The following is a 57,671-nucleotide window of genomic DNA, read 5'->3' as shown; positions in this document are numbered from 1 at the left end:
CATTGCTTGCGTTCGTGACATAAGCACGTGAACCGTCAGGGATAATTGCAATTCCTACCGGACCGCTGCCGGAAGGTAAAGTAATCGCAGTTAGAATAGTATTCGTTGCTGTATCAATTACCGTAACGGTATCATTAAGATAACCCGTGACATAAGCCCGCGAACCGTTGGGAGTAATAGCAATTAATACGGGCCTGCTTCCGGAAGGGAAATTAATCGTAGTTGTTATTGTATTCGTTATAGTGTCGATTACCGCAACAGTGTCATTATCTTCATTTACTACATAAGCTTGTAAACTATCAGGGGTAATCGCAATTCCTACAGGACTGCTTCCGGAAGGTAAAATAATGGTAGTCAATATGGTATTGGTTGCCGTATTAATTACAGAGACTGTAGAAGCCAAGCGATTGGCTACATAAGCCCTTGTACCGTCAGGCGTTATAGTAATTAATATAGGGTTGCTTCCGGGGGACAAGGTTATAGTAGTTTTAAATGTATTCGTTGCTGTGTCGACGACTGTAACAGTACTATTACCATAATTTACGATATAAGCTAACGAACCGTCAGGGGTAAACGCTGTACCTGCCGGATTGCTTCCGGGTGGAAAAAACAGCGTAGTCAATATAGTATTCGTTGCTGTGTTAATGATCATAACGGTATCAGAATACGGATTTGAAACATAGGCATACAAAAGCTCTTGAATTTGAGAAAGTTCCCCTTCCAGCACATGTTCCTTTAAAATCTGCCCATTCGAACCTTTTTCCAAAATGGTTATGGCAATGTTATTGGCACCAAGCCCGCTGGTAAGAACCCTGACTCCAAAGACATCCTGATTGGGAATAATGTTATCTACGGTAAAACTAGAACCCGGAGTACCAAATGGATTAAGGGAAACCAGATTGACCGCAAAGAGGGTTTCGCTGGCGAATCCATCTCCAGCCGGATTGATACTATATGCTTCAACCCCAACAAGTGCAGGTAATTTACCGGTATTGAACAAGCGAACGGTTAGCTGGGTTGTACGAGGTACAGCCCTGTTTTCAATGGGTCCTGTATCAAAAACGGCCATCAGAATACCCTCCCAATCATCCTATATTTTGCCTGAGCCTTTGATGGTTTTACATTGAATCATGAGTTATTGAAGGATCTTACAGAGAATGGATTTGACTTAAATTCGGAATCGATTCCGAATTTGAAATATCCGCAAAATCAGTGCCATTTGAATGGGTCTGGATAAAACTTCCCTTATTCCGGATTTTGATAAACCAGGCCGTGACCTGTCTTTTTATCTTATGCCCCTCGTTCGGCAGGGGTTACCCTTGTCCGGGATACTTGTGACAAAATAAGGGCAAAACCGTGAAGTGCCTATGCTCTGGTGTTCTTTCCGGTCTTGACTTTGTTATTGTCACAAGTGAGGGCTTGAACACATAGGCTATGAGTAAGATTGTTCAAATCCGTCCTCCCAAAGCAAGCTCACCGCTGCCCAGGACGGCTCAAATTCGGAATCAATTCCGAATTTGAGCTGCACCCAGGCGATTAGGGGGACCTTCATGGCAGAGAATGATGTAGCCGGCATGCCAACCCGGGAGCTTAAGCAGGCAGTTAAGGAAAGTTCGGAATACAAAATGAGCCTCGGCCCGGGGCACAGCAGAAGCTATCTGCAAAACCTTATGGGACGCAGATTCCCGAATAAAAAGTTCACCCGGAATCATATTCCAGGCGGACTTTTTGTTTAGGGAGCGTCCTTATGTTAATATAAAAAGATATACTCACAGTCCTCCAAAACCGTGGAGAAAGGTGTCTGAAGAAAATGAAAACCATCGGCAGAGAATTTTATAATAGAGATTCCTTAATAGTGGCCCGGGAACTTTTGGGAAAGGTACTGGTCCATGAAACAGAGGGCGGGAGGATTTCCGCAAAAATCGTGGAAACGGAAGCCTATATGGGGATTGAAGATAAAGCGGCTCATTCCTACGGCGGAAAAAGAACGACCCGGGTGGAGGTTATGTATGGCGGGCCGGGATGTTCCTATGTTTTCATGATTTACGGCATGTACTATTGCTTCAATGTAGTCACCAGGGAAGAAGGAATTCCTCAGGCTGTCTTGATCAGGGCCGTCGAGCCGGCAGAAGGGTTTGAGCAAATGTCCGCCAACAGATTCCAAAAGGCTTATCATCAGTTAAGCAAAAGCCAGATTAAGGGGCTGACCAATGGACCGGGAAAATTATGCAGGGCACTTTTAATCGATAAAAGTTTAAACGGAGAAGATTTGCGCGGAAGGAAGCTGTACATAGAAGAGGGTGAGGGGGAAAACTTTTCTGTCGTGTCAGCCAAACGGATCGGAATTGATTATGCCGGGGAAGCAAAGGATTACCAGTGGCGGTTTTATATAGAAGCCAACCCCTATGTATCCGTAAAGTAATCCTGAACAAATTGGCGTTTACTTATTAAAGCAGCTTAATAACCCTGTCATCAGACAGAGGATTAATTTGATGACAATAGTGGTTTGAAAGGAAAACAAGACGGTTTGAGCGGTATATTGGTTTCAGAATAAAAAAAGAGCGGAGGGCTGAAAGTGAATTTTTCGGCCCTCTTTTTCGGCCTTTTATAGATGATATGGGGAATTTTTTGATAACATAAGGGTGATAGAGATTATGAAAAATGAAATGCAGATAAACTATAATCGGGAATGGCTGAATATTAGGGCGGATTTTGACTTGTCGGTATCACCGGAATGAAAAATGAAGTTAATGCTTAGAAAACGTTGAATAACAATAAATTAAAAGGTTTTTGTGCAGAGAGAAATAGGGCTTTAGAAGCCATCGACTGTCCTAGAAAGGTGTGAGCACATGAATACTATTCTCCTTATTGAAGATAATGAGCAGCTGCAGAAATATATCTCCGAGTATTTGGAAGTCTACGGCTTCACGACGCGGATTCTTGACGACTATGATGCTGTGCCCGAAACAATAGCGGCTTGTAGACCCAAACTCATTCTGCTTGATATCAATCTGCCGAAATTTGACGGCTTCTATTATCTGAAGCTGATACGGAAACATTATAAAATTCCCATCATCATCATTTCAGCGCGCAGCGAAGAAGGGGAGCAGATACGGGGCATAGAAAACGGCGCGGACGATTATATCACGAAACCTTTTTCCATTGGTGTATTGCTGGCGAAAATAAATGCCATGCTGCGCAGGGAGGCAGAGCTGCACAAGAGGGTTATATCCCTTGATGGGCTATGCTTGAATGAAGACACTCTGAGTGTAGCGTATAAGGGCGCAGGAACAGAGCTTTCCAAAAATGAGTACCGGGTACTCCGGCTCTTAATGAAAAACGCCGGGCAAATCGTCAGCCGGGAACAGCTTTTGGAAGAGCTTTGGGACGATGTGAGCTTTGTTGACGACAATACCTTAACCGTCAATATTACCCGCGTGAAAAAGAAGCTCATGGAGCTCGGACTGCAAAACTGTCTTGAAACGAAAAGAGGGGTAGGATATGCATTTAATACGGCTGCTCTGCCAAACCATTGACAGCGAGCGGAAAGGGATTATTTTTTATCTGGCAAACACGGCGGTTCTGCTCTTGATTTTCAATCTTACTTTCACGGGAGGTATCATTGTCTATCCAACTCTGATCAGCCTGATAATATTGGCGGCTTACTTAATCCTTAAAGCTGTGATGATGCACAGCTTTTTGCATAATTTAGCCGGTGCCAGGCACAGCAGGGGGTACGAATCATATCCTGAAACCTGTAAGGAAGTCTTTGTTTTTGAAGCCATTGAGGAGATACATGCCCATTATAATGAAAGGATCATGGCCCTGAATGAAAAGCTGGAGGGCCGCAATTCCATGTTCTCCAGTTTTATTCATAACATGAAAACCTCGTTGGCTGTCATTGAGCTGGCCTGTGCCCAGCCATCCACCGACACTCTCGGCGATATTGCTCTGGAAAATGAAAAGCTGAAAAGAAATTTAGAGCAGGCTCTGAACATTCTGAGACTTGATGAGTTCTCCAACGATTACGTGCCGGAGCGAGTTGATCTGCAGGCCTTGGTCAGCAAGGTTATTAATGAAAAGAAGCGTGACTTTATCTATGCCGGCGTGTTTCCGAAGCTTTGCGGTGAGAGTGCCTATGTCTATACCGATAAAAAGTGGTGTGCCTATATCCTGGAGCAAATCATCGCCAATGCCATCAAATACAGTCCTTCAGGTAAAAATGTCTATGCGGACATAATTCCGGGCGAAAAACGCACGGTACTGACAATACGGGATGAAGGGATAGGTATAGAAGCTGAAGATATCCCCAGGGTTTTCGAATTGTTTTTTACGGGCAAAAACGGCAGGTGCAGGCGGTGTTTTGGAGACTTTTTCCGCTTTGGAATTTGCCAGCTGCCAAAACTACAGGAACAGCGCAGACGGGTTTAGCAATTACTATTTGGAACACTACCGGGACAGTATGGTCATCAGTGAAAGCGAGTTTAACAGGCATATGGGACTGCAGCTGGATGTTATGCCGGACGAATTAGTGCAGGTTTATAATTCCAGTGCCAGAGCGCAGGAACCCCTTAACTATGATACGGTTATCACGGTCCAGCCCTGGCGGCAAGGTGTAACCCAAGCCCAAAGCTTTGGGACCGGCCCTACAGATAGGGATACCTTTGTCGCCTCCTTGGAGGAGACAAAACATCTGGTCTATGCCCGGGAAAAAACAAGCAAGATGTATGCGCCTTTCCTTGATTCCTATGGCAATATTGAGTATGCAGGAGTTTTGGCCAATGTCATTGACGACAGGGTTTATCAAAGCCTTAGGGCCGATACGGAAACAGCCTATTTGTTTAATCTGAAATCAGGCGACGGCAGACAGGTCTTTAAATCTATCCTTAAAGGCCTGCGTAACCTAAACGGCGCTGATGAAAACTTATGGGCCAGCTCCAGTTTAGTATTCGGCATAAAAGACGACATCACCCATCTCCGCCCGATTTATAAGCAGGAGCGTTTTGATGTCGCCTTCGGGATTGGCGGGTTTACCTTCTTTGCCTTTAGCTTCATAGGATTTTTGTTCTTACTGTCCTCAGGTATTGTCTTGTATTACAAAATTGTCACGGATATTGATGAGGAAAAAGAACAGATTGCCATGCTGAAACGAATTGGGCTGAACAATCAAGAGTGCAGAAGCTACCTGACAAAACATTTAGCCATCCTTTTCTTTACCCCTCTTGTCCTGGGCATTAGTTTAGGCACGGTATACATGCACGCAGAGCTTAAGTTCAGCCCTTATGTGGGTTATATGATGAGCTTTATCTGGATAATAACAGGGGTAGTTGCGGTTTTGGATGTACTCCTTTACCTGTCCCTTAGGAAACAGTTTTTTAAGGGGGTTGAAGTCTGAGCTTTTCCATTAAGCTCTAAAATATTTAAACCCTCAGATGCTACTGGTGCTTCAAAAAAACTAGTGACATGAATAAACACCGCTTCAGTGTCAAATGCAGCTCTTTGGGGTTGTTCGCTGCGTCTTTGTGCAATTTGACGTAAGCATTGCTCGTTATTTATATTAAGGAAAATTACTTGATGGCTTGCATTGACCTCTGACGCCATATCCAAAAACCACTTTCGCAATTTTTGAGTATTAGCTGGAAAATCCATCACTACATCTGTACCGACACTTAATATGTTTTGGACATGCTTTTTCACCAATGGCTTAATCTGTGCTGAGAATTTTAGATAGTCCTCAAATGATGTGACCTGATTGGGATAAAGTGATGAAATCCATTCATCCTCAGACAGCAGTACCGCATGTTTATCTATCGCCAATTGTTTTGATTTAGTTGATTTTCCCGCACCCATTTTTCCACAGAAAAAGTATAGCGTCCCCAATTGTTTCATATTTTTTAACCCCACTTTTCTCCCCTCCTAATGGATTGTCAATTAAATTCTACTACTTTTTTGCCAAATAGGGCGTTTATGCTGCCCGTCCCTACATCTAATTTTCCAACCATATTGAATATATTACTATAATTCGACGTGAAATTGCGTGTGATTTTAGTGTGAATTATGGGGGTAAATAGCACGTGGTTGGGCCTTTATCCCTTGGTAATAGAGCAACAGGGCTAATGCGGATTACTCACAATTAGCCCCTATTATAGCCGTGAATTTTAGTGTGAAGTTAGGATTTGCACCTCAATATGGAACCCGTTAAGATTAGGATGTGGGGTGCTATTGTCGCTCATGGACCTTGGGGCGGAGAAGAATTTATCATTATTTTGCCGGAAATTGAATTAAAGCATGCTGTCAACATTGCTGAAAAGATTAGAATAATTGTTCAAACCCATGATTTTGGAATTGATCAGAAGATATCGATCAGTTTAGGGGTCGGAGAACATAAAACCAATGAAAGTTTTGATCAATTAATGCTTAGAATAGATAATGCCTTGCTAAAAGCAAAATCCGATGGAAGAAACAGGGTTGTATCCTGTTAAGAACTAAACGTCATTAGCAGAGAAAGGACACGGCAGCATGAAAAAATATATTGCTCTCCTGCGGGGAATCAACGTAGGCGGTAATAACAAAATATCCATGCAACAGTTGAAGGAGACCTTCCGGCAAGCCGGCTACACAGACGCGCAGACATATATTAACAGCGGAAATATCATTTTTTCCAGCAATGACAGCGAAGAGGCGCTTCAAAGGGTATGTGAGACCCTGATCTCGGAACAATTCGGATTAGCCATAGCCGTTGCGATTATCTCCGCTGAAGAACTCACCGATGCGCTTGAACACGCGCCGGAATGGTGGAATATACCCAACGGTGCAAAGCACAATGCCATCTTTGTGATCCAGCCCGCCACCGCGGAGGATGTTTGCGCCGAGGTCGGCGAAATCAAACCGGAATATGAAAGGGTTGCCTATTATGGCCGGGTCATCTTTTGGTCGGCCCCTATGGAAACCTTTTCCCGAACAAGATGGTCAAAGGTTTCCGGCACCAAGACCTACCAAAAGATAACTGTCAGGAATGCAAATACGGCGAGCAAACTTGCGGAGCTTGCCGCAGCCGCACAATAAGGCTTCTTTCCTATGCTGTTCTAGTATTACGGCCTAATAATACATAGCTGATTAAGGCGGCCATAACCGGAACCAATGATAGCATGTAGATCAAGCTATAGCCTGTTACCTCTGCGACAACACCCCACATTATAGAGCTTAGCCCAATTCCCAAATCAAATCCGGTAAAAAATGTGGCATTTGCTGATCCGCGCCTTTCAGGAGATGAAAGGATGATGGCAAGTGCTTGTAAACTCGGCTGAACTGTGCCAAAACCAGCACCATACACAAATGCGGCCACTAAAAACCATTGGATGCTAGCCGCAAAATATAGCAGAATCATGGCAAATCCAATGAGTATAATACCGGGAATTACTACAAAATCAAAACCCCGTTTGTCGGATAAACGCCCGGCAAAAGGCCGGAATATGGCAAGAGAAACAGCGTACACGGTAAAAAAAGAACCAATATTGCCGATGCCTCTCTGAGAGGCATACAATGCGATAAATGAAACGATCGCACCGTAAGTCATGGTAATAAAAAATATCACTAAAGTGGGACGGAATGCCGCTTTTTCAATCAAACTCAAGGTTTGTCTGGTTGGAGTCACATTCCTATACTTGATAAGACAAGCTAAAATAATGGCTATCATGACCATAAACGCTGCGAGTGAAAACATAATATTAAAGCTGAAACGATCTATCATAAAAAGTCCTAATGCAGGGGCAAGCGCCATTGATATAGTTCCGGCTAAACCATAATAGCCCATACCCTCTCCCATTCTGGACTTAGGAATAATGTCGGCTGCTACCGTACCGGCTGCCGTGCTGGTAAGTCCCCAGCCAAAGCCATGGATAAAACGAATTGCAAGCAACACTAACAAAGAAGGCGCCCAGATATAGGACAATACACATGCGGTAAATAGTATCATACCTGCCAGGAATATACTTTTTCGACCATGTACATCCAGAGCTTGTCCGGTAAAGGGGCGAATAAGGATAGCGGAAAACGTAAAAATACCAATTACGAGACCGGCTGAAGTATTACCGCCACCTAAACTTTTTGCATATACGGGCAAAGTAGGCAGTAACATCTGGAAGCCCAGGGAAGTAAACAAACTCACTAAGGTAATAAGAATGAAATCCTGTCTCCATAGAGGTTCTTTTTGAATAAGGTTTGTGTTATTTTCCATGTTTTTCACCCTTTTGTTAAAATTTTATTGTCAGGACAACTAAATGGGAAAATAAAATCCATCAATATCCATCAATCCAGATTATCAAATATTTTGTTGAGAACGCTCTTAACTTCTTCAATTTGTTTTTTATCAATACCTTTTATGGCCTTGTCAAGAGCTTTAAATGCTAAAGGATATAATTTGTCTTCTAATTCTTTCCCCTTACTTGTAAGGTAAATGAAATAGGCTCTATTATCGTCTGGATTAACTTGTCTGGTGATAAACCCCTTTTTTTCGAGTTTTGATAGCATTCTTACGGTTGTAGGCTGATCCTTAGATGTAAGTTCGGCCAATTCTTTGGGGGAAATACCGTCCTGATCCCATAAGCAATTTAAAACAGCCCATTGCTCGGGAGTTACATCATAGTCTTTTAAATAGTGCAGTAAATTATTTTTCATCTTTGTGTTGGTTCGGTTTAAAATAAAGCCAAGGCTATTCCTAAGTCTGAATGTCACGTTGCCGCTCCCTTTATAAATATTGTTGTCAAGACAATTATATGCTGGCTGCAGAGTTTGGTCAAGAAGGGCTATTGTCTTAGACAGGAATTTTCAGCCTTGCAGCGTATTTTCTGTCTGCAGAGGCTGCCAGCTGCAGCCCCTGAATGTCAGCTGCAGGCTGGCAAGGTTATAGCAAATTTTAAGAACTTTTGAAAATAAATGTTGACTTAAAACTAAGGAAATGTATAATTAAAACCGTAAACTCCAATTAAAAATGCTTTTATAAAAAAATAATCTCTTATTCTTGTATAAGCTCATTAATATGGTGTGAGCGTTTCGACCAGGCAACCATAAATTGCCCAGGCTACATGAATAACTTATTTAGATTGCCGTTTATTAAACCTAAACGCGTGTGTCTGACTTGTTATTCGTGTGCCTGGGTTTTTTGTTTTTAAGATCATCCACAGGAATTTAATCAGGCAGATGAGGATAAACACATGCAATTAGAAGAAATTAACATCCTGTGAAAAATGAGTTTCCCTTTAATTTAATATGGAGCGGAAAAAGAAACCAAGTAAAGGCAGAAGTAACGATTTGAGAAATGATTCACAACGAAATGATGTTAAGTTATGATTTTCTTCGCTCGTGCGGAATTAGGAGGTAGATGTAATGAATATTGGTAAAAGTATTCCTCGTGTCGATGCTTTCGACAAGGCAACAGGACGAACCAAGTATACCGATGACCTGTGTGACAGCCAGGCACTTGTAGTTAAGCTTGTTCATTCCACCATCGCTAATGGTCTTGTCAAATCAATTGACATCTCTGAAGCGGAAAAAGTCGAAGGTGTTGTTAAAATCGTCACCTGCTTTGATGTTCCTAAATATTACTTCCCTACGGCGGGACACCCCTGGTCAACCGATCCTCATCATCAGGACGTAGCTGACCGTCTTCTTCTGACAGACAGAGTCAGATTCTATGGCGAAGAGGTTGCAGCAGTAATAGCTGAGAATGATATTGCTGCTGCGCAGGCAGTCAGAAAGGTTAAAGTTGATTATGAGGAATACCCTATTGTGCTCGATGTTCAGGAGGCCATGAAGGAGGGTGCTCCCCAGCTTCATGAAAACTATCCTAACAACATTCTTGGCCACACCAATCTAAGAATCGGCAACTATCAGGAGGCCATTAAAGAACCCGGACTGATAAAGTTTGATGACTGGTACGATACTCCTACCGTTCAGCACTGTCATATCGAGAATCATATCTGCTATGCTTATGAAGAAAATGGCAGGATTAATATTGTTTCCTCAACCCAGATTCCCCACATCGTCCGCCGGGTTGTTGGCCAGGCCCTTGGTATTTCCTGGGGAAAGGTCAGGGTAGTCAAGCCCTATATCGGCGGTGGCTTCGGCAACAAGCAGGATGCTCTATATGAACCCTTGTGCGCCTACCTTTCAACTCAGGTTGGAGGAAGACTTGTCAAGATTGATGTGGCAAGAGAAGAAACCTTTACTAACAACCGTGTCCGTCATGCCATCAGAAGTCACGTAGTTACCTGGGTACGTCCTGACGGAACCATTGTGGCCAGAAAGCTGGAAGCTTTCTCCAATCAGGGTGCCTATGCTTCTCATGGACATGGTATTGCAGCCAAAGGCATGGGGGCCTTCCCCCAGTTATACCCCTGCCCCAATGTTGAAGCCGATGCTTATACCGTATTCACAAACCGCACTGTTGCAGGTGCCATGAGAGGATATGGCATCCCTCAGGCAATGTTCCCTGTGGAGAGCCAGATTGATGATATAGCACGCAAAATCGGCGCCCATCCCCTGGAGTACAGGCTGAAGCATCTCATGCCCGTGGGCTATGTTGATGGATTCTCCAAAAATGAGAACTATTTTGACAGCTTTAGACAATGTATAGAAAAAGGAAAAGCGGCTATTGACTATGATAGAAAATACGAGGAATACAAGCATCAGACAGGAGATACCCGCCGTGGTATAGGCTGTGCAGTTTTTTGGTATAACACAGCAGTATGGCCAATCAGTCTTGAATCCTCTTCCTGTCGTATGGTTCTTAATCAGGATGGTTCAGTCCAGATACAGTTAGGCGAAACTGAAATAGGTCAGGGTGCCGATACTGTTTTCGCCCAGATGGCAGCAGACATTTTAGGCTACTCCATGGATAAAATTAATGTTGTATCCTGTCAGGACACGGATGTTACACCCTTTGGTACAGGTTCATATGCCTCCAGGCAAACCTACGTCGGGGGTTTTGCAATCAGACAGACCGCTGAAATACTAAAGGCCAAAATACTCGAGTATGCTCACGAATTGACAAGAATGCCTGTCTTCAACCTGGAAATAGCAGACAACCATATTGTCCGCACCACGGATGGCAGAATTCTCATGTCAATTGCAGACCTGGCCTGTGAAGCTCTTTATAGTCTGACCCATTCACAGCATATGACAGCAGAGAGCACTTACCAGATTAAGTCCAATGCCTACTCTTTTGGCTGCTGCTTTGTGGATGTGGAGGTTGATATAAAATTATGCAAAGTGAAGATACTTGATATTATCAATGTTCATGATTGCGGACAGCTCATTAACCCTGATCTTGCTGAAGCACAAGTTCATGGCGGGATGAGTATGGGCATCGGCTACGCTTTGTCGGAACAGCTTCTGTACGATCCCAAGTCAGGCCGGACACTCAATGACAATCTTCTCGACTATAAGCTGCCGACAACCATGGATCACCCTGATCTTGCAGCACAGTTCGTTGAGAATTATGAACCTACCAGCGCCTTTGGCACAAAGGCTCTGGGCGAGCCTCCGGTATGTCCGGTGGCCCCCGCCATTAGAAATGCTATTTTAAATGCAACAGGTGTCGGCATGTTTAAAGCACCCATGACACCTCATGTTCTCTTTGAACGTTTTAGCGAAGAAGGACTGATTTAACAGCGAATTGACAGGACAATGGTGCACAGAAATGCCCGGAAACCCCGGGCCTGAAAGGAGTTATTATGTACGACATTAAAGCATTATATGAAGCCGGCAGCATCCGGGAAGCTGTTGAATTAAGACTTGCGCACCCCGAAGCGGATATTATTGCAGGGGGCAGTGACGTTTTGGTCCAGATGCGTGAAGGGAAACGTGCCGGCAAAGAATTAATCAGTATCTATATGATTGACGAAATGAGAGGAATCAGGCTTGACGAGAATGAAGCCATCAGAATCGGCTCCTTAACCAGCTTTTCCCACATTACCAAACATGAAATCATTCAAAAACACATCAATGTTCTTGGTGAAGCTGTCGATATGATCGGAGGTCCTCAGGTGCGGAACATCGGCACCATAGGCGGCAATACCTGCAATGGTGTTACCTCGGCAGACTCCGCTTCCACCCTGCATGCCTGGGAGGCAATTATCGAGCTCACAGGCCCTGAAGGAGTCAGAAGACTTCCAATCAAGGAATTCTACATTAAAGCAGGTGTTGTAGATATCAGGGCGGGAGAAATCCAGACGGCTATTATCATTCCGAAGGAAAGCTACGTAGGCTATAAAGGGCACTATATCAAGTATGCCATGAGAAATGCCATGGATATTGCAACGACAGGCTGTTCAGTCAATGTTAAGCTTTCAGAGGACAAAAAAACCATCATCAAGGCCCGGATAGCTTATGGCGTTGCCGGTCCTGTTCCCATGCGCTGTCCTGCGGCGGAAGTTAAAGCCAATGGTCAGCCTGTCTGCAGTGAGACAGTGAAGGCCTTTGCTGCCGGCGTGCTTGAGGATATCAATCCCCGTGACAGCTGGCGTGCTTCCAAAGCATTCCGTCAGCACATTGCCGTGGAACTGGCAGAGCGCTGTTTAATCGAAGCCATCAGATTGTCCGGAGGTGAGATTTAATGTCTGCACAATATAAACTGGTAAAATGCAACATCAACGGCAAGGACGTTGAAACCATGGTCGATGTCCGCGCTTCCCTGACGGATATGCTGAGAAACGATTACCGCCTCACCTCAGTAAAAAAAGGCTGTGAGGTTGGGGAGTGCGGAGCCTGTAACGTGCTTATCGATGGGGAATGCTTTAATTCTTGTATTTACCTGGCTGTCTGGGCGGAAGGAAAGAAGATTCGTACCCTGGAAAGTCTGCTGGGACCTAATGGGGAGCTTTCCGACATTCAGCAGTCATTTATCGATGAAACAGCTATCCAGTGCGGCTTCTGTACTCCGGGATTTATTATGACGTCCGTTGAAATACTGGAAACGGGTAAGGAATATAACAGAGATCAATTAAGAAAGCTTCTTTCGGGTCATCTTTGCCGATGCACCGGATATGAAAATGTTGTTACTGCGGTAGAAAAAACCATGCTCAGACGTCTTGGTAAATTAGACTAGTATAATCATTCTTGAAATTGAAAAGCCTACAATTATTAGAAGGAATGATGCCTTCGCCCCTTCAATAGCCAGTATAGCACCCCAAGTAATGGTTGATGCTATACTGGCTAAAAGGAATCCAGGTACATATATAAATAACACCAATAGTTAATGTTCATGCTCAAGAGACATTTGCAGGCTAATTGATAGTCAGAAAGCGGGAGTAAAATGTTTATAGTAAATGTAAATGGAAAAGATTATCAATCGGAAACCGATATGAGCTTGATGAATTTTTTGCGTGAAAAACTCAAAATAACCTCAGTAAAGAATGGCTGCCAAGAAGGTGTTTGCGGAACTTGTACTGTTATTGTTGATGGCAAGACAGCTCGTGCTTGTATTCAAAAGCTTTCTAAATTGGGTGGGAAAAAGGTCCAAACAATAGAGGGATTTACAGAGAGAGAAAGACAAGTATTTGGCTATGCTTTCGCGGTCAGCGGAGCTGTACAATGCGGCTTCTGTATTCCGGGCATGGTTATCAGCGGGAAATCTTTGATAGACCAAAATCCTGATCCAACCAGAGAGGATGTAAAACGATCAATCCGCACCAATATCTGCAGGTGTACAGGTTACGCTAAAATTGAAGATGGGATTCTTTTAGCTGCAAAAATACTAAGGGAAAACCTGGAGGTACCTGAAATAGCCCAAACCGGGAAGATAGGAGAGAAAACCTGCCGTGTTGATGCTATTCCCAAAACCCTGGGAACGGCCATGTACGCTAATGATTTTAGCTTTCCCGGAATGCTTTATGGCAAGAATGTCTTCAGTAAATTTGCTCGTGCCAAAATACTGGCCATTGATATAAGCAAGGCCCTCATCATGCCGGGGGTTGTTGCCATCTATACGGCCAAAGATATTCCGGGCCAGAGATATATCGGTCATTTGGCACAGGACTGGCCGGGTATGATTGATGTGGGAGAACAAACAAAGTGTTGTGGGGATACACTGGCCATGGTGGTTGCCGAAACGAGAGAACAGGCGATCGCGGCTGTAAAAGCTGTAGAAGTCCAATACGAACCACTGAAACCGATTTGTACGCCTCAAGAAGCTGAAATTCCGGGTGCCCATCAAATTCATGGTGAAGGATTTATGCAATTTGGGAAGTTTCGCATTCCTGAAAATAACCTTTTTGACCATGAAGAAGTAAAACGGGGTGATGCGGAAACTGCACTTAAAAATGCTAAATTTGTCGTCGAAGGTACTTTTCATATGCCGCCAACAGAACACGCCTTTATGGAACCGGAAACTGCGGTTGCTCTTCCTGATGGAGATGGTGTTAAGGTGATTACAGGGGGGCAAGGAATTTATGATGAATTCCATGAAATCAGTGCTTATCTCGGACTGCCCTTGGAAAAAGTCAGAATCCAAAGTGCCGTTGTTGGAGGAGGATTTGGCGGCAAGGAAGATATGAGCGTTCAGCATCAGGCTGCCCTTTGTGCCTATCTGACAAAACGACCGGTAAACGTTTCTTTTAGCCGCCAGGAGAGTATAAACTATCATCCCAAACGCCATGCTATGGAAATTTATTGTAAGATTGGCTGCGATGAAAATGGTATATTGCAAGGGATGAAAGCAAGAATTATTTCCGATACGGGCGCTTATGCTTCTCTGGGCGGCCCGGTACTGCAAAGAGCTTGTACCCATGCCGGTGGTCCTTATAATTATCAAAATGTCGATATTGAAGGAAATGCCTATTATACAAATAACCCTCCAGCCGGTGCCTTTCGCGGCTTTGGAGTAACCCAATCCTGTGCAGTCGTCGAATGCCTCATCAATCAGCTTGCGGAAAAAGCCGGTATTTCCGGCTGGGAGATCCGTTATCGCAATGCCATCAGACCCGGTCAGTCCCTGCCCAATGGACAGATTGCGGATGAAGGTTCGGCAATGGTAGATACCTTGGAAGCGGTCAAAGAAGAGTTTGAAAAGTATGAAGCTGATCCGGATTACTTCGTCGGCATCGCATCTGCTATGAAAAATGCAGGGGTTGGAGTAGGTGTTCGTGATATTGGACGTTGCAATTTAAAAATAATTGATGGCAAAGTACATGTCAGATCCTCAGCAGGTGCCATCGGGCAAGGAGTACAGACCGTTTTGACTCAGGTGGTTTGCGATACAACAGGCTTGCTGACGAATCAGGTTGTCGTAGAACATCCGGACACCAAATATACTCCTGACTCGGGTACAACAACGGCATCCCGTCAAACTGTCTTTGCGGGAGAAGCGGCACGTCAATCATCCTTGAAATTAAAAGCTGACTTGGAGAAAGGGAGTTCCTTGGGGGATTTGGAAGGAAATGAATATATAGGAGAGTTCGAGTTTAAAACCGATCCTATCGGTTCGCCAAAACCTAATCCCGTAAGCCATGTAGCCTATGGCTATGCAACCCAGCTTTTTATCATAGATAAAGAAGGGAAAGTTGTAAAAGTTATTGCGGCTCATGACGTGGGCAGAGTAATCAATCCGCTTTCCGTCTGCGGTCAGGTCGAAGGTGGTGTAGCTATGGGGCTGGGCTATGCTTTAACGGAAGACTTTCCCTTAAAAGATGGGATTCCTCAAGTAAAACTTGGTACATTAGGGCTTTTTAAAGCACAGCAAATGCCGCCTGTCGAGGTCCATTTGATTGGGAAAAACGGCCCTGATATAGCATTCGGAGCTAAGGGGGTTGGAGAAATCGTGTGTGTTATGGGTGCTCCGGCCTGTCAAAATGCCTACTATAAAAAAGATGGGGTATTCAGATATAAATATCCTTTGGAGAATACCTATTATCGCAAGCCGAAGGCTTAAAAGGTAATAGAAGGCATACTGCTGCCGGCTGTAGTCAATCTTTGTATCCCTAAGGTGAGCTATCTACCAAAGAAGATAGCGTGGGACAAGAAATTGAGCTGGCCGGAAGCCCCTGTCCTACGGCGAAAACAGTGTTTTCGTTCTTAGCGGCAGCGCAGGCAGGGAGGTTGACTTAATTAGCTGATTGCCCAGAACCAAGCAAATTTGTCACAAGATTCAGAGCCAGATCAATGAGATGATCTGGCCCTTTTTATATTATGGGAGTAAAGTGCTATTTTTATTGGAATGGAGAAGGGTTTACCAGAAAGTGTGTTGAATTCTAGGGCAATCAATTGGCCCTTAATCACCACGTAATTGGAGGATTATGCATAGTAAAAGGAAATGCGGTATACTTTTTGTATCCTCAAGGCATGAACTTAATATTAGGAAGGTGAATCCATGGGACATATTACAAGTAAAGATGCCTATAAGAATTTAGAAGAAAGAATCAATTGGTTTACACAAGGGGCTCCGCCATCGGACAGCCTGTATAATATTTTGCAAGTTTTGTATACGGATACTGAAGCCAAATGGGTCGCGCTATTGCCGGTTCGTCCATTTACTGCCAAGAAAGCAGCAAAAATCTGGAATACCAGTGAAGGGAAAGCGGAAGCTTTTTTAGAGCATCTTTGCCAGAAGGCCTTACTTGTGGATTCATTTTATAATGGAGTACGTCAATTTGTAATGCCGCCACCAATGGCAGGATTTATTGAATTTGCCTTGATGCGTACAAGGGGCGACATTGATCAGAAATATTTAAGTGAATTGTATTATCAATACATGAATGTAGAAGAAGATTTTGTTAAGGACTTATTTTTCGCAACAGAGACCCGTCTTGGGCGGGTTTATGTGCAGGAGCCAATTTTGACGAATGATAAGACAATTCATATTCTGGATTATGAAAGAGCAAGCCATATTATTGAGGAAGCAGCTCATATAGGCCTGGGAACTTGTTATTGCAGGCATAAGATGTTACATACAGGCCACCCCTGTGCAATAAATGCTCCATTGGATGTTTGCCTCACCTTTGGAAATGTTGCCCGTTCTCTTGCAGAACATGGGCAGCATGCGAGATTAATTGATAAGAAAGAGGCAATGGATGTCTTAGAACGTTCTTATGCAGCTAATCTGGTGCAAATAGGCGAAAATGTTCGTGAAGACCCGGCATTTATTTGCAATTGTTGCGGTTGTTGTTGTGAAGCCCTGCAAGCAGCAAGAAAATTCAGCCCAATGCAGCCGGTGGCCACGACAAATTACATACCTAAGATTTCGGAAGAATGCGTAGGATGCGGTAAATGTGAAACGGTATGCCCGGTATCAGCAATTTCCAGGCCAGACAACAAAGAGGGTAAGGCGGCGGCACAAGTAGATAATGAGGTATGCCTTGGCTGTGGTGTATGTGTGCGAAGTTGTCCCAAAAATGCCATTGAATTAGTAGGCCGAGAGGTTCAAGTCATTACACCGGTGAATAGTACCCATAGATTTGTACTGCAAGCAATCGAAAAAGGAACCCTCCAAAATCTCATATTTGATAACCAGGCATTTGCCAATCATCGTGCCATGGCAGCAGTGCTTGGAGTTATTCTTAAATTGCCGCCTTTAAAGCAGATACTGGCTAGTAAACAGTTTAAATCCATATATTTGGATAAATTATTGTCAAATAAAAGTGCTTTATAAAATGATTACGGTGCAAACCGGCTGACAATTTGTTTGACCACCGGTATATAATCCTGGGGATGAAGTTCGTGGCCTGCCCCTTCCATGGTGTAAAGGACTGAATCCGGGATAGTTCCCGCCAGCATTTCACCGTGGATATAGGGAATGACCACATCCTCCGTACCGTGAATAACCAGGGCGGGAGTTTGAATTTCAGCAATCCTGCCAAGTTCGTCACCTGTTACCTGAGCATAAGAATGATTGACGCGGCTGGCATAGTTGGCCGCTCTTTCAATATCCAGCTTAAGCATAGCTCTGATGTGTTCCACATCTTTGGGACGGCTGCTTTTATTAGTAACCCGCCATTGACGGATTGCATATTCTAAAAGTTCATGATCATTCTCCGGCTCATTTTGCCCGAATGAGGCAAAAAATTCGTTAACTTCCTCGGAGGAGTAGGGCAAATTTTCAGCACCGGCTGCAAAATACATGGACGATAACAGGACAATACCGCGTACACGTTCAGGATGGCGCAGGGCTATCATTTGGGTCAGCATGCCGCCCATAGACATCCCCATAATAACAGCCTTTTCTACGGTGTAACTATCCAGTACCCGGATTGCATCATCCGCCAAATCCTCGAACGTATATTCCGGCTTGCCGGGAGGATAAGAAGTGGATTTACCCGTATCCCGGTTGTCGTAGCGGATGACAAAGAATCCTTGATCAGCTAGTAGTTGGCAGAAAGGGGTTTCCCACCAGATCATAGAACTTGCCGCCCCCATAATTAAAAGAATTGCAGGGTTATCCGGATTACCAAAACATTCAGTGTTCAGTGAAACTTGCTCAAAGGTTACTTGCTTGTTCATTAAAATCCTCCTTTAGTAAAAAGAACTATAAAAATTAAGAAGAAATAAAAAAGCACAGACATCTCCCTGCCTGTGCTGAACTCTATCAAAACAAAAAACAACCGCTCCCTGCGGGGGGAAGTTCTTTCATTCTGAGAAAAAATGAGCAGGTATTACGTATAGGCAGACCAATCCCGATTATTCTGCAGCAGGCAGAGTTAAAAGATGCAATTATTTGCAGGCTTTCTTTATCGGGAAAAAATCAACACACGTAATCCCTCCATTTAAACGGAATGGTTAAAGTATAATATAAGGTATTCTGAGTTTCAAGCCTGCTGTGGAATTTACGAATAAGTCGGTAAGTGTCAGGCATGGCCTTTATCACTTATTGATTTGGACTAACCAGAACAACCATACATGCGAGGTTGCCCCATAGATAGTATGAGAGCAAGTCGCAGTTATAATTCTCTCTGTAATCATATAATAAGCAACAAAAGTGTAGAAACTACCTACGTAATTTTGATACAGGTAGTTTTTCTGTTTTTTACCTATAATTTACATCGTATCAAAGTTATATCGTATCAAAAGAAAAAGCTTCTTCTCTAAAGGCTATGTAAAGTATTGGCAGCATACCGGGGGAGTAGCGGAGTGAATGAGAGGTAGAGAAAGGGATCAAGGACAACAGCTGGTAAAGGGGAAATTAAAGTGCTGAAAAAAGTATTGCTTGCGCTGGGCATTATCATTGCAGCTGCTGCAAGTGCTCTTGGTATTTATGCTTATAAGAATATGAATTATGACAAAAGGCCATTAGAGAAAACCTATAAGGCGGGTTATCAGGAAAAGCAAATAACTCTTGCCGGAGGAACCATACTTAATTATGCTGAAGGACCGGATAATGGACCAGCCCTTTTGTTAATACACGGGCAGTCTATGGAATGGGAAGATTATGCAAGAGTCCTGCCGGGATTGTCTGAGTATTATCATGTCTATGCCATCGATTGTCATGGCCATGGGGAATCCAGTCATGATTCTGCAAAGTATACCGGGGTTGCCATGGGGCAGGATTTTGTCCGGTTTATTGAAAATGTCATTGGGGAACCATGCGTGGTATCAGGCCATTCTTCCGGCGGTATCTTAGCAGCCTGGATCGCCGCCAATGCCCCGCAAGATGTTTTAGGGATCGTGCTGGAAGATCCGCCGTTTTTTAGTGTGGAGCCGGAAGAAATGCAGAATACCTTTGTCTGGCTGGAGAACTTTGAAACAGTGCATAACTTTAGAAAGCAAACCGGTACGGATGATTATGTAGTGTACTATATGGAAAATAGCTATTTATGGGGAATGTTTGGCGACTTGCGAAAATTTGTCGCGGCGAGTGCAAGGAAGTATCGGGCCGAACACCCGGGAGAACCGTTAAAATTATGGTACGTACCCTATCAATGGATTCATGGGACGCTTTATTTGGACGACTTTGACCTGGGCTTTTCAGAGACTTTTTATACAGGCTCATGGTTTGAAGGGTTTAATCAGCAAAAAACCTTGTCCCAAATCAACTGTCCTTCCGTATATATCAAGGCAGCCACCCAATACGGCAAGGATGGGGTACTTTATGCAGCTAACAGTGACGAAGATGCTGAAAAGGTGCATAGCCTTATCAAAGGAAATGAGATGACAACTATAAAATCCGGCCACGATATTCATTTCGAGCATCCGGATAAATTTGTTCAGATAATGGCAGAATTTTTGAACAGAATAAGACGTATTCCTTAGGATACTCTATTTTTTTCCTGCGTTCCAGGTGCTGCTTTAGTGGACGCCGGCCATGGATGACCGAGTGCCCTGGAAGACATTCATGAGTTTGTCGAAAGCATCTTGTTTGACGATTTCTCACAGTATGATGGATTTTTTATTAGTTTACAGCAGTAATCGGGAATGTTGACCGATTCCATTGTTTTTCTCTTGTTTCCTACAGTATTGGTGATTTGACTATTTGCTGATTACTTTATGCAACGCTAATGTTTACTATAAATAATGCAAAATAAACTTGAGATAGAATAATCATAGGGCATGAATCCAAGCTGGGGAGGGGATCATGCCCTATGGTTTTGCTAGGGGAAGCTGTTGGACAGGAGGGACGCCTTGGTTTACAATGAACTGGAATATGGTTGGGAGGAAAAAAACCGTGAAATCAAAGTATCCGGTCAATGGGAAAAACAACGCTGCCGGCGGCGTTATTAATAAGGTTATTGATTTAGAAGTCCTTCGTCTTACCTCAGAGGGAATGGCTGTGGGATATTATGAAGGCAAAGCTACCTTTGTGCCTGGTTTGCTGCCTGGGGAAATTGGCCAGGTTCAGATTGTGGAAGTGAAGAAGAACTGGCAGAGGGGAAAACTGCTGGGAATTCTGAAAGCATCTGCAGACCGGGTCAAGCCGCCTTGCAGTGTATTTTCTGTCTGCGGCGGCTGCCAGCTGCAGCACCTGAAGTATGAGCAGACCTTGGCTTGGAAGAAGCAGTGGGTGGCAGACGCTCTGGTCAGGATCGGCAAAATCCCGCTGGATAGTGTAACGATTCAGCCGACCATTGGGATGGATGATCCCTGGCGTTACCGCAATAAAGCCCGGCTGCACTATGGGGAACAAGGTATCCTGGGCTATTACCAGGAAAAAAGCAAAGCGACGGTTCCCTTTGCCGACTGTCTTTTGATCAGTGAGGAGATGAATCGCTGGGTCCGAGAAGCAGAAGAGCTTCTGGGCAAAGGGGATAGGAAATCCTTCCCACAGCTGACCTCGATGACCTTCCGGGAAAATTCCCGGGGAGAAGGGATGCTGATTCTGGACTCCCTGCCGGATACTTTTCTGGCAGATGTTTCTTGGCCAGTTGCCCAGAAGCTGGGAGAATGGGTTGGTCCGGGCAAAGAATGGAAGGGGGCAGAACCCGCAAAGGAAGCAGGTGCAGGGCTCCGCTGGGTTTGGGGGATCAACAGTTCAGGAGAGCCGGAGCGCATCGCCGGTCAAGGGGATTTTACGGAGGATGTGCTGGGAGGGGAGTTTAAGATCTCCCCTCTGGCGTTCCTGCAAGTCAACCTAACTCAGACCCGCAGACTTTATAGCACAGTGCTGGATTGGGCAGAGCTTTCAACAGAGAAAGTTGCTTGGGATCTTTACTGCGGAATCGGGACTATTACCTTGGCCTTGGCGTCCAAAGCTAAAAAGGTTTGGGGAATCGAAGAAAATCCTTACGCTGTGGCAGATGCCCGGGAAAATGCCAGGCGTAACGGAATTAATAATGCAGAGTTTATTGCTGGCAAAGTGGAAGATACTTTCCGGCAAATCATCGATCGTCCGGATATTGTGGTTCTCGATCCGCCCCGGGCCGGAGCACACAAGAGAGTGCTGGATCGATTGCTGGAATTGGGACCGGATCAGATCATTTATGTCTCCTGTGATCCGGGGACGTTGGCACGTGATTTGGAGATACTGCAGAGCGGGGGATACCGGGTGGCTGAGGTGCAGCCGGTAGATATGTTTCCGTGGACGGTTCATGTTGAGTGTGTGGTGACCCTTGAACAGGCTTAAACCCGTTGAAAATAAAGGGTTTTAGCAGGAACTATGACATCTAAGTGCTACCCTTGAGGATACAGAACAAATGACATTGCTGATAAACCCAGTGAAATCAATGCCAATGAGGCATGGCTGAAGAGCAAATGTATGAGGCTGATGAAACAAGGTTGCGCACAGAACATATGTTTGGTAAATTTGGTTGACTACAAATTGTAGTTACTGATTGGTTATTAAAGGGTGGAGGTAAAAATCTAATGGTGAAGAAGAAGAAAAACGAAATTACCATCCGTTCCAGTGCGGCCGAATACCTTACATATGTTGCGGCTACGGGCGATAATCCTCAAAGCTTTGAAATGCGTTATGAAGACGAAAATATTTGGCTTACGCAGAAGATGCTAGCAACGCTATATGACGTAGATGTCCGTACAATAAATGAGCATATACAAAAGATATATGAAGATAATGAATTAGAAATGGGAGCAACTATCCGGAATTTCCGGATAGTTCAAACAGAGGGATCGCGCCAAGTCTCGCGCGATGTTAAGCATTATAATTTGCAAATGATCATTGCTATCGGCTTTAAAGTAAACAATGAACGAGCCGTTCAATTCCGCAAATGGGCGAATCAAATCGTGAAGGAGTACACGATCAAGGGATTTGCCATGGACGATGAACGCTTAAAAAATGGCGGCTCAATTCTGGCAGAGGAGTATTTTGAGGAACAGCTTCAGCGTGTTCGCGAAATTCGTTTAAGCGAGCGGAAGTTTTATCAGAAAATCACTGATATTTATGCAACATCCATCGATTATGATGTAAATGCAAGCGCCACAAAGCGGTTTTTCGCTACTATCCAGAACAAGCTTCACTGGGCGATTCACGGGCAGACTGCTTCAGAAGTTATCTATACCCGAGCAAACGCAGAAAAAGAGCATATGGGACTGATCACATGGAAAGACGCACCTCATGGAAAAATCCAGAAGTTTGACGTATCGGCATCTTTCAAAATTCCAAAATGACCTTATAGATTAATTAATTGCTGAGCAAGTTTAACTAGATAAATCAGCGTTTTTAGGCAATAAAAAAGCAGCCGGTTAGGCTGCTGAAATTATTTTTATTACTAAATACCAAGCTGATCTTTTAGAGCGCTTTGCAGAACCTGAGAGAAGTTTACATTATTCTCCTCAGCAATAGTGTTTAACCAAGCGGGGATTGTAAGGGTTTTCTTTACAGCTTTATGTCCGCGCTTTTGGGAGTATTCGTCTAAGTCAACACCAATGAGACTAACGAAACCATTCTCATATTCGTTAGGGATTACATTTTTAATATTTGTAGCTTTAGGTAATTGCTTATTCTCCTCAACTTCGCCTAACAGCCAACCGGAAGCTGCGTCGATAGCCATATCCATAGCTTCAGGTAAAGTATCGCCTTCGGTTACACATCCTGGTAAATCAGGAAAGACCACAGTATAGCCATCTTCGTTTGGGTAAAAGCAAGCAGGATAAATAAGTCTCATTGCTTATTCCGCCTTTCGTCTAGTTAATTAATTATTTTCAGCTTCTATGCTTATCGTAAACTCTAGGCAAGGGGGCTTATTTCAGCCCCGCTTGTTTTAGGATAGAATTTACTGTTTTGGTTTTTAAATCTTTTCCGTGAAATGAGATTGTAACTTTTCCCGGTTTTGATGGATGTTTATAATGTTTGTGAGAACCTTTGGTGTCAGTGTATTGCCATCCATCGGCTTTAACTATGTTTTCAAGTTCCCGGGGTTTCATTCGTAAACCGTCTCTCAATGTGTTTATTATAACACGTATAGCACGTACAATAAACAGCTATTTGAATAAATTATAGGAGTGTAGTCTTCCATTAGTTACTGTTCAGACGGGGTGTAATACTGACGCCTACTAAAAAGATAGCCCCCATAGGGGCAGGAACATTTTATCGTAGAGGAACAGAAGGTGCGCCTCCCTGAACTCTCGCAGCCTTTCTTTTAGGTTAAACCCGTTCCTGTAGTATTTGCTGGGAGGTTCATATTCGTACTCGCGGTCCGCAAGGTCGAGGATTTGCCCGAATCGTTCCTTGAACGCCTCGACCTTGACCGAGTCTAAATCCTCATCCGGCTCCAGGTTGTTGCGGTAGTGGATCATCTCCCTCAGCAGTTCCCGCATCTTTGCGCTCCAAGTCAGGCCTTTCTCGTTTTGGATGCATCGCATGCCTCTTCGACAGCTACAGCTCGTTTTTGAGTAAGCTCCGGCGACAAAAGGCAAAAGGAATCAAGCGAGTCGATAATAAACTGCTGTACAACCTGACTGAGAATCAAGTTCTGAATGAAGAAACAGACTGGGCGAATGACATAACCTACGACCCATTGTACTTGTAAAATATCTGTTAAAATATATCATTTTTGAAATAAATAGTAACAAGCACTGGTGATTGATTTTACTTGACATACCTGGAGTTAACTAAATGCAACGCTAATGATCCAACATAAATTTTTTATAAAGTTTTTAAAATTGCTTTATAGTATATTTAAAACTATGAATTAAAATAAACACATGAGAACAGCAGGAGCGGTTTATGATAAAGGGAAAAACAATGTTAAAAATTATCAAGGAAGAAGGTGAACAAAGTTGAGATCAAACCATGATTTTCGTAAGTTTTATCATCGGCTTCATCAAGAAAAGTTGCATCATGAGAAATATCGTCATTTAAAGCACGGGGAATTCCCGGACTGGAATTACGAGGAATTCCGCAGCATGCGCAGATCCATGAAGTTTTTCCGCCCCATCGGTTTCCTTTTAACTCTGTTTCTTTTATTCCTGCTGTACTATTGGATGGGACTGAAGGCCATCGGCGTAATTTTTGCACTTATCCTTATTACCAAGGAAATGGTCCACTTTACCTTTTACCGGCGCTTGGAAAAGAAGGTCTTTAAGCCGATCGAACAGCTGAAGAATGGATTCACCGAAATCGGCCAAGGCAATTATAATGTGTCGATTCAGCCAGAGGTTCAAAATGAGTTTGCGCAGTTAATTCATTCATTTAATGAGATGGCCCTTAAACTCCAGGAAAGCGAACGAATCAATCAGGAGTATGAGGAAAACAGAAAGAATTTGGTCGCCAACATTTCTCATGATTTAAAAACGCCGATCACGTCGATTCAGGGCTACCTGGAAATGATCATGGAGGGATATGTTACCCAGCCGGAGCAACTGAATCCGTACCTGAAGACTATTTACAGTAATACCGTGTATATGAACAAGCTGATTGATGACCTGTTTTTATTCTCTAAACTGGATATGGACAAATTAAATATGAATTATGAAATCCTGAACATCCAAGCCTACCTGGAAGATTTGGCAATTGAACTGAAGTTTGAATTTGAAGAAAAGCAACTTGAGTTTTCCTACCGGGATCAGACAGACCAGGATTATCCGGTCAGGATTGACGGGAAACGGGTCTATCAGGCAATCAGGAATATTGTGGACAATGCTGTGAAATATGGTTCGGAGCAGGATTTAAAAGTGGTCATGGAGTTATCTGAGCAGGAGGAGTATGTTTGCATCAATATCGCAGACAATGGTCCGGGAATTCCGGCCGACCGGCTCCCACACATCTTTGACCGATTTTACCGGATTGACCTTGAACGTTCCAAGGATTTTGTGAGTACAGGGCTGGGGCTGGCGATTGCCAAAGAGCTGATTGAGGCCCAGGGAGGAAAAATAGCGGTTGTCAGTATCAGCGGGGAAGGGTCCCGTTTTACAATCAAGCTGCCTGTTCAGAAATAGAGGTCATGAAAGTGGGTGGGAGATCATGAAAAGTGTCCTGATCGTTGAGGATGATTTAAATATTGCGGAGATGGAGCGGGATTACCTGCAGCTAAACGGATATAAGGTGGACATCGTTATGGATGGGGAGGCAGGGCTACAGAAAGCTCTCACCGGGGTCTATGACATTCTGATTGTGGATTTGATGCTGCCGCAAAAAGATGGTTTTACGATTATCAAAGAAGTCCGGCGGAAGCTGGAGATTCCGATTATCGTTCTGTCGGCCAGGAGTGAGGATATTGATAAAATCAAGGGACTGGATTATGGGGCCGATGATTATCTGACCAAGCCTTTTAGTCCAGCGGAGCTGATGGCCCGCATCAAATCCCATTTAAACCGCTATGAACGCTTGACGGGCAGGAATTCAGCTCTGGAAATCATCAATTACCGCGGGCTGGAAATCAATACAGCCGCCCATAAAGTCTATGTCAACGGCAAAGAAGTGCAGCTCACGGCCAAGGAATACGAACTCTTGCTCTTTTTTGCCTCCAATCCCAACCTGGTGTTCAGTAAAGAGCACCTTTTCGATAAGCTTTGGAGTGCGGAATACTATGGTGATCTGGCAACTGTGGCTGTTCATATCCAAAAGATCAGGAAGAAGATTGAAAAAGATCCGGCCAATCCGGAATATATAGAGACCCTCTGGGGAACTGGTTACCGCTTTAATTCCTGAAGACTTATAAGTTCAAGTTATCAATCGTGCATCTAATGAGCATTAAAAGAAAAAGTGCAAAGTAGTCAGAGGAGTGTTGATTTATGAGTGTAAACGTTAATTTGAATCGCTGCGATGGCTGCGGTGTCTGTGACAGCAAATGTCCGGCTAAGGTACTGGCCTTAAAAGAAATCCAGCAGGAGGACTATGACCGGCTTGGTATGTTTGGGAAATTGAAAATCAAAGTCAAGGGTAATTCAAGAGCTTATGTCATTAAGGCATCGGCCTGCACCCAGTGTAGAAAATGTCAGATTAACTGCCATGAGCGGGCGATTAAAGTAGGGTGAATCTCCTAACCCCTAATGTCAAAGGAGCATGTGCGCCTACGTTTTAAACGTTTGGTGACATGCTCAGCAGAAAAAAGAAAGTAACAAAAAAACTTCTTAAGAAGGGTATGGATTTTAAGTTAATCCCCGACATTACAGGTATGTCCGAAGAGGAGATAAAGAATTTAAGATGACACCAATCCATACTCGGCGGAACGACTAACAGGTTGTCATATATTGTTGTTCCGCGCAGGTTCCAGATACCTATGCGAAACGACAATATATGATTACCCTCAAGCATGTTTCGCCGAATAGAGTTTGATGGAAACATATTCTCACAGGATTTCTCGTCCAACCAATGGACTTGAATATGCCGGGATAACATTGATATCGCCGTCAGTGCTACCTCAATTTAAAATGATAATTAATACAACAGGGTTAACTGGACTAAAAATTCTCTCCAATAAAATTGAAGAAGCAATACAAAGACACAAATTTATGATTCACTACGGGCTAAAAACTTAAATGCGAAAATCGGCGGGTGTATTTTCTAACGAAGATACCCCGCTTTTTTATGCCCTTTTTTAGGGACTCAAACTTAAAAGAATGGAGGAGAAGGGGCGACGCCGAGGTACTGAGTAAGGCGTTGGGCAGACGCACCGTCATGAGCGGCAGCGTAAGCCGTGGAAAAATGATCCCAGCCAGTCCTTACAGATGATAGAGCAGCGTCCACTCATGACACCTTACGAACTCAAATCCATTCCCAAGGGTAACTTTGTTGTCATGAAAACCAGCACGCAATAAAGCAACCTTTTATGCAGTAGCCTGAAATATAAACCAGCCATCCTTGACTGAAAACTGGAATACACCACCATGCTTTTCCACGATATGAGCCATGCTCTTTGTGCCAAAGCCATGCCCCTGTTCTTTTGATACTGGCAGGCCCTGATGAAAGACCGGTTCTGTCTGATAGCTGTTGCGAATGTCAAGGCACAGCTTCGTATTCTTGGTATACACACGCAGCCGGATAAGGCGTTTGCTGCTGTCGGCTATCTGTCCGGAGGCTTGTATAGCGTTTTCCAAAGCGTTTGACAAGAGGGAACAAAGCTCGGTATCGCTGAAGGGAAGGGAGTCAGGCAGCCTGGCATCCATCGTCAACAAGATGCCCCCTTGTTTTGCCTTGGCGGCAAAAGCGGACAAAATCAGATTGACGGTTTCGTTTTCGCAAAAGTGCGTGGGCGTGATGGCGTCCATGTCGGACTGGGCGGTCCGCAAATACTCCCTCAGCTCCTCGAGGCGTCCCTCGGCGGCCAGCCCCTGCAAAAGGGAGAAATGATGGCGCATATCGTGCCGATAGGCTGCGGCATTCTGCTGCATCTGCCGCAGAGAAGCAAATTCTGTCTGGGCCAGCCGAAACTGCGCGTCCAGCATGTCCCGCTCTCTTTGCAGAGCTGCCTGTTTTTGGATTTCGGCATAGTACAGGAGGACAAACACAAAATAAAAGGCCGCTGTTACAAAGGGCATGAATTGTACAGCAGCCCGTGCCCCGCTGTACATAAAATTGGTGTACACCGTGGCGGCATAGTCGAACAGATAGTAAAAAGCCGGCATAGCGCCAAAGAGGAGGCAGGATTCCAGAGAACGCTCCATCAGATGCCGGACTGATTTTACCGCATATTTTTGCAGGAAATAGTACATCAGCAAGGCACCGGCTATATAACCGGCATGGTCCATGGAAGCGCTGTCAAACATTTCGCCGGCAACCGTGCCGATCCAACGGGGAGGCTGGCAGCACAGAAAGGAGACAAACATACTGGTTAGTGAAATAAGCCACGAGCGTTTTAAGTAAAGGGCGATAAAAACAGCAACCGGTAAGTGGGAAAGCAGCGGATATATTTTTATGGTTGTCTCCATACCCCAGAGCCGCAGACTTGCCAGTTGCAGCATAAATAAAATGACGGTAAAACACCCCAGCACCAGATAATTTTTCCGTGTACGCGCTATTCCGGCGAAGCTGACCGCAACCGCCGCACCGAACATCAAGGCAACAAAGTAACGGGAGAAGGCAATGGCAGTTTCTATCATCCCCTTATTCTCCCTCCATTTGATAATTCAGATAGTGCTGCTTAATCTCCCGTGCCTTGCCCTGGGCAATAGGGACAGAGGAAAGGGTCTGTAAGGTTATCTGATGATTTTCGATGGTATCCACATACTGCATATTCACAAGATAGGAACGGTGGGGCTTGATAATACATCCATATTTGAGAAGATTAGCGCAAGCAGAAGAAAAGGCTTCCGTACATTCGATAACCTTGCCGGAGCGCAGATGATAGAGCACATTTCTACCAATGACCTCGGCAAAAACCAAGTTGGCAATCCGTATCTTTTGCAGGCCCTCACTGCTCTTCACGATCACCGCATCCTCCTCTTTTTTCGCTTCTATCTGTTCCAGCATCTCATCAAAGGTGAAGAAAAACTTTTCTTTGGAGATGGGCTTCAGTACATAGTTGATGGCTTTCACCGCATAGCTTGCCAGGGCAAACTCGGGGGAGGAGGTAAAGAATAAGATCGGCGCGGTTTTGTCAAAGGTGCGGATTTCCTTGGCCACATCAATGCCCATAAAGCCCGGCATAATAATATCCAGACAATAGACATCAAACCGTTTTCCTTTTTCCAGGGCTGCAACCAGCTCAAATCCGTTGGGAAAGACAGCGTATTCACAACTGAGATTTTTGGCTGACCGATAGAGATTGATCAGCTGCACCATATTGGAAAGTTCATCTATATTATCGTCGCAGATCGCAATCTGCAGCATAAGCCTTCCTCCATTTCTTTAGCATATCAGACTTCCATGCCGCGTGCGGCATCACTGATGTTAGACCGGGCCACTGATGAATGAAAAAGGTTCTCCAAGCTAATTTTACCATAAAAACCGACGAGCCGAAGCCATGGTTCATGTCAAAAAAATCATGTTTCATGCAGCAGAGGGTTTTGGGAAGAAATTTCTGATAGCTTGAAACTATAAAGCGCATCATATGCGCACTAAAGGAGGAACAACAGTATGAAGAAACGATTTATAGGCATCCTGCTCACCCTGTGCATGATGCTTACCTTGCTGCCAACAACGGCGTTTGCGACGGAGTGGACAACAAGTAATACTATTTTTGACGGTTGGTACCATCTTCGCTCTATGAACAATTACCTCAATTTGACTGCCGACGGAGCGGCAGAGCTGCGCAAGCTTTCTGAAAATGAAGCTTTTTATGTGGAAAGCAAGGGCGGCAGCCAATATACCTTGAAAATGAAAGATGGCAGATATTTGGGGCTTGAGGATCCGAGAAAAGACGGTGCGCGAGTAAAAGCGGTCAATAGCCCTTACACTTGGCTTATCCATTGGGAAGCCACTAGCTTTAACAAAGAAAAGTCGGACATTTTCAGTTTGCGTCCACCCGAAGCTACAAAAATGGTCATTAATGCATCCGGTGAGAAAAATGCTGACGGAACTGCCATTATTATATGGACACATGGGGCGTTAGACGCCCCCAATCATGCCGAATTTCGATTTATTCCAACCAACATATCCGCAGATCCTACCGGTGAGAGATGGACAACTTATAAAGAAAACGGGTTGATGGGCTACAAAGACCAGAGCGGCAAGGTCGTGATTAAGGCTCAGTTTGATGACGCAGAAAAGTTTTCTCAAGGTATCGCACGGATTTACGATAAGGCTAAAGGTGCGGCCGCCTATATCGACACCACAGGCAAACTCATCACACCGTTCAAATATGACGCTGCCGCCAGCGGACATATCGCTTATAGCGGTTTGATGCGGGTCGCAATCGACGGAAATGATGTTGTCAACGCCATTATGAATGGGGACGGCGTATATAGCAGCGAAACAGAAAATAATAAAACAGTAATCGTGATGAAAAGCGGCAAAAAACTAAAATATGAACTCAAATACGGCTTTATTGACAAAACAGGAAAAGAGGTCATACCACTGCAATTTGATGAAGCCTATTCCTTTCAGGACGGTCGGGCGACGGTGCTCCAGTACCAAGGCTCACAATATGGCTTTTCTTATAGCAAGATTGGCTATATCGACACAACAGGGAAACTGGTCATCCCGTATCAGTACGGCGGCGAGAACCTCTATGACGGAAGTGCCTTAAGCTACAAAGACGGCTTGGTGTGCTTCTTCGAGTACCTCGGAAAGGGAGGCTTGTCAGCTGACGGATTTGTCAAATATGCTCCGGGAGGCATAATGGATAAAACAGGCAAGGTTATCCTTCCGGCCAACCCTGATAGATGGTATCCTACAAGAAATTTCGGACTCCAATGGAAAGATGGCGTGATCGTGAACAACTACACCACGGAAGTGAACGCGAAAGGTGTACCCACAAAAGGCGGTGGAAAAGAGTGGTCATTCACGGAGTTGTATGACTATTCAGGCAAGCTAATCCGAAATCTGGACGGCTATGTGGAAGCCATGCCTTTAGGGGGCGGCTATACGCTGGCCTTGCACCAACTGCCCACCGATGCGCCTGTGAACATTGGAGGTAGTATGTATATACCAGGCTATTGGTCTGTTTTTGACCGCAACGGTAAGATTGTGGTTGACACTGTTCAAAAGAACAACTTCGCCCTTTTAAACAGTGCTTGCGGCTATGCAAACGGCTACGTCTATTTCGGGGGCGAAGGCTACAAAGTGTCTGAGACACTCGCTCCGGTCACACCTACACCCGCCACACCCGGGGGTTCCCTACTGACAGCGCAGGAGAGTATACGTTTGAGCCGCTCGGACAGGTTTGAGACAGCCGCAGAGATCAGCAAAAATGGCTGGGCATTATCAGAAAATGTGTTTTTAGCTAATAGCAACAGTTTTTCCGGGGCTTTAGTCGGATCCAGCCTGGCTTACCTGAAAGATGCGCCGGTATTGCTGACGGATACAAAATCTTTGTCCTCCGTGACAGCCGGGGAAATAGAAAGACTAAGGGCAAAAACAGTCTATATTATCGGAAACAAGGACGAAGTATCCCTCGAAATCGAAAATGAGCTAAAGGATAAATATAAGGTGCTCAGGATTTCAGGAAGCGACCAGTTTAATACAGCCGCTAAAATAGGGGAAGAAGTAAAAAAAATCAAGGCTTTTGACACCGTAGCCCTGGCAACTCAGAATGATTTTCCGGATGCTTTGGCAATAACACCGTTTTCGGCTAAAAACACTATGCCTATTCTCTTTTCAGGAAAGGACAAACTAAGAGACGACACCAGGGAAGCTCTTCTGGCCTGGGGCATTAAGCAGGTTGTTATTGCCGGGGGAACCGGTGTCATCTCGCTGGCGGTAGAAGATGAACTGAAAAATATGGGTATTGGTGTCACCCGTTTGGCTGGTGAGGACAGATATGATACTGCCTTAGCCATTGTAAAGCATTTTGAAAAGGTTCCCTACACAAAGATCACGCTGGCAACGGGCCTGAATTACCCCGATGCTTTAACGGGGGCAGCGTTAGCGGCAAAGAAAGGTCTGCCCTTGCTGCTGATAAAAAAAGACGATGTAGATGAGGACGTAAAGGCCTATTTGGATGCAAAAAAATTGGAGCAGGTCTATATTTTCGGAGGGGAAGGGGTAATAGCGAAAAATATTGTGGGCAGATAAGCGGGGATAATGTCTCCCTGACATATATACCTGATTATTCAAACTCTGGCCGAAATACTTCCGAGTATCACCTTGGAGTAATCACGCATACGGGCAATAAAATGGGTGGACGGGCAAAACTGTGGTCCGCCCGCCCATTCAAAACTAAAAAAGGAGACTTTATTATGCTGCCAACTTTCATCACCATCGCCGTCATTATCGCGGTGGTTGTCCTGTGGATCATCTCTACCCAGCGCAGACTGGTGGTGCTGGATGAGAATATCAGCAATGCCATGAGCCAGATCGGGGTGCAGCTGTCCAGCCGTTTCGATGCCCTGACAGCCCTTTTGGATTTGACAAAGGGCTATGCCAAGCATGAAAGCGAAACCCTGATTGAAACCATCAAATCCAGGAGAAGTGTCATCACGGCAAAATCAACACCGGATGACGTGCTGCGCCAGGAAGGGATCATCTCCGAAGCCCTGGGCAGGATTGCCATGGTAACGGAGCAATACCCCGAACTCAAGGCCAATCAGACCTATATCAAAACCATGGACGCGGTGCAGACCTTTGAAAACATGGTGCGCACCAGCCGTCTGATCTACAACGACAGCGTCACCAAGCTGAACCGTGAAATCCGCATGTTCCCGGTCTCCATGGTTTCCGGGATGCTGGGCTTTCGGCAAAGGGACTACCTGGAGGAGCAGGCCGGCAAGGCCATTATGCCCAGTATGAAATGAGGTGCCCTATGCGAAAAAAGGTGCATGGTCTGATGCTATGCTTTGTCCTGCTGCTCGCCCTTCCTCTCCCCGCTTTTGCTGCGAATCGGGTGGAAACCATGGATATTCAGGCCGTCCTTTACGAGGACGGCTCCATGTACGTGGCACAGGTCTGGACGGGGGATTTTAACGAAGGAACCGAAAGCTACATTCCCATGAACGCACCCCCTTACCTGACTATCAGCCGGCTTACGGTCTCCGACCAAAACGGGAGCTATGAAACCCTGCCGGATTGGAATATTGACTGGAGCTTTGCCGAAAAGGCGAGAAAATGCGGCATCCATGCTACGGACGGCGGCTATGAAATCTGCTTTGGCATCAGTAATTACGGGCAAAACCGCTATGCCATTGAATATAAGCTGGACAATGCGGTGGGCGGTTACAGCGACAGGGACGGCGTCAACTTTCGTTTTGTCAACCCTGGGATGAATACCACCCCTACCGATGTGAAGGTGGAGATCCGGCTGGCGGACGGCATGCCCATCACTGAGCAAAACGCCGCTGCCTGGGGCTTTGGCTATGACGGACAGGTGGAATTTTCAGATGGCGCCATTCTTGCTTACACGGAAAGCCCCCTTACTCCCGAAAACCATCTGACGGTACTGTTTGCTCTGAATAAGGACATCCTGTCCCCCACCCGGCAAGAACCGGGCAGCTTTGAAGAAGTAAAAGAAACTGCCTTTGCAGGCAGTGATTACGATGACGCCGAATACACGGGCGAGGAAATATCCACATTTGAAGCAATTGTCATCCTACTGCTGTTCATCGGACTTCCCATTGGACTCATTATCTGGCTCCACAAATTAAAAAAGAAACATGCGGAGAAAAAACGACAACGGTTTACAGAGGGGTTCGGGTACTTCAGGGACATTCCCAACGGCGGCAATCTGAGCGCTACCTATGCCTTAGGGCGACTGTTTGATGTCTGTGAGGACGGTGCGATTCTCGCCACAGGAATGCTGCGGCTGATTCAGCTGGGCTGCCTGTCCCCGGTGGAAACCCAGCAGGTCGGCCTGATGGGCAAAACCAAAGAAACGGTGAGCCTGCGGCTGATGGGCAGCCAACATGACAAAATGAACGCCTATGACGAGTACCTCTATACGGTATTGGAAAGCGCAGCCGGTTCGGACGCCACCTTGCAGGCCAAGGAGCTGGAACGCTTTGCCGGCCAAAACGACAAGCTGCTGCGTGCCTACATCCAGAAATGCGACAGCGCGGGCAGAGCTTATTTGAACCAAAAGCACTGCCTGAAACGGTGGGATACCCCGGGAAGACTCACCGACCTGACGCCCGCCGGTGAACAGGAGCTGGGCGAGCTGATGGGGCTGAAACGATATCTGACGGATTTCTCACTGGTTAACCAGCGGGGTGTCAAAGAAATGCCGATTTGGCAGGAACTGCTGACCTATGCCATGCTGTTTGGCATCGCCGATCAGGTGGCTGAGCAAATGAAAGAGCTCTACCCGCAAATTTCCAACCAGCTGACCGATTACAGCCAAAGCATGGTGACCGCCTCTTCCTATCACTATGTGCTTTATAAAAATATGAAGGAAGCCGAAGAACAGCGCGAACAGGAAAAGCGCAGCGGTGGTGGGGGCGGATGGGCTTCCCTTGGCGGGGGCGGCGGCTCCACCGGCGGCGGTTCGGGGGGCGGGACAAGATAATCTGAATAACGGGAGGAACTGATAATGGGACTATTTTCTAAAAAACCCCCTTGCCCCATCTGCGGCGGCAAGATTCCCCTGATCCTACCCTCGAAAATCGAGGACGAATATATTTGCAACAACTGCTATAACAAAATTGATATGGGTGCCGATCAGGAAAGCCATCTGACCATGCAGGGCCTTCGGGAGTATCTGGCCTTTTACGAGCAAAACCAAAGACTGAAAGAACAGTTCGTGATTTCTGAGCGGATTGACTTCGGCCTTTGGGATACCAAAATCATCTTTGATCACCGGAACAAGCTGTTCTGCATGAGCAAAAACCCCGATAAAACCGTATTTGAAGGCCAACAATTGAAATCCTTTACCATTAAGGAGGACAGCCTCCCCCTGTTTGAGGGTTCGGCGGCAGGCCTACGCCGTTATGCCAGCACCGTCACCGAGCGGGCCATGGCGATGGCGCCGCAAATCGCACAGTATGCAGCGAGCAAGCGGATGGCACGAACCCTGGACAGGCTGGATGACGGCAAGGTAAACAACTCCGCAACCGTACAGTATTTTGACATTCCTGAACCCTTTCAGGCATTTAACGTGGAGCTGCATTTCGACCACCCCAACTGGACGGTGCTCAAATGTGATATGGACGGGCCCCGGTTTAATAACACCCTCCCGGATGTGAACAACTACCTCCGCTCCTACCAGCAAAGCATAGAAGAACTGGAAAAGCTGGTGGCCGCACTTAGAACAGTGGCCTTTCCCGGCACAGCCGAGCAGTCTGTCGGCCTTGGCGCAGTTGGAATGCAAGCGGCATATACCACTATGGCTCCCCCTACCGACCCCATCGAAGAAATCAAGAAATACAAGACCCTTATGGAGGAGGGCATCATTTCCCAGCAAGAGTTTGAAGCCAAGAAAAAACAGCTCCTGGGGATTTGAAGAAAATCACCGAATCTATGGGTCAAGGGAGGAATAACATGACTTACGCCTGCGAGGACTGCGGCTTTTTATTCTACCGGGTGGGAGCGGTAAAGGATTGCCCTTCCTGTGAAAAAAATAACGTCCGCCCGGCCACCGCGGAGGAAGCCGGGAGGCTGGAGAAGCTTTTGGAACAAGGAAAAGCAGCTTTACGAATCAAGGGAGGACAGACATGATGAAAAAAATACTCAGTATGTTTCTGGTGTTATGCATGGTGGTGACCATGCTTCCGGGGACCGCACTGGCGGAAGGATCTGGCGTGAGCAATGAAGCGGACCTAAATACCGCCATTACGAATGTGCCGGAGGGCGGCACTATCATTCTGGGAAATGGCATTGCCCTCACAGCTACAGTTACTATCGCCAGCGGCAATACTAAAAGCTTTACCCTTGACCTGAATGGCAAGACATTGGTCAGCAGTACCGGCAACTCTGCCATCGTACACAATGGAAGCGGTACGCTGACCATCACCGATACCGCCGGCGGCGGTGGCGGCAAAATCACCTGCGCCTACGATTTAGGTACGATTGAGCTAAAGGTCGGCAGCGTTGTTGTTACCGGCGGTACAGTGGCAAATACGGCTACCACTGGACTGGCAATATTCAATGAGGGTGTCGGCAGCGTTGTTGTGAACGGCGGCACAGTGCAATCTAAGTATGGGTCAATAACTAACAAATCAACCGGCAGCGTAAGCGTGACCGGCGGCACAGTGGAATCCAGCGCCGCTTTTCCCGGGGTAGCGATAGAGAATCAAAGCACCGGCAGTGTGAGCGTTTCCGGAGGTACGGTGAAAAACACCGGCACAGGCCTTGCGATTTATAATTCCAGCACCGGAAAGATCACGGTCAGCGGCAACGCTGTAGTCACAGGCGCACCTACCCATAGCAGCTACGGTAGCACGATTTATCTGTTTGGAGGAGATGCCTCTGATACAGTCCTTGAGATTACAGGCGGCACGATAGAGAATACCTCATCCGGCAAGGCGATTTATAACAACGCCAGCGGTAAAATCGTCATCCCAAGCGGCCCGGTCATCATCAAGGGCGGCGATGTGGCGATGAACAAAGCCCCGGAGTTGGGTGCGGGTATGCAGGCAAGAGCCAGCTTGAATTACAGCGGCTCGCCGCTGAACGAGTACGCTGCGGTGAGCATCCACCTCTACAAATACCTCCAGTTTGAGCCTCCGGCAGATGTCGCCCAAATCGGCGGCACAGGCTACTCCGCCCTGCAGGCGGCGATGAATGCGGTGGGAGTTGGAGAAACCATCGAACTGCTGGGTAATATCAGCCTGACGGAACCGGTCACTATCTCCAGCTCCAAGGTAAGCAGCTTCACCCTTGACCTGAAGGGCAAGACAATCAGCAGCAATTCTTCTGTTCTGACAACGATTCAGCATGAGGGCGGCGGTACCCTGACGATTCGGGACAGTAGCAGCGGCGGGAAAATTGCGAACACATCGTCAGACGGCCGCGCTTTAACGATTAAGATTACGAATAACGGTTCGGTGACCCTTTTAAGCGGTACAATAGAAACATCTATGGGAGCAATCGAGAATCTAGGATCGGGGGATGTAACTATTTCCGGCGGAATCGTCAAATCGACTGGTCCCGGGCTGACGATTAGTAGCGCAGTCTCAGGTAGTAGCGCAGGCTCAGGCAATGTGATGATTTCCGGCGGAACGGTGGAATCCACAAACAACGCCGGTACGGCAATTGCCCGAGGTTACGGCAGCAGCGGCAAAATCATCATATCGGAAGCAGCAGCCATTACCGCAGTATATCGGGGTATTTGGCTGTATGGCAGCGCATCATCTGAGCCGATTCTGGAAATCACCGGCGGAACCCTGACGCATACAGGTACTACAGGCTATGTGATTGATGTCTTGTCAAGTAACACGATACTTGTGAAGGGGGGGACACTGGAGTCCACGCACAAGTCGGTCATCGGTAATACCTTTGGAGCGAATCTCGCCACGGTTAAAATAAATATCCCGGCCGCCGGCAGCGCTACATTCAAGGGTGGTGATAAAGTTCTGGCTGACGGCTATGCCCTTACCCTGGAAAACGCCGGCGTCAGCGCCAGTGAGAATTTCGACGGAACGGACCCTGTTCCCGTCTACAGCCCCGACGCCATCGGCACCTACAAATACTTAGCCTTTGGACCGGTGAGCAAGGTCGATGCCCTTGATTTGAGCGGTAAGCTGACGGCTCCGCTCAAGAATGCGACGCCTATTACCACAGGCATAGAGACAGCGCAGTACACAGGTACGGTAGCTTGGTCCGGTTCTCCCGTGACATTCCTCGGTGGAACAGCCTACACAGCCAATGTATCGTTGACGGCGAAACCGGGCTATACCTTCAGCGGCCTAGCGGAAAACAGTTTTACATTTACCGCCGCCTCTGTTACCCATGCCGCAGGCAGCGGGAATACCTTATCGGCAGCGGTTACCTTCCCGGCCACAGCAGCGAAAGAGTTGGCATCCATTGCCGTCACCACACTACCTGCCAAGACGGGTTACAAATATAAGGAAAGTTTCGATGCCACAGGCATGGTCGTCAAGGCCACCTACGACGACGGGACGGTAAATCCGGCCTTTATAGACTACAATTTCAGCCCACAGGGTGATCTTAATATGAGCGATACTACGATCACCCTTACGGCCAACGGCACAAGCATTATCACCTCCCTAACCATCACCGTTACCAAGGCCGACGGCCCCGCTGCGCCTACAGAGCTTTCGGGCGTTGCGCCAAGCAGTGCGGGCGGCACGGACGGCAAGATAACCGGAGCAACCACGGCTATGGAGTATGCGGATGATAGCAGCTTTGCCGGTGTTCAGGATTGCCTCGGCACTGAAATCATCGGTCTTTCCGCGGGAACCTACTATGTGCGTGTGAAGGCCACCGCTACTCATGAGGCAGGTGCATACGCCAGCGTGACCGTTTCGGCGGGCGTTACGAAGATCGCCGTACCCACGGCAAATACCGGCCTTAAATGGACCGGCAGCGCGCAAACCGGCGTGAACGGCGGCACGGGCTATACCCTGAGCGGAGATTATGAGGCAACGGACGTAGGCGACTATACCGCCACGGCAACGCCAAAATCCGGCTATGCGTGGAGCGATACTACTACCGCAGCAAAAGATATCTCATGGAGGATCGAAAAGGCCGACGGCCCTGGTGCACCCAGCGTCAGCTTCTCCTTTGACGACGCAAACGCCAACAAACTTATGGGTGCAACCGCTTCGATGGAATACAGCTTGGATGGCGGCAGCAGTTGGACAGACTGCACCGAAACTATGGATTTGACTGCCAGTCTCGGCAGAATTACGGCAGAAAAGGACATTCAGGTGCGGGTAAAAGAAATCACCACCCATCATGCTGGTGCCATCCAGACCATTGATATTACCCAGCCGTCAGCGCCGTCAATCGGTAAAACGGACGAAACTTCGGCCCTGAACAACGGCACCATCACCGGCGTGAGCAACCTGATGGAGTATAAAAAATCCGGTGCTGCAAGTTACACCACCATCAGCGGCAGCACGGCAATGGGCCTTGCTCCCGGCGAATACCTTGTGCGCCTCAAGGCCGCCGGCACAGCACTGGCAAGCTTGGATGCTACGGTAAACATTGCCTCCTTTACCAAGACAACACCGACTGTAGCGGATTTGATTTACAGTTTGGCCGCCGTGGACTATGACGGCACCGAAAAGCCGGTATCCGTAACGGCAGACTCGGGCAAGACTTTGGGTGCAATCACCGTCATATATAACGGCATCACCGCCGCACCACCCATCAATGCGGGCACTTATGCCGTCACGGTGAATATTGCCGGAAGCGCTGAATATAACGCAGTTACAGATCTACCCCTGGGCAGCTACACCATCAATAAAGTTGCCTATACAGGCCCAACGACTGTGTCGGCAATCGTTTTGGTAAGCGGGCAAACAGGGGCGACGGTAATCCTTCCTACTCTGCCGGCAGGCGCAAGCTACGGCACGCCAACGACAGGCGGCGCCATAACGATGACCGCTATGAGCATTGCCGGCACCACATTGACTTATACCGCACCCCCCAGCACAGCAGGACAAACCGGCACTATGACGATTCCGGTAACAGGCGCCACCAACTACAGCGATTGCACTATTATTGTAACGGTTACCTCCACGGCAAAGACGCCGCAGGTAATTTCCTATGCCACAGCCGTCATAACCAAGACTTATGGTGATGCCCTGTTTACAAATCCGCTGTCACAAACAACCGTAAACGGCACAATCACCTATGCCAGTGATGATACTTCCGTGGCAATGGTCGACCCCAACACCGGCGCGGTGATCATCATGGCTGTAGGGGACGGAAACGCCACAATCACCGCCACCGCTGCAGAAACGGGTACCCATGCACAGGCTGCGGCAAGCTATACAGTGACCGTTGCCTCCAAAGCGCTTACGCTGAAAGCAGATGACAAGAGTATGACGAAAGGCGATGGATTACCGGCCTTTACTTATACAGCCACAGGTTTGGTGAACAGTGATGCTGTGACAACTGCACCTACGATATCTACCGCCGCAAATGGAAATGCTGTCGGCACCTTTGACATTACCATCTCAGACGGAGTAGTGGCAAACGCTGCAAGCTATAACATTACCTATACAAAAGGCATCTTAACTGTGGCAGAGCGGCTATTCACTGTCACGGTAACAAACGGCACAGGCAGTGGAAGCTATGCCGAGGGTGCGACCGTTACCATTGCAGCAAATGACAGAAGCGGCTATACGTTCACAGGCTGGAGCGGCACGGATGTAACCTTTGCTGATGCAACCGCAAAGACAACAACCTTTACCATGCCTGCAAAAGCGGTAACCGTTACCCCAAACTATCGTCAAAACAGCTCCGGCGGTGATGGCGGTGGCTCCGGCGGAGGCGGAAGTTCTTCGGACGACAGCAGCCATGTCATCGTTATCCCACCCGCAGCGGACAGGCCGGATTCACCCACGCAGGGGGAAATCAAGGTTCCCGGCACAGTGGACAGCAACGGCAATGTCACAGTGAATATCACTGACAAAACTGTGACCGACGCCTTTGACAAAGCACTGGCTGAGGCCAGGAAAAACGGTAACGAGCAAAATGGCGTCACCGTGGTACTTCGTGTGGACACCGGCGGCAAAACAGCTTCGGCTGTCAGCGTAAACCTCACCAAAAGCGTACAGGAGACTATCATCAGCAGAAAAATTGTCAGCACCCTGATTGTGGTGGAACGGCCTGATGTCAAGCTGGCAATGGATTTATCCGCCGTAACCGAAATCAACCGGCAGGCCAAGGCGGACGTTCAGATCACCGCGACCCGAACTGATGCCTCCGAACATGGCGAAGCCGCTCAGAATGCCATCGGCAGCCGGCCGGCCTACGACCTGGCGGCCCTCTATCAAAATGGCGGCCAAAGGGTGAGCGATTTCGGCGGCGGCAGTGTCACGGTGGAAATTCCCTATACGCTGCAAGCGGATGAGAAGGCGGAGAACATCCGGGCGGTGTATGTCAATGAACGGGGAGAAGTAACCTATCTCAGAGGTGCTTACTATGATACGGTGCGCCGGAGCCTCATCTTCTCCACCAATCATTTTTCCGTCTACGGTGTGGGCTACAAGGATGACATCATCCCCCGGCCCGAGCCCCACGTTAATCCACAGGAAACGAGATTGTCCGGAGAAACACGCTATGATACAGCCGCAGCGATCGCCGAAGCTTACTTTGGAAGCGGCACTGACCTGGTTATTCTGGCCAGGGGAGATATCTCCGCCGACGCTTTACCGGCTGTTCCGCTGGCCAAGCTCTGCAATGCCCCTCTGCTCCTGACCGAACCAGATCAGCTGCCCTCCGGTGTCTTGAACACTATCGAAAGACTGAGGGCCAAAAAAGTGATCATCATCGGCGGTCCGGGAGCGGTGGGGGACAGCGTGGAGGCAGTGCTTAAAGCCGACGGATTGACGGTGGAACGGATTTATGGAGAGACCCATTATGATACAGCCTATGAGATTGCCAAGCGGGTCGGAGGAGCAAGCGGCCAGGCAGTCATCGTCAATGGGGATATGTATGAAAAAACCTTTGCCGATGTCCTGAGCATCTCGGCATGGGCAGGCTATAACGGCATCCCTATTCTCTACGCGGACAGCGGCAAAGACTCATTGCCGACAGGAACGGCCAAAGCCTTGGCGGAGCTGGGCATCACGCGGACGATCCTGATCGGAGGGACGGCTGTTTTACCGGCAGCATTGGAAGGCAAAGTCCCTGCTCCCAAGCGATATGGGGGAGAGACCCGGTATGACACCAATGCCATAGTGCTGAAAGAGCTGCAGCCGGAGGCCACAGAAGTATATGCCGCCACAGGAAAAGGATTTGCCGACGCCCTGGCCGGAGCTGCGGTGGCGGCTCAAAGAAACGGCTGGCTGGTGCTGATCGGAGCCAATAGCGGAACAGGGCTGACTGCAGAGCAGGAAAGCCGGCTGTCGGAGGCAAAGGAAAGAGTAGAGGCTTTCCATGTTTTCGGCGGGGAAGCTGTTGTTCCCGAGAGTATGGTGGACAGAATGAGAGCCCTGCTGGGTGCCGGGGTTTCAGAGCAATATCCTGCATTAAAAACCAATTTATAATGAGGCATAGCATGAACAGAAGAGCATCCGACGGACTTATCCTGATCCTCCTCATCGCCCTCACCTATTTCGCTCCCATCCCGGTTCCGGCCCTGGGAGCCAATCAGGTCAGCGCCGCATTTACGGATATTGCAGGCCATTGGGCAAAGGAAGATATTGAGTTTGTGGTAAGCCGTGGATTGTTCAGCGGCACTTCCAACACTACCTTCAGCCCGAACACCGCCATTACGAGAGGAATGTTCGTTACCGCTCTCGGACGGATGGCAAATGCCAATGTGAGCAGATGGCGGTCATTATGAGCAACTATACCTAAGCGCTATGATAGCCTGGTTGCCGGAAGCCGAACAAAGCCTGCCCTCATTAACGAAGGGGCAGGCTTTGTCATCCTAAAAGCTTCTGACTGATAATACCTTTGGGCGTCATATGAAGGGCTTTCACAAGCAGCCTGATTTGATTGATTGAAACTCCATATTTACGGGCATTTCAAAATAAATTATGTTGTAAGCATATGGTGAAATATTCGTTGGCAAAATTCACCGCACTGCACTAATTGTAAGGAGAAAGCAGAGTCAAACTGATGAGAAAATTGGCCTGCGAAAGCGGCTGTTTCAGATCCTGCCGCCAAGGGGATGCTAGCTTTAGGCGGCATATTTTTCATATCCTTAAGCCACGTTGAGTGCGTGATCATGCTTGAACGAGCCTAAAACCATTGAAAACAAAGGGTTTTGGCAGAATCAATGACAGATGACATTGCCGATAAAGCCAGTAATTTCAGTGCTTCAGAGCCTATAATATGCTATACAATGTCTTTGGGGTTAGTGGGGCGGCGATGGATTGGTTTTCTATGTAAAAAACGGGAAAGGTCTGCTATCCACTAAGTATGGCTATTTAGAAAATGAAGCGTTGGCCACTTTAGTCTATGGAGATACTCCACTTATAAAATTCCAAGCGGATGAAGCCTATTTCTGCCCAACACGTGAAAAGCTTGTTGCTGCCGGATATGGTCTTGAAATGAGCGACCAAAAAGTAATATCCGAGTTGCGGGAAGTTTTGAATCATAAATTTATATCACTCGAGAAGTCCCTTGAAAACCTTCAGCTTTTATTGAGATTATTGCCAGCAGGCTACTATGCACTCGTTGATACAGAATTGTGCCCCACTATAATCATCAGCAGGCTGAGTTTTATAGAATTAATGATGGCTATAGGGCGATTGCTTATCATATGGACGGATATCTGTGCGCATTGCTCGATGGGCATCATAAGGCTGTAGCTGCGGCAATGGACAAGAAAAAACTAAAAGCGCTTGTTATAATCCCCACAAGTTTAATATCTATACCGAATGACAACCAAAATTATAAAGGTGGAATATTAATAAATGGCGTACTTTTAGATCCAGATGAGTTGATTACGCCTATAGAACAAATAATGAAATCATTTAAATTTGGGCAGCTAAGCAAAGGTGAAACAGAAAAATACTTATCAATGCGGAATACTGATTTTGATAAAAACTATGAATGGCCACAGGAAATATTGGAAGTTGAAAAGGTCTTCCCGGATGCTTTAACTGTCGCAAGGCAACAATGGGCAGGGGATACATCGGATGAAAGGTTAGACGGTATATTAACGAATCAGGAAGTTGTATCAGACCAAGACGCCCTAAATATTGCGGTGGCTTTATATTACTTAAGAAATCCGAAATTTAAAGAAATAGCATTCTTTTTCTGTAAGAACTATTCCTATGCGCCCGTTTGGTATAAGATTTATGGGCTGCTGGCAGAAATAAAAGATGAAGAAGTTGAGAATTTCTTTATAGAATACCTTATAGAGGGCGATAAAGAGCATCCGGAGATAAAGAAAATTATTGATAAATACTTTATTACTTAACGCCTGCACTTTGAGAGGTAAAAAATGAAATATAAATGCCCATGTTGTGGCTATTACACTTTTGAGAATAAACCGGTTAAAACCCATCATGACGGCAGCTTTGATATTTGCTCGATCTGTTTTTGGGAAGATGATCCGCTTCAACTGGAAAAACCGATATATGAAGGCGGAGCCAATAGGGTTAGCTTAGTCCAGGCGCAGAAGAGTTTTAATAATTTCGGCGCTTGCAGGCAGGATATGATTCCTCATGTTCGAAAGCCGACTGAAAATGAATATTTAATCAAATATTTCTATGAAGAATTAATAATGTCATTAGTCACAATGTCCTTACCGGCCAAAGAACAAAAATATATGATAGGGATAGGGTACGCGGGTGATGAGATTCTCGAAGACTTCAGCAATTTCTATAATGATAGAAAGCAATTTTATTTAGATAACAATGTATTTGATGATAGGCAAATACGGATATGGATGAGTTTGATAGATTTCTTGATAAGTATGACGGTCATGTTGAGGATTTTTATTGGGATATTGAACAATTAAAGAGTAACCCCCTCTGGGAAGAATTAAGGGTACAATCTAAAAAAGTTATATCGCAGGTATTTGACAAGAAATATAGGATTGATATAGAACGAAAAAATGAATCGATCAATGGTAAACTCATTGAGCATACCAGACGAAAATTGATAGAAATAAAGGACAATGAATCTTGACACTTTTGCTTTGATAGAGCGCAATAAAGCGAAATTGTCTAAGGAGAAGAATGTAAGATGAATGAAATCATTGAATTTCTTAATGAATTAGAAAACCGCAAAAGCTACTACCGTTTAAACAAAGTTAGGGATAGCATTATGGTTGAAATCGCTGTGCCAGGACAAAGGTGGGAGGTAGAATTCTTTTCAGATGGGAATATTGAAATAGAGAAATTCATTAGTGACGAAGAGATTTATGATAAATCAGAATTGAAGAATCTATTTGCAAATTTCTCTGATTAATTTGCCAAGGGGATACCGATAGTTGGTGGTTATGAGCCAATAATGTAAAGGAGGGACGCAAATGGGCATATTCGATTTCTTCAAAAAGAAAAGTAAAATAGATGATGAAATAAAGAAGAGCATAAATGATTATTCTCACGTTTAGGTATAAACGTAACGGCACACCCTGATTTATTTCCAAGAATGGTGATAGCGGCTAAGAGTATGGGTCTAGCTTCTCCGACGGACAGAGCAGCTCAAATTGGTCACCAGTGCCGAATTTGACCTCGATACTTTACTTAGCTTTGGGTAATTCTGATCGATGAAAAGGGATTTGAGGCCTTAGCGGTGAAAGATATCATCACAAGGGCCAACATCAACCGGGGGACCTTTTATCTGTACTACAAGGACAAGTTTGATCTGCTGGACCAGACTCTGTCGGAAGTCATTCAGGATATCGGAGCTAGCGGCGGGATTGTATTCCTGAATGACGGGGTCAGGCGTTTTTTTATTCGGACCTTGGGGTTAGATAAGAGGGAAGAGGGAGGTTATAAAGTGATGGGATTAAGAAAGGTATATGTTGACCATGCAGCGACGACTGCGCTATCCACTACTGCTTTCCAGGCCATGCTGCCGTATTTTGGAGACACCTTTGCCAATCCTTCAGCGATTCATGAGTACGGAGTGAATGCCAAAGCTGGGGTAGAACGCTCACGAAGGATGATCGCCAAGGCCATAGGCGCTAAGAACAATGAGATCTTCTTCACCTCAGGGGGGACAGAATCAGACAACTGGGCCATTCTGGGAGCGGTGGCCCAGCGCAGTTCCAAAGGAAAGCACATCATCACCACCTCGATCGAGCATAACGCTGTGCTCAAGACTGCGGAAGCTCTGGAAAAACAAGGGTATGAGGTAACCTACCTCCCTGTGGACTACTATGGCCGGATAACACCGGAACAGCTGGCAGAGGCGATCCGGGAGGACACCGTTTTAGTGAGCATCATGATGGCCAACAACGAAATCGGCACTATATTGCCCATAAAGGACCTGTGTCAGGTTGCCCGTCAGCGGAATGTGCTTTTTCACACCGACGCGGTGCAGGCTGTAGGACAGGTGAAAATTGACGTTAGGGATTTGAACGTTGACCTGCTTTCCATGTCTGCGCACAAATTCCAGGGACCCAAGGGTGTGGGCGCCTTGTTCGTAAAAATCGGGCGGATTCTGCCGCCCCTGATCCATGGAGGAGGTCAGGAAAAGGGTTCAAGGGCAGGGACGGAAAATGTTCCTGGCATCGTGGGTATGGCCGCTGCCTTGGAAGAAGCCGTGGCAACCATGGCAGAAAAGAACCGGAAGGTTGTTGCGATGAGGGACAGGTTGATTCAGGGGATATTGAAAATCCCCGGCTCCTATTTGACGGGGGATCCTGAAAACCGCCTGCCCGGTATGGCATCGTTTGCCTTTGCGGGAATGGACAAAAAGCCCCTGGTAACCACCTTAAGCAAGGCAGGTATCTTGGCAAGCTCGGCAAGCGCATGCACTGCAGGCTCCATCAACCCTTCCCGGATACTGCTGGCAACCGGCGCATCGGAGTCCCTTGCTTATGGCAGCCTGAGGATTAGTCTGAATGAACATAACAGTGAAGAGGATATGGATTATCTGCTGGAAACGATTCCTTCAGTCATTAGTAACATGCGAAACGGGGATTGAGCTTTGTAATTATTTTCTGTCTTTCTAAAATTACAGTAAATATTGAATTTATATTTGAGCTAAACGCTTGTACAAGAAACCGGGGTATGCACAATAATATATAAACCTAAAGGAGGTAAAGGAATAGCACATCAAGGATGTTGTAGTCAAAACGAGTCGGTGGCCAAAACAATTATTTCAATTACCAAGGTCAATAAGATAAAGGGGGAAACATTGCTTGACCATAACGTTTACAAAATTCGCTGGATTTTGTTTTATTTTATTATCAGTGCTAAGACTTACACCCTTTATAAATGCAACTGGGAAGTGGTTGCTATATGTTTCGCTTGCAGCGTTTTTTCTAATATTATCTGACCTAATAGAGTTCTACATCGAAGGTATAGCAGTAAAGAGAGAGGTTAAACTGAATAAAACATTAAATCACCTACCTTCAGTCCTCCTTGCGGGTTCACTGATAGCTGTAATCGTTTTACCCTATCTGAAAATCAATATTCCTGTAAAACAAGTTAATGCATTGAGTGACGCTATTACATTAGTTAGCTTAGGTATCGCAATAGCACTAATTGGGTTCAAAACAGAAAGAACAAAAAAATCATCATTTGATAAAACTAATTCTATAAGGGATGAGATCAGAGAGTATATAAATTCAATTGAAGGAAAGCGTGTCATTGATGAGAGGATAAGCGAGCTATCGTCACAAGATACACAATCAATTGGAGTGCAAAGAAAAGATTCAAAGTAAGGGTTTGTTGCTGCTACTTATGCGGGCTGGGTTTACCTGAAAATTTACAGAAAATAGCCAAGTTGAGGTGTTTTTGAGTGAATTGACTTAAGTTTACTCCTTCTGGGATTATCGGAAGAGGAGCGGAAGGAATTCATCGCCCAAAACGATGTGGCCGGCATGACGAAACAGGAGCTCCAGCAGGCCTTGAAAGATAGGGAGCCAGGCCATGCAGGAGAAAGAGCAGGCCCTTAGGGTATTCGCCGTATTCCAGTGCAGGAAGGGTTGTGTACGGTTTTTTTATGGATGATCACTGAATAGATAACTCCCCATATAGCAATAGGTTTACGCTGAAAATAGACAAAATGGATGCACCTTACGGACGAAATTATTGATACACTTTGGAAATCATGATCAAACCCCCACTAATGAGCTGCTAATCTCTTATTTAATTCTTCAGCTATTTCTAATTCGACTAAATCGATATTTGTTTTACCAATATAACCTGCCGGAATATCATTTGCTCTTATGAAATCGACAGTTTTATAATAGGTTTTGTGGCTCATATATTTTGAATAAAAGAGAACAAAATCTATCTCTCCAAAACTTCTAAATTCAATCTTGTCATTAAAGCCATCTATCGTAAGAATTGTGGGAAATTTAGCCTTTAACCGTTTTCTCCAACTTGGGGTCCCTCCGATGATTAAGAGCTTCTTATTGGTGATAAACTTCGATAAATCTAATGAAGTCTCTGTGGGTAAATAATCATTTTTAAGATCGATGAAAAACTCCCGAAGTTGAAAAAGTTCCTGTCTATTTTTCATTTCAGTATTTAGGTTTATTTTAAGTTTATCGATCTTCTTATTTAGCTCATTAATTTGTGCTTCATAAAATCTGCTTTGCTCAGATAAGGCATTTTTCAGTTTAAACTCATAATTTTCAATCTCACTTTTTAGTTTTTGTGCCTGGATTTCAACAGTGTCTTTTTCTGATGATGCAATATCTAACTTCTCCTTAAGAGCTTTCAATTCGGAATATAGGGCATCTTCATCACTATAAGTAAGATAAAGTTCCCTTGCTCTTAAGTATTCATTAAGCAGCATTTTTACAATATATCCGGCACCGAATGATTGCACAACCTGAGTTTTATCAAATTCCGATTTTCTCGTAGTTTTTATAAATGCCAGCATAACTTTATCTAAATCATTTTGGTTAAGCTTAGGAGAAATGGAATCAACATCTAATTTATGGATTAAAAGGAGATTGCGTAAACAACTTACAATATTTTTTATCTCTTTATTCTTACTATAAAGAATATCTGAGGAATTTTTTATTACTCCAAGTTCATTCTTGACTATCTGTTTTACTTTGGCTAATCTATTTTCTCTTTTTAATTCACTTTCAATATCAGTATTAATAGGGTTAATGTTAATAAACAAACTTGCCACATTAAATGCGTTTTCCACAACTTGCAGGTTGAGTAAATTTTCATTCATTTGTTTCATGGTGTAAAAATATAAAACAATCAGCGTTTCAGTTAACTTGAGGTTTTTATTGGTGTCTTCTATTGCTGGCAAATTTTTTCTAAATCCATCGTAATTATTATTTTGAGCATGAATATATACATCTTTGTAATATTTCTTGATGAGCCGTAAGACCTTCACTTTTATCAGCTCGGATTGTTCGGCGCTTAGTAAAATACCCAAAGTTTTTTTAGCATAAATTTCTTGTTCCAAGTCACCGTTACTTAGTAAGACATGATTATATCCTGAAAAGTTTTTAGCGTTTTCAAAGAACATTAATTTATTCTGATTATAAATGGAAGCTATATCTTTTCTCATTTCCTTATTTAAAGACAATCCCACAGAAATAATTGCCATAAAATATTCTTCTGCATCATTTAGGTCAATATCATGATTCTCTGAGAAAAATTCCATGACTTGTTTCATTTTTATACTTGCCAATGAAATTCACCACCTAACAATTTTGAAATGCATTGGTACTCGAAAAAAATAAATGGCTCCGCCAATAGAAAGCGGAGCCATAACTGATTTTAAATCCAGTTGGCTTTAATCCACCTCCTTTTCAAAACGTGAAGGCATACCCGTTTCCAAGTATACCCCGAGGGTTCTAGACCCTGTCCGGTGTCCATAGATTGCTCTTTAGGTTCATCCCGGCTCGGAGATTCGTTTTTTAATTTTAAATCTTGAATTTACCGTTAAAACCAGCACCATTGACTGTTATCTGATTATCTCGGGAACATTCAAATGTTGGATAATAGCTTTGTTTGTTTATATTTAATATTGGTAAGAAAAATGAGGCTTATGGATCTGATTGTCGAACCTACGTAAACATGAATTATACGTTTCCTCTGTTATTATACTGCACAAAATTCCTGTTTATCAATGTTTTTATTAATTTTCGTGTAACACGCTTTTTTAAAGAACTAGATTGGAGAGGTATATTTTTATTGAGTCAGAAGATCCGTAAAACTGGAAGGAATGGAAAGCGGGAAAGAAGGCCAAGAATACGCTATATTGACCGACTCCATGACATTTATCCGGATTTTTTAGCAGATATTTCACTTAGCAAAAGATCGAATGATTTATCAATGTTCAAGAAAACCCTGGTTTCTAATACCATGGATTTCAGCAAAAATATCCTTATTACTCAGTAATAGGGGTGAAGCATATGGTTAAAAGTGAAAAAGAGAAAATGCTATCAGGCGTTTTTAGGACCAAATGTTCAAATCTATACGGTTGGGCATCCTACTGACCCCGCGGAGAGACAAATAATGTTTGGATTGGCGGCGGAACCATTATCTGCCCGGGAGTGACAATCGGAGATAACCTGACGATAGGCGTGGGGAGTGTGGTGACTAAGGATATACCTGACAATGTAATTGCCGCGGGTAACCCCTGCAAAGTAATCAAAAGGCCTCCGCCTAGGGCGATTAAGCTTCATATCCAAAAAGTGTCATTTGATTTTTGCCGGTGGTGCAGATTGCAACCTCTACAGCATCTAATTGAATCGTATTGCCCAGGCCCAGCCCGGTATGGCTTCCCACAAATGATGTCTGAAGATTATTTATTACGTCCCAGGGAGCAGGTGCCCCCAGTACTGCAGCGGTTATATCCTGTTCAAGGGGATTTGTCAGATAATCGGCAGTACCGATTAAGGAACGGCTTACCTGCCCCAGTCCGGTCCAGGCTGCCTGAGCATTGGGCCGCCAGGAAAAGATCATTGAACTGACCCCTACGGCAACGGTCAGACTGAGTCTGCAGTAGAATTTTATAACAACCTGCTCAATATCCAAATAATTAGACATTGCCGGAAGCAGGCTGTACCCTAAGATGATATTTCCTCCGGTCTGTGTAAGCAAGCCTGAGGCTAAAGAGGCAACGCTGCCATTATGAAGTCCCACGGCATTATTAACATTGGTGAAATCAGTCCTGCCGTTATAGGCTGTCTGAGTAGCTGTAACAGCCCCGGAAGTATTGCATTTTATTTGCTCATCAGATGTTCTTACCATAAGAGGAGTGTTTGGACTGAGATTATAAGGAGAATAAAAACTTTGACTTACCGTACTGAAAGGCTCTGTTATTCTGAGGGAAAGGAAATCATTATTTCCATTACTTAACAGGAGGGATACCGCCTGAGAAGCCGATGCTTGCACTGCTGTCAGACAGACGCTTTTCTGCGCCTCCGGAGTCCAAAGAGTTATTCCGCTGGTCAGGACGCCAAAGCTGGCATATTTAATCAGGTTTGAGTTTTTTTCAATAGCTGCTGGAATTTGCTGAGGACTGCTCATTAACCGGCTCTCCTTTGATTTTTTGACCTGGCCTTGAATGCCTGGCCTTATAACTCATACCCTATCAGGGTGACATTGACGGTTCCGGCAGCACTTGTGGTAACAGACACCGCTTCATCCGGATTAAAGCGAATAGGGGATAGGAAGCTTTCACTGCAGGTGGCCAGGCTGCTGGTAAGCATAATCGACATGAAAACAGAGTTGCTTCCTCTGTTTAGCTGAATGACCACCGGAACAGAGGCAGAAACCTGCCATGCCGTCATGAATATGCTTTGGCCGGAAGCCGGTGTCCAAATCGTTGTATTGGTTTGAGCGGTAGTGAATGTCCGGAAGAAGACGATATCGGACGGATATTCTCTTGTAACCAAGGGCTCTTCTAAAACAATACTCATGAGTCTGGTTTGATCGCCCATAAGAAAACTCCTATAGCACATATTTTTATCATAATTAATTATATGACACGTTGTTTATAGCGTGACCAGGCCAAGGCCGGCAGAGGATAAAGAAACAAACTGGATGGATATAGGTACTCCAGGCTTTGGCAGGCACGCAACTTCCAGGATAAGGAGTCCTTTTTGGAGGGTATAATTTTTTTCAGGCTGAATAACTCCATTGATAAACAGCATTTGATAAGAAGTTTGCCGGGGGTCAAGTATTCCCTCATCTCCATACATCATTATTTCATCCTCATTCGTATACACTCTTTCCCCGCCGGCAAAGGCATTGAATTGATAGATTGCCGCCTGCAAAAGGATATCGTTTTTATTCTTTATGATTAAGGATTCAAGAATAATGGGCACTCCCGTTGACGGAGGGCTTTGGGTTGTTAAAGTTAAAAGCCCTTCCGCTACGGTATAATTGATCTGAGGCTGCAGTACCCCATTAACATAGAGGTTAAAGAAAGAGACTTCAGCAGGATTGGGGATACCGTTATCACCGTAGATAGTTAACTCGTCAGCATTCGTAAAGGATGTCCTGACTCCATCGGAAATAGCATTGTATTGAGACTTCTCTCCCTTAAGAAGATGATCTTCAGCCTTAAAAGAGCCTGTGATTTCCGCGCTCAAAACAATGGTGTTATTGGCATTTAAAGTCCCGATATCCCAGATAATTTGACTGCCCTTTGGGGAGACGGTGCCTTGGGAAAGGCTCAGGATATTCAGATTAAGCAAAGTATCCAACAGTAAGGTATCCGTCAGGAGAACCTTGCTGACCGGACCATAGCCATTATTCGATACTCTGATTTCTGTTGTCCAGGTAAGCACCCCATGGGGCGGCACTTCCAGAGGTCCTGAGACAATGTATTTTTCAATCGTCAGGCTGCCGAAGATTTGGGGACAGGGGATGCGGCTCGTAACCCGGGCTTTAACCGTTGCCTTTACACGGGTGTTTTGCGGCCAATGCTCAGGCAGCGGCGGATAGAAATCAGCATGAACAAAGGCCTCTTCCCACTCAGGCAGTTCGGGAAAAAATCCATAGCTGGGTATTTGTAAGGATACCTTGCCCACGGCCCGGATAAGCATAAAGACACCGACAGAAAAATGCAGGCGTCCGTCACAGCTTTTGGGAGTGTTGAGAAGCTTTGAACGGGTTTCCACGGCAATACTGTAGGAAAACTCATCTCTGGTTTCCGGCATAAACATAATGATGTCGCTGACGATATCGGGTAAGCTGCCTTTGCTTCGGGTATTATCGGCAGTGACGATCTCAAAGGGTATTTTCAGGAGGAATTGAACTCGCCTGAAATGAACCCTATCCTTTATAGCGTTTATCTTTAGGCTGTTTTCTGTAATAAAGCCCGGTTTAAAGAGAATACTCTGAAAGCCGCCGGGAAGATCGACAACGATATCTTCAAAACAATGTCTCAGCTGATACTGGGAAAAAACTTTGTCCACAATCACACAAGCCTTGACATATTCTAAAACACGGAACGAGGCTCCGGCAGCAATGCCTGATATCAGGCAGGAATTTGAGCTCCATCCCGTGGCAATCCCTCTGCAGAGGGAACGGAGTCCGGCAGTGCGGAAAATACCTTCAGCTTCAAAAACCGCCCGTAAGGTCTCTCCGGGTAAAAGCTCTTCGAGATTCCAGACAATAGTACCGGGGGAGATGGAGATTTCTCCCGAAGATACGGAAGCAGTTCGGATATCATCGGCTTCATCAAAGAGGAGATAAGCGATTGCGATGATATGAGTGATAACTTCAGAGGTAAGGTTTGTGATTTCTAAAGAGAAACGCCATTTTTTGGCGATCCCCAAGGAACAGGTTAAAGGGTTATTTAAGACAGTGACCTGCAGCAGTAAACCCTCTTCTGCCGGGTTGGCTGCCGGAAAGACCACGATTTGAAAGTCCTGAGAGCGATTGGTGAATAGTTTGCCCGCCGGGATATTGCCCATCCCTGATGCAGTGCCTAAGGAGCTCAATCCTTCCCGGGCAAAGGACCCGGTGATATCGATGCTGAGAACGGCCGTTTCCAAAGCTTTCAGCTCATCAATACGCCAAAGAATGTCATTATTTATAGCCTGGGCAGTACCCCCGGAGAGACTGACCACTTTAACATGGGTGTTCTCCGTCAATAAAGCATCGGTCACCAGAATATCCGTTGCATTGTCAGCACTCAAATTAGCCAGCTTTAGTTCCACTCTCCAGATGTTGCTTTTACCGGCATTTACTTGGACAGGACCCCCTATAATGGTTTGAGTAATCTCCAGCCCCCGACTGACCTTGATTGCCTCCCCGCCCACAATATCCGTGGTTATGGCGCCTGACGAACTGTTTCCTGCGGCAAACCCTCTGCTGAGAAAGCGGATACCGGCGGCCTGAAACAGACCCTCTGCTTTAAAGCTGGCAGTGGCCGAGTCCCTGGGATTTAATTGATCAATAAACCAGGTGATACGTTCATGATTGATAAGAATATGGCCCTGGGATAGAGAGAGGTTTTCTATCTTTGCAATAAGATCTAAGAGAATCGTGTCTGTGACGACGATATCCCGGATGGGGATATTACCGGTATTAGAGATTGTTAGGCTGAATTCCCAATGGGCAGCATTCTCTGCAGAGATAAATTCCGGTCCGGAGACACGAAGGTTTTCCATTTTCAGATAAGAGTAAGTGGTATCCCTGATTTTGATATCCCTATCTGTGACAGGACCGCCCCTTATCTGCCCGGAAGGGATGATTCCTTCAACCAGAGCCGAATTAAGTTCAGCCCATTCTTCATCCTTAAAAGTGACAAAGACAATGATAATAGTCGAGTCCTTTAAAGGGACATCGTCAGTTTTGAGGAGAAGAAGACCTTCCTGAATTTCATAGTTAACCCGGGGCTGCAATAATCCATTAATAAACAAGTTAAAATAGGACACTTGCTTAGGATTGAGGATACCTCTGGTGCCGTATTCCGTTAATTCATCCTGGTTGGTATAGAGCTTCTTTACCCCGTCAGACAAGGCGTTGTATTGATAAACATCGGCGTGCAGCAGTCTTTCTGCGGAATCGAAATGAGTTCTTTCATTAAACACAGCTTTCACTCCTAAAATGAAGACATTTTAAGGAAATAAAGCTGGAAAGAAGGGGCTTGTTTTACAACTGCCCCTTCACATCCGTAATTTGAATCATTAGGTTGTAATTGTAGTATCAGAATCAGAAACAGGAGCGAAGTTGGTTACGATCAAGGTAATCGGTGCACCGACAGGAACTGTAGCAGCATCATTGATAACAACCTGCGAACCGTCAGCACTGACAGTATATAAACTGGATTGCTGCAATACACCGTTTATAAACAAGAGATAATATCCGTTGTCTGCAGTCGCAGGGGTAAGATTGCCTGTCATGACATTGCCGTCATCATCTATAAATTGAGTAGCCGGAATAGTAACAATTCCGCCGGTTCTTTCATCTTCTCTCAATTCATAAAAATATTTTTCAATGGCTGGATTAATCGTTGTATCGGTTGTAGTAGCGGCGTCGATGACAAGCTTGAATAATTGGGTACTCATTATTTGTCCTCCCACTATTTATTAGCTTACCTTATTTTCAGTATATTTAGACAAAGGATAATTTGTTATAGATTTTTTGAACTATATTCCAATTGGGTGGTGTTATTATGAGTAAGTGAGATAGAATGTTGGCATCAGCTTCTTCCTAAATTTCTAATTGGTTATTTATTTTGTATTCGTAGGGCATGAATTTTCTGTCTGCGGCGGCTGCCAGCTGCAGCACCTGAAGTATGAGCAGACCTTGGTTTGGAAGAAGCAGTGGGTGGCTGACGCTCTGGTCAGGATTGGAAAAATTCCGCTGGATAGTGCAACGATTCAGCCGACCATCGGGATGGATGATCCCTGGCGTTACCGCAATAAAGCCCGGCTGCACTGTGGGGAACAGGGTATCCTGGGCTATTACCAGGAAAAAAGACAATCGCCGGGAAACCAAACATAAAAACTTAGTGTGAAGTAAATAAATTCAGAGCTTACGGTGGGGCAAGTGGCTGGAAGAGTCCGTGAGCTACTCACAGAAAACTGCAGGCAGACTGATGAAGCTCTACGAAGAGTATGGGTTCAGCTTTCCTGACGGGTCTGGCAGTTCAAAATCGACACCAGTGTCGATTTTGACTTACACCCAGGTCCTCCTCCTGCTGGCTTACCGGAAGAGGAGCGGAAGGAATTCATCGACGGAATCCTTTTATGTCGCAGGTAGTATCGATGCGTGGTCATAGTTAACCCACTTACGGGAAGTCGAGCATGACATTCGCAAGTGGTTTTCTCTTCTCTGAGGATATATCAGTTAAAAGGAGCTTGGCCAGGAACTAATCTTTATGCTAGAAAGGAATACTCAATATGAAAACGGTGAAGTTAAAAGACGGCTCAGAAATTGTGATTCGAAAGGCGGAGGTGGATGATGCTGAACAGATGGATCTGTTCAAACAATATATCAGCCAGGAATCGGATTTCCTCTCCTATGGAGCAAACGAAATAGAAGAATCAGCTGAGTCTCAAGCTCGGCTGATTCAATCTGCTAACTTAGCAGAGAATTCCGTGATTATACTTGCCATAGTTAATGAGGAAATTGCTGGTTTTGTCACGTTCAATGGCGGCTTCAGAGTCCGAAAAAAGCACTCCGGAGATATGGGGATTGCCGTAAGAAAAAAATATTGGGGAAAAGGAATCGGGAATCTTCTTGTGGAAGCTCTTATTGAATGGGCGAGAAATACGGAAACTGTTAGAAAGATCAACCTTTTGACCCGTACGGATAACACAACCGCGATAAGCTTGTATGAAAAATACGGTTTTATCAAAGAGGGCATTCTTACAAGGGATGTTTGTATCAATGGAGTGTTTTACGATTCTTTCAGCATGGGATTTTTCATCGATTGAGATTCATTGCCTTTGTGGCAAGCCCCGCAGGGAATTTTCCCCGCGGACTTCTTTTTTCTCCATCAATCACAGTAGATTTCCTTTGCCATACGAAAGGCTGCCCACGCCTTGGGCCATCCGGCAGCAAAGCAGAAACAGTAATAATGCTCCGCAGCTTGGCAGGGAGGCGCTTCTCACGGGGCCACACTTCTCCGAACAGTACATCATCGTTAAATGCCGCAAATTGGGGAGCAAATTCCCCCAAGGCATCCCGATCGGCAGTTACTTTTTTCATTTGAATCGACTCCTATTTTAATTTAGCATAGTCCTCGTCAGATACAGCCTCCAGCCATTCATTGGATGCTCCCTCGGCGGGAACCTCAACGGCAAGATGGGCAAACCAGCTATCCGGTGCCGCTCCATGCCAATGCTTCACCTCCGGCGGGATATTTACCACATCACCGGGATGTAGTTCCCTTGCAGGCTGTCCCCACTCCTGATAGTAGCCCCGGCCTGCGGTTACAAGCAGAATCTGCCCGCCCTTGTGATGAATGTGCCAGTTGTTTCGGCAGCCCGGTTCAAACGTCACGTTGCCGATTCCCACTCCTGTGGTAGTCAGCATATTCAAATAGCTTTGTCCAACGAAATATTTTGCATAAGCATCGTTTTTTACTCCTGTGGGAAAAATGCTCTTAAAAT

49 protein-coding genes, 7 pseudogenes and 2 riboswitches (2 of these 58 cut by a window edge) are annotated in these 57,671 nt (G+C 45.6%); of the genes and pseudogenes, 37 read left to right on the top strand and 19 right to left on the bottom strand.

Features of this window, described 5'->3' with window-relative positions:
- Window positions 1-1,069: the 5' portion of a beta-propeller fold lactonase family protein gene (locus DESYODRAFT_RS17810; protein ID WP_007785207.1), read on the bottom strand. Its footprint begins 236 nt before the window's first position; only the first 1,069 of its 1,305 coding nucleotides appear in the window; its start codon is at window positions 1,067-1,069; its stop codon lies beyond the left edge, outside the window.
- 481 nt (window positions 1,070-1,550) lie between these two features.
- Here DESYODRAFT_RS17810 and DESYODRAFT_RS29320 point away from each other — a divergent pair, with 481 nt between their 5' ends.
- The 5 genes from DESYODRAFT_RS29320 to DESYODRAFT_RS29315 all read left to right on the top strand — a co-directional run bounded on the left by DESYODRAFT_RS29320 (window position 1,551) and on the right by DESYODRAFT_RS29315 (window position 5,395).
- On the top strand, window positions 1,551-1,736 hold the full coding sequence (locus DESYODRAFT_RS29320; protein WP_007785205.1) for a hypothetical protein: 186 nt from the start codon (window positions 1,551-1,553) through the stop codon (window positions 1,734-1,736).
- A 74-nt stretch (window positions 1,737-1,810) separates the two neighbouring features.
- Window positions 1,811-2,422 (top strand): DNA-3-methyladenine glycosylase, encoded by a 612-nt coding sequence (locus DESYODRAFT_RS17800; RefSeq protein ID WP_007785203.1) that lies wholly within the window; start codon window positions 1,811-1,813, stop codon window positions 2,420-2,422.
- 427 nt (window positions 2,423-2,849) lie between these two features.
- Entirely contained in the window at window positions 2,850-3,536 is a 687-nt protein-coding gene (locus DESYODRAFT_RS17795) for a response regulator transcription factor (protein ID WP_007785201.1), read from the top strand.
- Window positions 3,502-4,431: a sensor histidine kinase gene (locus DESYODRAFT_RS17790; protein ID WP_007785200.1), complete on the top strand. Its 930-nt coding sequence runs from the start codon at window positions 3,502-3,504 to the stop codon at window positions 4,429-4,431. Before DESYODRAFT_RS17795 ends, DESYODRAFT_RS17790 begins: the two co-directional genes overlap by 35 nt.
- Window positions 4,364-5,395, top strand: coding sequence for an ABC transporter permease (locus DESYODRAFT_RS29315; protein WP_242833481.1), 1,032 nt, complete (start codon window positions 4,364-4,366; stop codon window positions 5,393-5,395). The genes DESYODRAFT_RS17790 and DESYODRAFT_RS29315 overlap by 68 nt, the downstream gene beginning before the upstream one ends.
- Here the strand turns inward: DESYODRAFT_RS29315 and DESYODRAFT_RS17780 are convergent.
- Window positions 5,350-5,904 carry a P-loop nucleotide/nucleoside kinase family protein gene (locus DESYODRAFT_RS17780; RefSeq protein WP_007785197.1) on the bottom strand — a complete coding sequence of 185 codons (555 nt, stop codon included), beginning with the start codon at window positions 5,902-5,904 and terminating at the stop codon, window positions 5,350-5,352. The genes DESYODRAFT_RS29315 and DESYODRAFT_RS17780 overlap by 46 nt on opposite strands.
- Before the next feature lie 284 nt (window positions 5,905-6,188).
- Between DESYODRAFT_RS17780 and DESYODRAFT_RS17775 the strand changes: the two genes are divergently transcribed.
- Both DESYODRAFT_RS17775 and DESYODRAFT_RS17770 read left to right on the top strand, forming a co-directional pair.
- Window positions 6,189-6,482: a GGDEF domain-containing protein gene (locus DESYODRAFT_RS17775; protein WP_042338794.1), complete on the top strand. Its 294-nt coding sequence runs from the start codon at window positions 6,189-6,191 to the stop codon at window positions 6,480-6,482.
- Window positions 6,483-6,519: 37 nt separating this feature from the next.
- Window positions 6,520-7,065: a DUF1697 domain-containing protein gene (locus tag DESYODRAFT_RS17770; RefSeq protein ID WP_007785195.1), complete on the top strand. Its 546-nt coding sequence runs from the start codon at window positions 6,520-6,522 to the stop codon at window positions 7,063-7,065.
- A 10-nt stretch (window positions 7,066-7,075) separates the two neighbouring features.
- Here DESYODRAFT_RS17770 and DESYODRAFT_RS17765 read toward each other — a convergent pair whose 3' ends face one another.
- Both DESYODRAFT_RS17765 and DESYODRAFT_RS17760 read right to left on the bottom strand, forming a co-directional pair.
- Window positions 7,076-8,236, bottom strand: coding sequence for an MFS transporter (locus DESYODRAFT_RS17765; protein WP_007785193.1), 1,161 nt, complete (start codon window positions 8,234-8,236; stop codon window positions 7,076-7,078).
- A 71-nt stretch (window positions 8,237-8,307) separates the two neighbouring features.
- Window positions 8,308-8,733, bottom strand: coding sequence for a MarR family winged helix-turn-helix transcriptional regulator (locus tag DESYODRAFT_RS17760; protein WP_007785192.1), 426 nt, complete (start codon window positions 8,731-8,733; stop codon window positions 8,308-8,310).
- 266 nt (window positions 8,734-8,999) lie between these two features.
- Window positions 9,000-9,102: riboswitch (purine riboswitch) on the top strand.
- Between the two features lie 282 nt (window positions 9,103-9,384).
- On the opposite strand from DESYODRAFT_RS17760, the gene xdhA reads away from it, so the two are divergent.
- The 5 genes from xdhA (at window position 9,385) to DESYODRAFT_RS17735 (ending at window position 17,641) form a co-directional block, all read left to right on the top strand.
- Window positions 9,385-11,667, top strand: a complete 2,283-nt coding sequence (gene xdhA, locus DESYODRAFT_RS17755) for a xanthine dehydrogenase subunit XdhA (RefSeq protein ID WP_007785191.1) — start codon at window positions 9,385-9,387, stop codon at window positions 11,665-11,667.
- 65 nt (window positions 11,668-11,732) lie between these two features.
- Complete coding sequence (xdhB, locus tag DESYODRAFT_RS17750) at window positions 11,733-12,614, top strand: xanthine dehydrogenase subunit XdhB (protein ID WP_007785189.1); 882 nt, start codon at window positions 11,733-11,735, stop codon at window positions 12,612-12,614.
- Window positions 12,614-13,105: a xanthine dehydrogenase subunit XdhC gene (xdhC, locus tag DESYODRAFT_RS17745; protein ID WP_007785188.1), complete on the top strand. Its 492-nt coding sequence runs from the start codon at window positions 12,614-12,616 to the stop codon at window positions 13,103-13,105. The genes xdhB and xdhC overlap by 1 nt, the downstream gene beginning before the upstream one ends.
- 207 nt (window positions 13,106-13,312) lie before the next feature.
- Complete coding sequence (gene xdh, locus DESYODRAFT_RS17740; RefSeq protein ID WP_007785187.1) at window positions 13,313-15,925, top strand: selenium-dependent xanthine dehydrogenase; 2,613 nt, start codon at window positions 13,313-13,315, stop codon at window positions 15,923-15,925.
- Window positions 15,926-16,363: 438 nt separating this feature from the next.
- Window positions 16,364-17,641, top strand: a complete 1,278-nt coding sequence (locus tag DESYODRAFT_RS17735; RefSeq protein WP_007785185.1) for a 4Fe-4S dicluster domain-containing protein — start codon at window positions 16,364-16,366, stop codon at window positions 17,639-17,641.
- A gap of 5 nt (window positions 17,642-17,646) precedes the next feature.
- Here the strand turns inward: DESYODRAFT_RS17735 and DESYODRAFT_RS17730 are convergent, their stop codons facing one another.
- Window positions 17,647-18,489 (bottom strand): alpha/beta fold hydrolase, encoded by an 843-nt coding sequence (locus tag DESYODRAFT_RS17730; RefSeq protein WP_007785183.1) that lies wholly within the window; start codon window positions 18,487-18,489, stop codon window positions 17,647-17,649.
- Between the two features lie 684 nt (window positions 18,490-19,173).
- Between DESYODRAFT_RS17730 and DESYODRAFT_RS17725 the strand changes: the two genes are divergently transcribed.
- From DESYODRAFT_RS17725 to rhuM, 3 genes and pseudogenes are all read left to right on the top strand, one after another.
- Window positions 19,174-20,235, top strand: a complete 1,062-nt coding sequence (locus DESYODRAFT_RS17725) for an alpha/beta fold hydrolase (protein ID WP_007785182.1) — start codon at window positions 19,174-19,176, stop codon at window positions 20,233-20,235.
- Window positions 20,236-20,647: 412 nt separating this feature from the next.
- Window positions 20,648-22,042, top strand: coding sequence for a 23S rRNA (uracil(1939)-C(5))-methyltransferase RlmD (rlmD, locus tag DESYODRAFT_RS17720; RefSeq protein WP_242833480.1), 1,395 nt, complete (start codon window positions 20,648-20,650; stop codon window positions 22,040-22,042).
- Window positions 22,043-22,281: 239 nt separating this feature from the next.
- Window positions 22,282-23,025, top strand: a pseudogene (rhuM, locus tag DESYODRAFT_RS17715) (RhuM family protein); the annotation flags it as partial.
- 119 nt (window positions 23,026-23,144) lie between these two features.
- On the opposite strand, the gene DESYODRAFT_RS17710 reads toward rhuM, so the two are convergent.
- The 3 genes from DESYODRAFT_RS17710 to DESYODRAFT_RS26700 form a co-directional block, all read right to left on the bottom strand.
- The gene (locus DESYODRAFT_RS17710) at window positions 23,145-23,540 is read right to left on the bottom strand and encodes a type II toxin-antitoxin system HicB family antitoxin (RefSeq protein ID WP_007785179.1); all 396 of its coding nucleotides are present in this window, start codon (window positions 23,538-23,540) and stop codon (window positions 23,145-23,147) included.
- 76 nt (window positions 23,541-23,616) lie between these two features.
- On the bottom strand, window positions 23,617-23,799 hold the full coding sequence (locus DESYODRAFT_RS17705) for a type II toxin-antitoxin system HicA family toxin (RefSeq protein WP_007785177.1): 183 nt from the start codon (window positions 23,797-23,799) through the stop codon (window positions 23,617-23,619).
- A 129-nt stretch (window positions 23,800-23,928) separates the two neighbouring features.
- Complete coding sequence (locus DESYODRAFT_RS26700; RefSeq protein WP_007785176.1) at window positions 23,929-24,192, bottom strand: hypothetical protein; 264 nt, start codon at window positions 24,190-24,192, stop codon at window positions 23,929-23,931.
- A 462-nt stretch (window positions 24,193-24,654) separates the two neighbouring features.
- Between DESYODRAFT_RS26700 and DESYODRAFT_RS17695 the strand changes: the two genes are divergently transcribed.
- From DESYODRAFT_RS17695 to DESYODRAFT_RS28340, 4 genes and pseudogenes are all read left to right on the top strand, one after another.
- On the top strand, window positions 24,655-25,812 hold the full coding sequence (locus DESYODRAFT_RS17695) for a HAMP domain-containing sensor histidine kinase (protein WP_007785175.1): 1,158 nt from the start codon (window positions 24,655-24,657) through the stop codon (window positions 25,810-25,812).
- A gap of 25 nt (window positions 25,813-25,837) precedes the next feature.
- Window positions 25,838-26,524 carry a response regulator transcription factor gene (locus tag DESYODRAFT_RS17690; protein WP_007785174.1) on the top strand — a complete coding sequence of 229 codons (687 nt, stop codon included), beginning with the start codon at window positions 25,838-25,840 and terminating at the stop codon, window positions 26,522-26,524.
- Between the two features lie 83 nt (window positions 26,525-26,607).
- On the top strand, window positions 26,608-26,850 hold the full coding sequence (locus DESYODRAFT_RS17685; RefSeq protein WP_007785172.1) for a 4Fe-4S dicluster domain-containing protein: 243 nt from the start codon (window positions 26,608-26,610) through the stop codon (window positions 26,848-26,850).
- A 604-nt stretch (window positions 26,851-27,454) separates the two neighbouring features.
- A pseudogene (locus tag DESYODRAFT_RS28340) lies at window positions 27,455-27,627 on the top strand (TraM recognition domain-containing protein); the annotation flags it as partial.
- Between the two features lie 15 nt (window positions 27,628-27,642).
- On the opposite strand, the gene DESYODRAFT_RS17680 reads toward DESYODRAFT_RS28340, so the two are convergent.
- Complete coding sequence (locus tag DESYODRAFT_RS17680) at window positions 27,643-28,914, bottom strand: sensor histidine kinase (RefSeq protein ID WP_007785170.1); 1,272 nt, start codon at window positions 28,912-28,914, stop codon at window positions 27,643-27,645.
- A gap of 4 nt (window positions 28,915-28,918) precedes the next feature.
- Window positions 28,919-29,644 (bottom strand): LytR/AlgR family response regulator transcription factor, encoded by a 726-nt coding sequence (locus DESYODRAFT_RS17675; RefSeq protein WP_007785169.1) that lies wholly within the window; start codon window positions 29,642-29,644, stop codon window positions 28,919-28,921.
- 246 nt (window positions 29,645-29,890) lie between these two features.
- On the opposite strand from DESYODRAFT_RS17675, the gene DESYODRAFT_RS17670 reads away from it, so the two are divergent.
- From DESYODRAFT_RS17670 to DESYODRAFT_RS28765, 5 genes are all read left to right on the top strand, one after another.
- Window positions 29,891-32,488: a cell wall-binding repeat-containing protein gene (locus DESYODRAFT_RS17670; RefSeq protein WP_007785167.1), complete on the top strand. Its 2,598-nt coding sequence runs from the start codon at window positions 29,891-29,893 to the stop codon at window positions 32,486-32,488.
- Window positions 32,489-32,652: 164 nt separating this feature from the next.
- Entirely contained in the window at window positions 32,653-33,207 is a 555-nt protein-coding gene (locus DESYODRAFT_RS17665) for a LemA family protein (protein WP_007785165.1), read from the top strand.
- A gap of 8 nt (window positions 33,208-33,215) precedes the next feature.
- A complete protein-coding gene (locus DESYODRAFT_RS17660) occupies window positions 33,216-34,910 on the top strand; it encodes a DUF2207 family protein (protein WP_007785164.1) in 1,695 nt (564 codons plus the stop codon).
- Window positions 34,911-34,934: 24 nt separating this feature from the next.
- A complete protein-coding gene (locus DESYODRAFT_RS17655; RefSeq protein WP_007785162.1) occupies window positions 34,935-35,843 on the top strand; it encodes a DUF4428 domain-containing protein in 909 nt (302 codons plus the stop codon).
- 38 nt (window positions 35,844-35,881) lie between these two features.
- Window positions 35,882-36,058 (top strand): FmdB family zinc ribbon protein, encoded by a 177-nt coding sequence (locus DESYODRAFT_RS28765; protein ID WP_007785161.1) that lies wholly within the window; start codon window positions 35,882-35,884, stop codon window positions 36,056-36,058.
- Window positions 36,059-36,558: 500 nt separating this feature from the next.
- Here DESYODRAFT_RS28765 and DESYODRAFT_RS29310 read toward each other — a convergent pair whose 3' ends face one another.
- Both DESYODRAFT_RS29310 and DESYODRAFT_RS29305 read right to left on the bottom strand, forming a co-directional pair.
- Complete coding sequence (locus DESYODRAFT_RS29310) at window positions 36,559-36,765, bottom strand: hypothetical protein (RefSeq protein ID WP_242833479.1); 207 nt, start codon at window positions 36,763-36,765, stop codon at window positions 36,559-36,561.
- Window positions 36,766-36,852: 87 nt separating this feature from the next.
- Window positions 36,853-37,038: a hypothetical protein gene (locus DESYODRAFT_RS29305; RefSeq protein WP_242833478.1), complete on the bottom strand. Its 186-nt coding sequence runs from the start codon at window positions 37,036-37,038 to the stop codon at window positions 36,853-36,855.
- On the opposite strand from DESYODRAFT_RS29305, the gene DESYODRAFT_RS17650 reads away from it, so the two are divergent.
- The 9 genes and pseudogenes from DESYODRAFT_RS17650 to DESYODRAFT_RS27485 all read left to right on the top strand — a co-directional run.
- Window positions 37,027-42,525 carry a cell wall-binding repeat-containing protein gene (locus DESYODRAFT_RS17650; RefSeq protein ID WP_242833477.1) on the top strand — a complete coding sequence of 1,833 codons (5,499 nt, stop codon included), beginning with the start codon at window positions 37,027-37,029 and terminating at the stop codon, window positions 42,523-42,525. The two genes, DESYODRAFT_RS29305 and DESYODRAFT_RS17650, sit on opposite strands and share 12 nt — an antisense overlap.
- 11 nt (window positions 42,526-42,536) lie before the next feature.
- A complete protein-coding gene (locus DESYODRAFT_RS17645; RefSeq protein WP_007785157.1) occupies window positions 42,537-42,824 on the top strand; it encodes an S-layer homology domain-containing protein in 288 nt (95 codons plus the stop codon).
- Window positions 42,825-43,359: 535 nt separating this feature from the next.
- Window positions 43,360-43,797, top strand: coding sequence for a hypothetical protein (locus tag DESYODRAFT_RS17640; protein ID WP_042338783.1), 438 nt, complete (start codon window positions 43,360-43,362; stop codon window positions 43,795-43,797).
- The gene (locus tag DESYODRAFT_RS17635) at window positions 43,749-44,411 is read left to right on the top strand and encodes a hypothetical protein (RefSeq protein WP_169315928.1); all 663 of its coding nucleotides are present in this window, start codon (window positions 43,749-43,751) and stop codon (window positions 44,409-44,411) included. The genes DESYODRAFT_RS17640 and DESYODRAFT_RS17635 overlap by 49 nt, the downstream gene beginning before the upstream one ends.
- Before the next feature lie 24 nt (window positions 44,412-44,435).
- A complete protein-coding gene (locus tag DESYODRAFT_RS29800; protein WP_007785155.1) occupies window positions 44,436-44,954 on the top strand; it encodes a CPCC family cysteine-rich protein in 519 nt (172 codons plus the stop codon).
- 227 nt (window positions 44,955-45,181) lie between these two features.
- Entirely contained in the window at window positions 45,182-45,406 is a 225-nt protein-coding gene (locus DESYODRAFT_RS17625; RefSeq protein ID WP_007785154.1) for a hypothetical protein, read from the top strand.
- 297 nt (window positions 45,407-45,703) lie between these two features.
- Window positions 45,704-47,092, top strand: a complete 1,389-nt coding sequence (locus DESYODRAFT_RS17620) for an aminotransferase class V-fold PLP-dependent enzyme (protein ID WP_083842186.1) — start codon at window positions 45,704-45,706, stop codon at window positions 47,090-47,092.
- A gap of 217 nt (window positions 47,093-47,309) precedes the next feature.
- Complete coding sequence (locus DESYODRAFT_RS17615) at window positions 47,310-47,834, top strand: hypothetical protein (protein WP_007785151.1); 525 nt, start codon at window positions 47,310-47,312, stop codon at window positions 47,832-47,834.
- A 90-nt stretch (window positions 47,835-47,924) separates the two neighbouring features.
- A pseudogene (locus DESYODRAFT_RS27485) lies at window positions 47,925-48,035 on the top strand (DUF3102 domain-containing protein); the annotation flags it as partial.
- A 203-nt stretch (window positions 48,036-48,238) separates the two neighbouring features.
- On the opposite strand, the gene DESYODRAFT_RS17610 reads toward DESYODRAFT_RS27485, so the two are convergent.
- Window positions 48,239-49,777, bottom strand: coding sequence for a hypothetical protein (locus DESYODRAFT_RS17610; RefSeq protein ID WP_007785149.1), 1,539 nt, complete (start codon window positions 49,775-49,777; stop codon window positions 48,239-48,241).
- A 98-nt stretch (window positions 49,778-49,875) separates the two neighbouring features.
- Window positions 49,876-50,009, bottom strand: a riboswitch (molybdenum cofactor riboswitch).
- A gap of 535 nt (window positions 50,010-50,544) precedes the next feature.
- Here DESYODRAFT_RS17610 and DESYODRAFT_RS27480 point away from each other — a divergent pair.
- Window positions 50,545-50,747 (top strand): annotated as a pseudogene (locus DESYODRAFT_RS27480) (LbetaH domain-containing protein); the annotation flags it as partial.
- Between the two features lie 19 nt (window positions 50,748-50,766).
- On the opposite strand, the gene DESYODRAFT_RS17600 reads toward DESYODRAFT_RS27480, so the two are convergent.
- From DESYODRAFT_RS17600 to DESYODRAFT_RS17585, 4 genes are all read right to left on the bottom strand, one after another.
- Window positions 50,767-51,624 carry a hypothetical protein gene (locus tag DESYODRAFT_RS17600; RefSeq protein ID WP_007785145.1) on the bottom strand — a complete coding sequence of 286 codons (858 nt, stop codon included), beginning with the start codon at window positions 51,622-51,624 and terminating at the stop codon, window positions 50,767-50,769.
- Window positions 51,625-51,671: 47 nt separating this feature from the next.
- A complete protein-coding gene (locus DESYODRAFT_RS17595) occupies window positions 51,672-52,037 on the bottom strand; it encodes a hypothetical protein (RefSeq protein ID WP_007785144.1) in 366 nt (121 codons plus the stop codon).
- Between the two features lie 54 nt (window positions 52,038-52,091).
- Window positions 52,092-55,142, bottom strand: coding sequence for a DUF4183 domain-containing protein (locus DESYODRAFT_RS17590; protein ID WP_007785142.1), 3,051 nt, complete (start codon window positions 55,140-55,142; stop codon window positions 52,092-52,094).
- Between the two features lie 96 nt (window positions 55,143-55,238).
- The gene (locus DESYODRAFT_RS17585; RefSeq protein ID WP_007785140.1) at window positions 55,239-55,619 is read right to left on the bottom strand and encodes a DUF4183 domain-containing protein; all 381 of its coding nucleotides are present in this window, start codon (window positions 55,617-55,619) and stop codon (window positions 55,239-55,241) included.
- A gap of 190 nt (window positions 55,620-55,809) precedes the next feature.
- Here DESYODRAFT_RS17585 and DESYODRAFT_RS17580 point away from each other — a divergent pair.
- The 3 genes and pseudogenes from DESYODRAFT_RS17580 to DESYODRAFT_RS17575 all read left to right on the top strand — a co-directional run.
- Window positions 55,810-56,040 (top strand): annotated as a pseudogene (locus DESYODRAFT_RS17580) (23S rRNA (uracil(1939)-C(5))-methyltransferase RlmD); the annotation flags it as partial.
- Between the two features lie 55 nt (window positions 56,041-56,095).
- Window positions 56,096-56,289: pseudogene (locus DESYODRAFT_RS27475) on the top strand (DUF3102 domain-containing protein); the annotation flags it as partial.
- A 167-nt stretch (window positions 56,290-56,456) separates the two neighbouring features.
- Window positions 56,457-56,993 carry a GNAT family N-acetyltransferase gene (locus tag DESYODRAFT_RS17575; protein WP_007785139.1) on the top strand — a complete coding sequence of 179 codons (537 nt, stop codon included), beginning with the start codon at window positions 56,457-56,459 and terminating at the stop codon, window positions 56,991-56,993.
- A gap of 62 nt (window positions 56,994-57,055) precedes the next feature.
- Here DESYODRAFT_RS17575 and DESYODRAFT_RS17570 read toward each other — a convergent pair.
- Together DESYODRAFT_RS17570 and DESYODRAFT_RS17565 are read right to left on the bottom strand one after the other, a co-directional pair.
- Window positions 57,056-57,267, bottom strand: a pseudogene (locus DESYODRAFT_RS17570) (carboxymuconolactone decarboxylase family protein).
- A 12-nt stretch (window positions 57,268-57,279) separates the two neighbouring features.
- A protein-coding gene (locus tag DESYODRAFT_RS17565; protein WP_007785137.1) for a cupin domain-containing protein crosses the window boundary here: on the bottom strand, window positions 57,280-57,671 show its 3' portion. The gene runs 16 nt beyond the window's last position; 392 of the gene's 408 nt are visible here — the last part of the coding sequence; the start codon falls outside the window, past its right edge; its stop codon occupies window positions 57,280-57,282.

Origin of the sequence: Desulfosporosinus youngiae DSM 17734 (genome assembly GCF_000244895.1) — a bacterium.
GTDB classification, from domain to species: Bacteria; Bacillota; Desulfitobacteriia; order Desulfitobacteriales; family Desulfitobacteriaceae; genus Desulfosporosinus; species Desulfosporosinus youngiae.
This window is presented reverse-complemented; position numbering and strand designations above follow the sequence as displayed.

What these genes read in the sequence shown, in the direction of transcription:
- DESYODRAFT_RS29320 (WP_007785205.1), top strand. Translation starts at nt 1,551, where the DNA reads ATGGCAGAGAATGATGTAGCCGGCATGCCAACCCGGGAGCTTAAGCAG.
- DESYODRAFT_RS17800 (WP_007785203.1), top strand. Translation starts at nt 1,811, where the DNA reads ATGAAAACCATCGGCAGAGAATTTTATAATAGAGATTCCTTAATAGTG.
- DESYODRAFT_RS17795 (WP_007785201.1), top strand. Translation starts at nt 2,850, where the DNA reads ATGAATACTATTCTCCTTATTGAAGATAATGAGCAGCTGCAGAAATAT.
- DESYODRAFT_RS17790 (WP_007785200.1), top strand. Translation starts at nt 3,502, where the DNA reads ATGCATTTAATACGGCTGCTCTGCCAAACCATTGACAGCGAGCGGAAA.
- DESYODRAFT_RS17775 (WP_042338794.1), top strand. Translation starts at nt 6,189, where the DNA reads ATGGAACCCGTTAAGATTAGGATGTGGGGTGCTATTGTCGCTCATGGA.
- DESYODRAFT_RS17770 (WP_007785195.1), top strand. Translation starts at nt 6,520, where the DNA reads ATGAAAAAATATATTGCTCTCCTGCGGGGAATCAACGTAGGCGGTAAT.
- DESYODRAFT_RS17765 (WP_007785193.1), bottom strand. Translation starts at nt 8,236, where the DNA reads ATGGAAAATAACACAAACCTTATTCAAAAAGAACCTCTATGGAGACAG.
- xdhA (WP_007785191.1), top strand. Translation starts at nt 9,385, where the DNA reads ATGAATATTGGTAAAAGTATTCCTCGTGTCGATGCTTTCGACAAGGCA.
- xdhB (WP_007785189.1), top strand. Translation starts at nt 11,733, where the DNA reads ATGTACGACATTAAAGCATTATATGAAGCCGGCAGCATCCGGGAAGCT.
- xdhC (WP_007785188.1), top strand. Translation starts at nt 12,614, where the DNA reads ATGTCTGCACAATATAAACTGGTAAAATGCAACATCAACGGCAAGGAC.
- xdh (WP_007785187.1), top strand. Translation starts at nt 13,313, where the DNA reads ATGTTTATAGTAAATGTAAATGGAAAAGATTATCAATCGGAAACCGAT.
- DESYODRAFT_RS17735 (WP_007785185.1), top strand. Translation starts at nt 16,364, where the DNA reads ATGGGACATATTACAAGTAAAGATGCCTATAAGAATTTAGAAGAAAGA.
- DESYODRAFT_RS17730 (WP_007785183.1), bottom strand. Translation starts at nt 18,489, where the DNA reads ATGAACAAGCAAGTAACCTTTGAGCAAGTTTCACTGAACACTGAATGT.
- DESYODRAFT_RS17710 (WP_007785179.1), bottom strand. Translation starts at nt 23,540, where the DNA reads ATGAGACTTATTTATCCTGCTTGCTTTTACCCAAACGAAGATGGCTAT.
- DESYODRAFT_RS17705 (WP_007785177.1), bottom strand. Translation starts at nt 23,799, where the DNA reads ATGAAACCCCGGGAACTTGAAAACATAGTTAAAGCCGATGGATGGCAA.
- DESYODRAFT_RS26700 (WP_007785176.1), bottom strand. Translation starts at nt 24,192, where the DNA reads ATGCGGGAACTGCTGAGGGAGATGATCCACTACCGCAACAACCTGGAG.
- DESYODRAFT_RS17690 (WP_007785174.1), top strand. Translation starts at nt 25,838, where the DNA reads ATGAAAAGTGTCCTGATCGTTGAGGATGATTTAAATATTGCGGAGATG.
- DESYODRAFT_RS17685 (WP_007785172.1), top strand. Translation starts at nt 26,608, where the DNA reads ATGAGTGTAAACGTTAATTTGAATCGCTGCGATGGCTGCGGTGTCTGT.
- DESYODRAFT_RS17680 (WP_007785170.1), bottom strand. Translation starts at nt 28,914, where the DNA reads ATGATAGAAACTGCCATTGCCTTCTCCCGTTACTTTGTTGCCTTGATG.
- DESYODRAFT_RS17675 (WP_007785169.1), bottom strand. Translation starts at nt 29,644, where the DNA reads ATGCTGCAGATTGCGATCTGCGACGATAATATAGATGAACTTTCCAAT.
- DESYODRAFT_RS17670 (WP_007785167.1), top strand. Translation starts at nt 29,891, where the DNA reads ATGAAGAAACGATTTATAGGCATCCTGCTCACCCTGTGCATGATGCTT.
- DESYODRAFT_RS17665 (WP_007785165.1), top strand. Translation starts at nt 32,653, where the DNA reads ATGCTGCCAACTTTCATCACCATCGCCGTCATTATCGCGGTGGTTGTC.
- DESYODRAFT_RS17660 (WP_007785164.1), top strand. Translation starts at nt 33,216, where the DNA reads ATGCGAAAAAAGGTGCATGGTCTGATGCTATGCTTTGTCCTGCTGCTC.
- DESYODRAFT_RS17655 (WP_007785162.1), top strand. Translation starts at nt 34,935, where the DNA reads ATGGGACTATTTTCTAAAAAACCCCCTTGCCCCATCTGCGGCGGCAAG.
- DESYODRAFT_RS28765 (WP_007785161.1), top strand. Translation starts at nt 35,882, where the DNA reads ATGACTTACGCCTGCGAGGACTGCGGCTTTTTATTCTACCGGGTGGGA.
- DESYODRAFT_RS29310 (WP_242833479.1), bottom strand. Translation starts at nt 36,765, where the DNA reads ATGGGTAGGTGCGCCTGTGACTACAGCGTTGCCGCTGACCGTGATCTT.
- DESYODRAFT_RS17645 (WP_007785157.1), top strand. Translation starts at nt 42,537, where the DNA reads ATGAACAGAAGAGCATCCGACGGACTTATCCTGATCCTCCTCATCGCC.
- DESYODRAFT_RS17635 (WP_169315928.1), top strand. Translation starts at nt 43,749, where the DNA reads ATGGACGGATATCTGTGCGCATTGCTCGATGGGCATCATAAGGCTGTA.
- DESYODRAFT_RS29800 (WP_007785155.1), top strand. Translation starts at nt 44,436, where the DNA reads ATGAAATATAAATGCCCATGTTGTGGCTATTACACTTTTGAGAATAAA.
- DESYODRAFT_RS17625 (WP_007785154.1), top strand. Translation starts at nt 45,182, where the DNA reads ATGAATGAAATCATTGAATTTCTTAATGAATTAGAAAACCGCAAAAGC.
- DESYODRAFT_RS17600 (WP_007785145.1), bottom strand. Translation starts at nt 51,624, where the DNA reads ATGAGCAGTCCTCAGCAAATTCCAGCAGCTATTGAAAAAAACTCAAAC.
- DESYODRAFT_RS17595 (WP_007785144.1), bottom strand. Translation starts at nt 52,037, where the DNA reads ATGGGCGATCAAACCAGACTCATGAGTATTGTTTTAGAAGAGCCCTTG.
- DESYODRAFT_RS17585 (WP_007785140.1), bottom strand. Translation starts at nt 55,619, where the DNA reads ATGAGTACCCAATTATTCAAGCTTGTCATCGACGCCGCTACTACAACC.
- DESYODRAFT_RS17575 (WP_007785139.1), top strand. Translation starts at nt 56,457, where the DNA reads ATGAAAACGGTGAAGTTAAAAGACGGCTCAGAAATTGTGATTCGAAAG.